The sequence below is a fragment of the Candidatus Paralachnospira sp. LCP21S3_A2 genome (assembly GCF_052118925.1).
Taxonomy (GTDB): Bacteria; Bacillota; Clostridia; order Lachnospirales; family Lachnospiraceae; genus Lientehia.
The window spans coordinates 1-57,466 of record NZ_JBQKGG010000001.1 but is presented as its reverse complement, the minus strand read 5'-3'; the positions used below and the strand labels follow the sequence as shown (position 1 = coordinate 57,466).

56 protein-coding genes and 1 pseudogene (1 of these 57 cut by a window edge) are annotated in these 57,466 nt (G+C 51.5%); 3 read left to right on the top strand and 54 right to left on the bottom strand.

What is annotated here, in order from left to right; all coding sequences use genetic code 11:
- The 17 genes from ACTQ3K_RS00285 to ACTQ3K_RS00205 form a co-directional block, all read right to left on the bottom strand.
- Window positions 1-416 carry the beginning of a hypothetical protein gene (locus ACTQ3K_RS00285; protein WP_441564586.1) on the bottom strand. 1,837 nt of this gene lie to the left of the window's left edge, so the window shows 416 of its 2,253 coding nt (coding positions 1-416); its start codon is at window positions 414-416; its stop codon lies off the left edge, out of view.
- Window positions 417-578: 162 nt separating this feature from the next.
- Entirely contained in the window at window positions 579-5,591 is a 5,013-nt protein-coding gene (locus ACTQ3K_RS00280; protein ID WP_441564584.1) for a cadherin-like beta sandwich domain-containing protein, read from the bottom strand.
- 460 nt (window positions 5,592-6,051) lie between these two features.
- Window positions 6,052-7,134, bottom strand: a complete 1,083-nt coding sequence (locus ACTQ3K_RS00275) for an NAD(P)H-dependent flavin oxidoreductase (RefSeq protein WP_441564582.1) — start codon at window positions 7,132-7,134, stop codon at window positions 6,052-6,054.
- Window positions 7,135-7,147: 13 nt separating this feature from the next.
- The gene (locus ACTQ3K_RS00270) at window positions 7,148-8,911 is read right to left on the bottom strand and encodes an acetyl-CoA carboxylase carboxyltransferase subunit alpha (protein WP_441564580.1); all 1,764 of its coding nucleotides are present in this window, start codon (window positions 8,909-8,911) and stop codon (window positions 7,148-7,150) included.
- A gap of 3 nt (window positions 8,912-8,914) precedes the next feature.
- Window positions 8,915-10,243 (bottom strand): acetyl-CoA carboxylase biotin carboxylase subunit, encoded by a 1,329-nt coding sequence (accC, locus tag ACTQ3K_RS00265; RefSeq protein WP_441564578.1) that lies wholly within the window; start codon window positions 10,241-10,243, stop codon window positions 8,915-8,917.
- A 9-nt stretch (window positions 10,244-10,252) separates the two neighbouring features.
- A complete protein-coding gene (fabZ, locus tag ACTQ3K_RS00260) occupies window positions 10,253-10,675 on the bottom strand; it encodes a 3-hydroxyacyl-ACP dehydratase FabZ (protein WP_441564576.1) in 423 nt (140 codons plus the stop codon).
- A gap of 66 nt (window positions 10,676-10,741) precedes the next feature.
- Window positions 10,742-11,290: an acetyl-CoA carboxylase biotin carboxyl carrier protein gene (locus tag ACTQ3K_RS00255; protein ID WP_441564575.1), complete on the bottom strand. Its 549-nt coding sequence runs from the start codon at window positions 11,288-11,290 to the stop codon at window positions 10,742-10,744.
- A 4-nt stretch (window positions 11,291-11,294) separates the two neighbouring features.
- Window positions 11,295-12,533, bottom strand: a complete 1,239-nt coding sequence (fabF, locus tag ACTQ3K_RS00250; protein WP_441564573.1) for a beta-ketoacyl-ACP synthase II — start codon at window positions 12,531-12,533, stop codon at window positions 11,295-11,297.
- Between the two features lie 13 nt (window positions 12,534-12,546).
- Window positions 12,547-13,311 (bottom strand): 3-oxoacyl-[acyl-carrier-protein] reductase, encoded by a 765-nt coding sequence (gene fabG, locus ACTQ3K_RS00245; RefSeq protein ID WP_441564571.1) that lies wholly within the window; start codon window positions 13,309-13,311, stop codon window positions 12,547-12,549.
- Window positions 13,302-14,213, bottom strand: a complete 912-nt coding sequence (gene fabD, locus ACTQ3K_RS00240; RefSeq protein ID WP_441564569.1) for an ACP S-malonyltransferase — start codon at window positions 14,211-14,213, stop codon at window positions 13,302-13,304. Before fabD ends, fabG begins: the two co-directional genes overlap by 10 nt.
- The gene (fabK, locus tag ACTQ3K_RS00235; RefSeq protein WP_441564567.1) at window positions 14,206-15,138 is read right to left on the bottom strand and encodes an enoyl-[acyl-carrier-protein] reductase FabK; all 933 of its coding nucleotides are present in this window, start codon (window positions 15,136-15,138) and stop codon (window positions 14,206-14,208) included. Before fabK ends, fabD begins: the two co-directional genes overlap by 8 nt.
- Window positions 15,139-15,230: 92 nt before the next feature.
- A complete protein-coding gene (acpP, locus tag ACTQ3K_RS00230; protein WP_441564565.1) occupies window positions 15,231-15,464 on the bottom strand; it encodes an acyl carrier protein in 234 nt (77 codons plus the stop codon).
- Between the two features lie 77 nt (window positions 15,465-15,541).
- Entirely contained in the window at window positions 15,542-16,546 is a 1,005-nt protein-coding gene (locus ACTQ3K_RS00225) for a beta-ketoacyl-ACP synthase III (protein WP_441564563.1), read from the bottom strand.
- A gap of 214 nt (window positions 16,547-16,760) precedes the next feature.
- Complete coding sequence (locus tag ACTQ3K_RS00220) at window positions 16,761-17,201, bottom strand: HD domain-containing protein (protein ID WP_441565194.1); 441 nt, start codon at window positions 17,199-17,201, stop codon at window positions 16,761-16,763.
- Window positions 17,202-17,316: 115 nt separating this feature from the next.
- Window positions 17,317-18,753 (bottom strand): glycogen synthase GlgA, encoded by a 1,437-nt coding sequence (gene glgA / locus ACTQ3K_RS00215; RefSeq protein WP_441564561.1) that lies wholly within the window; start codon window positions 18,751-18,753, stop codon window positions 17,317-17,319.
- Window positions 18,754-18,884: 131 nt separating this feature from the next.
- Entirely contained in the window at window positions 18,885-19,679 is a 795-nt protein-coding gene (spo0A, locus tag ACTQ3K_RS00210; RefSeq protein WP_441564559.1) for a sporulation transcription factor Spo0A, read from the bottom strand.
- A gap of 306 nt (window positions 19,680-19,985) precedes the next feature.
- Window positions 19,986-22,505: a heavy metal translocating P-type ATPase gene (locus ACTQ3K_RS00205; RefSeq protein ID WP_441564557.1), complete on the bottom strand. Its 2,520-nt coding sequence runs from the start codon at window positions 22,503-22,505 to the stop codon at window positions 19,986-19,988.
- Window positions 22,506-22,750: 245 nt separating this feature from the next.
- Between ACTQ3K_RS00205 and ACTQ3K_RS00200 the strand changes: the two are divergent.
- Window positions 22,751-23,127: pseudogene (locus ACTQ3K_RS00200) on the top strand (TnpV protein).
- A gap of 200 nt (window positions 23,128-23,327) precedes the next feature.
- Here ACTQ3K_RS00200 and ACTQ3K_RS00195 read toward each other — a convergent pair.
- From ACTQ3K_RS00195 to deoD, 34 genes are all read right to left on the bottom strand, one after another.
- On the bottom strand, window positions 23,328-23,618 hold the full coding sequence (locus tag ACTQ3K_RS00195; RefSeq protein ID WP_441564555.1) for a zinc-ribbon domain-containing protein: 291 nt from the start codon (window positions 23,616-23,618) through the stop codon (window positions 23,328-23,330).
- 22 nt (window positions 23,619-23,640) lie between these two features.
- Window positions 23,641-24,300 carry a hypothetical protein gene (locus tag ACTQ3K_RS00190; RefSeq protein WP_441564553.1) on the bottom strand — a complete coding sequence of 220 codons (660 nt, stop codon included), beginning with the start codon at window positions 24,298-24,300 and terminating at the stop codon, window positions 23,641-23,643.
- 558 nt (window positions 24,301-24,858) lie between these two features.
- On the bottom strand, window positions 24,859-25,887 hold the full coding sequence (locus ACTQ3K_RS00185; protein WP_441564551.1) for an alpha-hydroxy-acid oxidizing protein: 1,029 nt from the start codon (window positions 25,885-25,887) through the stop codon (window positions 24,859-24,861).
- Window positions 25,888-26,068: 181 nt separating this feature from the next.
- Complete coding sequence (gene spoIVB / locus ACTQ3K_RS00180) at window positions 26,069-27,361, bottom strand: SpoIVB peptidase (RefSeq protein ID WP_441564549.1); 1,293 nt, start codon at window positions 27,359-27,361, stop codon at window positions 26,069-26,071.
- Window positions 27,362-27,507: 146 nt separating this feature from the next.
- A complete protein-coding gene (gene recN / locus ACTQ3K_RS00175) occupies window positions 27,508-29,178 on the bottom strand; it encodes a DNA repair protein RecN (protein ID WP_441564547.1) in 1,671 nt (556 codons plus the stop codon).
- A 23-nt stretch (window positions 29,179-29,201) separates the two neighbouring features.
- On the bottom strand, window positions 29,202-29,651 hold the full coding sequence (gene argR, locus ACTQ3K_RS00170) for an arginine repressor (protein WP_441564546.1): 450 nt from the start codon (window positions 29,649-29,651) through the stop codon (window positions 29,202-29,204).
- A gap of 17 nt (window positions 29,652-29,668) precedes the next feature.
- The gene (locus ACTQ3K_RS00165; protein WP_441564544.1) at window positions 29,669-30,493 is read right to left on the bottom strand and encodes an NAD(+)/NADH kinase; all 825 of its coding nucleotides are present in this window, start codon (window positions 30,491-30,493) and stop codon (window positions 29,669-29,671) included.
- Complete coding sequence (locus ACTQ3K_RS00160) at window positions 30,490-31,284, bottom strand: TlyA family RNA methyltransferase (protein WP_441564542.1); 795 nt, start codon at window positions 31,282-31,284, stop codon at window positions 30,490-30,492. Before ACTQ3K_RS00160 ends, ACTQ3K_RS00165 begins: the two co-directional genes overlap by 4 nt.
- Entirely contained in the window at window positions 31,281-33,149 is a 1,869-nt protein-coding gene (gene dxs / locus ACTQ3K_RS00155; protein ID WP_441564540.1) for a 1-deoxy-D-xylulose-5-phosphate synthase, read from the bottom strand. The genes ACTQ3K_RS00160 and dxs overlap by 4 nt, the downstream gene beginning before the upstream one ends.
- 16 nt (window positions 33,150-33,165) lie before the next feature.
- Window positions 33,166-34,053 (bottom strand): polyprenyl synthetase family protein, encoded by an 888-nt coding sequence (locus ACTQ3K_RS00150; RefSeq protein WP_441564538.1) that lies wholly within the window; start codon window positions 34,051-34,053, stop codon window positions 33,166-33,168.
- Window positions 34,043-34,249, bottom strand: coding sequence for an exodeoxyribonuclease VII small subunit (gene xseB, locus ACTQ3K_RS00145; RefSeq protein WP_441564537.1), 207 nt, complete (start codon window positions 34,247-34,249; stop codon window positions 34,043-34,045). Before xseB ends, ACTQ3K_RS00150 begins: the two co-directional genes overlap by 11 nt.
- A complete protein-coding gene (gene xseA / locus ACTQ3K_RS00140) occupies window positions 34,242-35,456 on the bottom strand; it encodes an exodeoxyribonuclease VII large subunit (protein WP_441564535.1) in 1,215 nt (404 codons plus the stop codon). Before xseA ends, xseB begins: the two co-directional genes overlap by 8 nt.
- Before the next feature lie 73 nt (window positions 35,457-35,529).
- On the bottom strand, window positions 35,530-35,940 hold the full coding sequence (gene nusB / locus ACTQ3K_RS00135) for a transcription antitermination factor NusB (RefSeq protein ID WP_441564533.1): 411 nt from the start codon (window positions 35,938-35,940) through the stop codon (window positions 35,530-35,532).
- A gap of 80 nt (window positions 35,941-36,020) precedes the next feature.
- Complete coding sequence (locus ACTQ3K_RS00130) at window positions 36,021-36,407, bottom strand: Asp23/Gls24 family envelope stress response protein (RefSeq protein WP_441564531.1); 387 nt, start codon at window positions 36,405-36,407, stop codon at window positions 36,021-36,023.
- 166 nt (window positions 36,408-36,573) lie between these two features.
- Window positions 36,574-37,275 carry a SpoIIIAH-like family protein gene (locus ACTQ3K_RS00125; protein ID WP_441564529.1) on the bottom strand — a complete coding sequence of 234 codons (702 nt, stop codon included), beginning with the start codon at window positions 37,273-37,275 and terminating at the stop codon, window positions 36,574-36,576.
- A 19-nt stretch (window positions 37,276-37,294) separates the two neighbouring features.
- Window positions 37,295-37,873, bottom strand: coding sequence for a stage III sporulation protein AG (locus ACTQ3K_RS00120; protein ID WP_441564527.1), 579 nt, complete (start codon window positions 37,871-37,873; stop codon window positions 37,295-37,297).
- Window positions 37,874-37,893: 20 nt separating this feature from the next.
- A complete protein-coding gene (locus ACTQ3K_RS00115) occupies window positions 37,894-38,469 on the bottom strand; it encodes a stage III sporulation protein AF (protein WP_441564525.1) in 576 nt (191 codons plus the stop codon).
- A gap of 17 nt (window positions 38,470-38,486) precedes the next feature.
- Window positions 38,487-39,608, bottom strand: a complete 1,122-nt coding sequence (locus tag ACTQ3K_RS00110; RefSeq protein ID WP_441564524.1) for a stage III sporulation protein AE — start codon at window positions 39,606-39,608, stop codon at window positions 38,487-38,489.
- Window positions 39,605-39,985, bottom strand: a complete 381-nt coding sequence (locus ACTQ3K_RS00105; RefSeq protein WP_441564522.1) for a SpoIIIAC/SpoIIIAD family protein — start codon at window positions 39,983-39,985, stop codon at window positions 39,605-39,607. Before ACTQ3K_RS00105 ends, ACTQ3K_RS00110 begins: the two co-directional genes overlap by 4 nt.
- A gap of 25 nt (window positions 39,986-40,010) precedes the next feature.
- Window positions 40,011-40,205, bottom strand: a complete 195-nt coding sequence (gene spoIIIAC, locus ACTQ3K_RS00100) for a stage III sporulation protein AC (RefSeq protein WP_441564520.1) — start codon at window positions 40,203-40,205, stop codon at window positions 40,011-40,013.
- A 16-nt stretch (window positions 40,206-40,221) separates the two neighbouring features.
- The gene (locus ACTQ3K_RS00095) at window positions 40,222-40,740 is read right to left on the bottom strand and encodes a stage III sporulation protein AB (protein WP_441564518.1); all 519 of its coding nucleotides are present in this window, start codon (window positions 40,738-40,740) and stop codon (window positions 40,222-40,224) included.
- A 17-nt stretch (window positions 40,741-40,757) separates the two neighbouring features.
- A complete protein-coding gene (spoIIIAA, locus tag ACTQ3K_RS00090; protein WP_441564516.1) occupies window positions 40,758-41,675 on the bottom strand; it encodes a stage III sporulation protein AA in 918 nt (305 codons plus the stop codon).
- Between the two features lie 184 nt (window positions 41,676-41,859).
- A complete protein-coding gene (locus tag ACTQ3K_RS00085) occupies window positions 41,860-42,378 on the bottom strand; it encodes a DUF4854 domain-containing protein (RefSeq protein ID WP_441564514.1) in 519 nt (172 codons plus the stop codon).
- Between the two features lie 78 nt (window positions 42,379-42,456).
- Window positions 42,457-42,687, bottom strand: coding sequence for a hypothetical protein (locus ACTQ3K_RS00080; RefSeq protein ID WP_441564512.1), 231 nt, complete (start codon window positions 42,685-42,687; stop codon window positions 42,457-42,459).
- Between the two features lie 24 nt (window positions 42,688-42,711).
- The gene (rlmH, locus tag ACTQ3K_RS00075; protein WP_441564510.1) at window positions 42,712-43,191 is read right to left on the bottom strand and encodes a 23S rRNA (pseudouridine(1915)-N(3))-methyltransferase RlmH; all 480 of its coding nucleotides are present in this window, start codon (window positions 43,189-43,191) and stop codon (window positions 42,712-42,714) included.
- 192 nt (window positions 43,192-43,383) lie between these two features.
- Complete coding sequence (locus ACTQ3K_RS00070) at window positions 43,384-44,004, bottom strand: ECF transporter S component (RefSeq protein WP_441564508.1); 621 nt, start codon at window positions 44,002-44,004, stop codon at window positions 43,384-43,386.
- A 157-nt stretch (window positions 44,005-44,161) separates the two neighbouring features.
- Window positions 44,162-44,866, bottom strand: a complete 705-nt coding sequence (locus ACTQ3K_RS00065; protein WP_441564507.1) for a peptidoglycan recognition protein family protein — start codon at window positions 44,864-44,866, stop codon at window positions 44,162-44,164.
- A 14-nt stretch (window positions 44,867-44,880) separates the two neighbouring features.
- Entirely contained in the window at window positions 44,881-45,729 is an 849-nt protein-coding gene (locus ACTQ3K_RS00060) for a putative manganese transporter (RefSeq protein WP_441564505.1), read from the bottom strand.
- The gene (locus ACTQ3K_RS00055; protein ID WP_441564503.1) at window positions 45,730-47,646 is read right to left on the bottom strand and encodes an ATP-dependent helicase; all 1,917 of its coding nucleotides are present in this window, start codon (window positions 47,644-47,646) and stop codon (window positions 45,730-45,732) included.
- Between the two features lie 54 nt (window positions 47,647-47,700).
- Window positions 47,701-49,152, bottom strand: coding sequence for a glutamate--tRNA ligase (gltX, locus tag ACTQ3K_RS00050; protein ID WP_441564502.1), 1,452 nt, complete (start codon window positions 49,150-49,152; stop codon window positions 47,701-47,703).
- A gap of 57 nt (window positions 49,153-49,209) precedes the next feature.
- On the bottom strand, window positions 49,210-50,016 hold the full coding sequence (locus ACTQ3K_RS00045) for an SIR2 family NAD-dependent protein deacylase (protein ID WP_441564500.1): 807 nt from the start codon (window positions 50,014-50,016) through the stop codon (window positions 49,210-49,212).
- 182 nt (window positions 50,017-50,198) lie between these two features.
- A complete protein-coding gene (locus ACTQ3K_RS00040; protein WP_441564498.1) occupies window positions 50,199-50,708 on the bottom strand; it encodes a CarD family transcriptional regulator in 510 nt (169 codons plus the stop codon).
- A 151-nt stretch (window positions 50,709-50,859) separates the two neighbouring features.
- Window positions 50,860-52,389, bottom strand: a complete 1,530-nt coding sequence (cls, locus tag ACTQ3K_RS00035; protein WP_441564496.1) for a cardiolipin synthase — start codon at window positions 52,387-52,389, stop codon at window positions 50,860-50,862.
- Window positions 52,390-52,405: 16 nt separating this feature from the next.
- The gene (gene deoD, locus ACTQ3K_RS00030; RefSeq protein ID WP_441564495.1) at window positions 52,406-53,119 is read right to left on the bottom strand and encodes a purine-nucleoside phosphorylase; all 714 of its coding nucleotides are present in this window, start codon (window positions 53,117-53,119) and stop codon (window positions 52,406-52,408) included.
- Between the two features lie 189 nt (window positions 53,120-53,308).
- Here deoD and ACTQ3K_RS00025 point away from each other — a divergent pair, with 189 nt between their 5' ends.
- Together ACTQ3K_RS00025 and ACTQ3K_RS00020 are read left to right on the top strand one after the other, a co-directional pair.
- Window positions 53,309-54,211, top strand: coding sequence for a DMT family transporter (locus ACTQ3K_RS00025; protein WP_441564493.1), 903 nt, complete (start codon window positions 53,309-53,311; stop codon window positions 54,209-54,211).
- A 30-nt stretch (window positions 54,212-54,241) separates the two neighbouring features.
- On the top strand, window positions 54,242-55,600 hold the full coding sequence (locus ACTQ3K_RS00020) for an ATP-binding protein (RefSeq protein WP_441564491.1): 1,359 nt from the start codon (window positions 54,242-54,244) through the stop codon (window positions 55,598-55,600).
- Between the two features lie 91 nt (window positions 55,601-55,691).
- On the opposite strand, the gene ACTQ3K_RS00015 is transcribed toward ACTQ3K_RS00020, so the two are convergent.
- From ACTQ3K_RS00015 to ACTQ3K_RS00005, 3 genes are all read right to left on the bottom strand, one after another.
- The gene (locus tag ACTQ3K_RS00015) at window positions 55,692-56,573 is read right to left on the bottom strand and encodes a bifunctional 5,10-methylenetetrahydrofolate dehydrogenase/5,10-methenyltetrahydrofolate cyclohydrolase (RefSeq protein WP_441564489.1); all 882 of its coding nucleotides are present in this window, start codon (window positions 56,571-56,573) and stop codon (window positions 55,692-55,694) included.
- A gap of 66 nt (window positions 56,574-56,639) precedes the next feature.
- Entirely contained in the window at window positions 56,640-57,269 is a 630-nt protein-coding gene (locus tag ACTQ3K_RS00010; RefSeq protein WP_441564487.1) for a cyclodeaminase/cyclohydrolase family protein, read from the bottom strand.
- A gap of 60 nt (window positions 57,270-57,329) precedes the next feature.
- Window positions 57,330-57,466, bottom strand: a 137-nt coding sequence (locus ACTQ3K_RS00005) for a formate--tetrahydrofolate ligase (protein WP_441565192.1), incomplete at its 5' end; no start/stop codon positions are given.

Sequence of the window (57,466 nt, the reverse complement as noted above, 5' to 3'; positions counted from 1 at the left end):
GCTCCGTCTTCTCCTGCCTGTCCGTTCTCCTGCGGCGTGGAATCCTGACGGCTGTCAGTCGGTTCCCCGCTTTCGCTGTCCCGGTTTTCCGGATCACCAGAATCGTTCCGATCCTGAGGCTGATCCTGGTTTTCCTGTACTTCCTCCGGCTTGTTCTGCTGTCCCTGTCCGTCTGTCTGGTTCTCACTGTCCCCCGCATGGATATTGGCATTCTCCACACCCTCCAGGAGCGATCGGTCCATGGCAAGTCTGGAGGAGGTCAGATACATCTGGGACGCCTGTTTGTTTTTCCCATCCATGGGATTCTCCGGCTCTGCCTTCGTTTGTCCGAACAGCAAAACAACCGCCAGTACAAGCAGTACGGACGAAAGAACCGCCATGATTGGTTTTTTACTCTTTTTCCAGATTTTTTTCATTTCTGTTTCCTCTGTGATTTTTGTTTTTCTTTTATCAGATTCCAGCTCCGATAAAAGAAACAGAACAGGAAGACTCCGGGGCATACTCCTGCCCCGGAATCGGCTCCTGTCTTCCGGATCTTCTCCGGATTTTTAATTTTCTGTCTGTGCGCAGCCAGCTTTCTATACGTCTGCCGTCACCTGATCCAACAATGCAATGGCATCGGAAAGATTTACAATTCCATCGCCGTTGATATCGCCAAGGAACAGCTCTACATCTTCTCCCGCTGTTACCTTGTCCAACAGTGCAATGGCATCGGAAAGATTTACCAATCCGTCTCCATTGATGTCACCGGCAAGCATCGGATCCAGACTCAGCTCACAGGCGATCCGGTCTCCGTTATACTGATTGATTCCTTCCAGCATAAAGTAGATCGTTCCCTTAAAATCAGAAGGAATATTCGAAAGTGTTACCGTATTGTCACCGATTTCCGATACCTCGCCGTAACGAACCCCCTTCTTCTTCATGGTTGCCACATTGGGAGCCGAACTGTAGGTACCATCGGTATCAACCAGGTAGTAGAGACGGCCTCGCATGGTAGAACTGAACGCAAACCTCACCGTGTCTGTCGTTCTTGCAGAGAACGGTGTTTCCGCTGCCGTGATCACCGGCTTCGTCTTATCGGCATCATGCTCGCCGGTCACCTGATACTCCTTCACCGTGGTGCCGTCCTCCGCCGTCACCGTCACCTTTAATACCATCGGATCCGTATCGCTTGCAAAGGACGCATTGTATCCCATGAGCTTCTTATCACTCCATTCACTGGAGCTGAGCCTTCCGTTCAGGACATCGCCTTCCTTTTTCGAGCGGACACCGGACACTACGGTAACCTTTACAGAAGCATTGGGATCAGCAGCCTCCACATACACATACATGGTATTGTACATGGTGTTATAATGGGTTACTTTGTATTCCGTTACCTCGGGATCAAAGTTCGGAGTCGGATCCATTTCCGCTTTGTTTCCGGAATAATCATACATGATCCGCAGATCGGAAAGCTTCGCATCGGAACTCTTTTCCCGTACATTCAGAACATAGCCTCTTGTCTCACCGTCTCTGGACAGCTCCACCCGGATCGTTGTGATCTCACCGGCCTTCAGAGTGATTTCCTGGGAAGCGCCCTCCGTTCCGTTCATGGAAACGGTCGTTCCGGCGTTTGCCTCTGCCGTTACCTTTAAGGTTTTTGTTCCGGCATCAACCAGTACGCGGTGCTCCTTTTCCTGTGCGTCAAAGACTGCCCCATCATCCATCACTGCATTTCCGTTTTCCACAGTTACGTTGTTTAAATACATACTGCTGCGCTTAATGGACAGCATATGGCCGTTCTGGTAGCGTACATACAGCGTTCCGTCCGCATCCACCAGAACCTGGCCTTCGCTGATATAGGTACTGTCCCCGGCAGGCTTCTCATAAATCAGCTCGTAGTCTGCCTCTGTCTGTCCGGCCTGATCCCGCATCAGATAAAGATTTCCTCTGTCGGTCACAAAGTACACCCGGAGGCTTCCATCCTCTGCCTTTACAAGGGTCGGCTCACTGCATGGCTTTCCATCCGTTTCAAAGTTATACACACACCGCAGAGCTCCGTTCTCCCGGTTCTCCTCCACAACAGTCATTGCCGGAGCGTATTTTCTTATATCCTCAGGCGTATAGTATCCGCGGCTTCCCACATAGATCCGTCCGTTGTATACAAGAGGAGTTGCAAGCGCACAATTATAGGTGCTTATCGTACTCTGTGTGTAAATTCTTACTGCCTGCTTGCTGGACTTGTCGATCAGTCCGTCCGGCGTGAGCTTAAAGGAGTTGAGGTAACCGCTGGCACTGACAAAATAGATTCGTCCGTTTGCGTAAGAAATACCGGTATAAACACCGCCGTTTCCGGTAACTCCGATATCCACGGTCTGCGCCACGGTTCCGTTTTTCTTATTCAGACAGTACAGGTTCCGTCCGTTTCCCGCGGTTATTACATACTCTCCCGAGAGATAGCATACCGTATTCTCTGTCACACAGCCCTCGGACATATAGTGGCTCCAAAGCTCAACCTTTGTTTCATCCGTCTTTTCCGGATCTTCATCGGTAGTACTGATACAGATCAGCTTGCCTCCGGACTTATTACTCTCCTCACTGATATATAAAAGTCCGTTTTCATACTGCATGGCAGCTGCCGGCATCACAAACGTCCTGGCCTGATAGATCCAGAGAGATTCCAGTGTCTTTGCCTGAAATGCCTGAACGTTTCCGGTCCGCAGTGCCACAAAGATCATGCCGTCTGCATAGAGCGGCTTGATTCTGGTGCTGTTTGCGCTGTCGGACATGGTCACTTCTTTTTCGACCTCTCCGGTTTCTTTATTTACCAGCTGGAGCTTGTTGCCATGGAACAGGCAGAGCTGATTGCCCAGCAGGATCGCATCACTTCGGGTATCCAGGCTTTGTGCATTCGTTCCGCTGACCACATCCCACTTGATCTCCGCTGCGTTTTTGGACTCCGGTGCCTTTGCATCCACAACATTTAAATTATCGCTTCCGGCGTAATATCCTCCCCAGGAGGAATCCACCGGCTCGAAGGTTGTTTCTTCTGCCTTTTCCAGACTGACGGTCTCCGCCTTATCCTGGCTGAGAACGATGGTTCCGGACTTGGAAACATAGCCGGGTTTTCCAACGGTATACGTATACGTTGTTTTTCCGACCAGCGTATAAACACCGTTCTCCGGAAGAACACGATTCCAGTTGGAATCGTAGATTACAGTGACTGCATCCTCCGGATCCGTCTTGAGTGTCAGTTCATAAACCGGAAGGATCTTAATGTTCAGCGTATATTCCACCGGAACGGCACCGCTTTCATTTCCGGCACAGAATGTCACCGTTTTATCGGTTCCGTCCAGAGGCAGGGTATACGTACCCTTGCTTGTTGTACTTGTTCCGGTAAACTCTGCCGCATTTCCATCAACGGTATACACCTTATTCTTAGAATAATTTGCTGTCATGGTAAACGTAAGACTCTTCTTATTTGCAGGTACCGAGACATTATAGGTCTTTGTATCCTTTGCAAACGCCGGCGTATAGGAAACAGCAGCTCCCTGATCATCCGCCAATGCCAGAGCTTTCAGCTTGGAAAGCCGCTTTACATGAACCTTGTAGGTTTCTGTCCGTTCTCCCACCGTGACCTTGATGGTTAGTGTCCGCTCTTCATAATTATTGGATTTCATAAACTGTGACAATGACGATGCGCTGTTGTTCGTCAGCGTTACGCTTCTTGCCACATTGTTGGTATTCTGATAGTTTGCCGTGATTGTTGTCTTTCCGACTGTTCCTGCCGCCAGAACCGGCTTTACATAAAACATGTTGGTCTCTTCCGGTGCATAAACGGTACATTCCAGCGTATCCGCATCGATCTCACTTGCTTCATAAAAGCTGGAAGAGGCTGACATGCTGCAGATAATCTTTTCCAGAAGGAGCGGCTGTCTCATGGCCTCCACCTCACAGATTACGCTCTTTCCGCCTTTTTCCGCCTTAACATTTGCCGTACCGGCGCCGACAGCTTCCACCTCTGCCGTCTTTCCGTTTCCGGTCACCTTTACAACGCTCTCATCATCCGCTGACCAGACTGCGGCATCTTTTTCGATCACGGTTCCGTCCTTCTGATCGTTTTCCCACGTTACCTGGAGCGTCAAGGTTTCCTTATCCCCAGTCATCATCTCGTTCAGAGAATCCGGCGTTACATTTAGGCTCTTTACCCTGGTAACGGTTACGTTACAGGACGCACTCTGGTCCCCGCAGGCCACGGTAATCACTGCTGTTTCCCCGGACTTTCCGGCGGCTGTAATCACTGCGTTTTTTCCGTTTCCGGTCACGACTGCCACTCCGGGCTTATCAGAAGTCCAGGTGATCTCTTTTCCCTCTTCCGCTCCCTCTGGAAGAATCGCTGCAGTCAGGTTTGTTTCCGCTCCCTCTTCCATGACAAGAGCTGTCTGATCCAGGGTGATACCGGCAATTACCTCTCCCTCCGGAATCTCGGCCTTCGCCAGACTGCTCCAATAACCATTGGAATCTTTTAAGGCCAGATATACCCCGGACTTTGCTGTACCAAGCTCCGACAACTTCAACGTATTGACTCCGGCTGTCACTGCCATCTGATTTGCGGAGCCCTTTACCTCCTCGAGTGTAGCTTCCTGCTCTGAAACAATCCAGTAGAGGGTTCCCTCTTTATTTGCCGTCACATTCACCTGTGCCGTTTTACCGTCTCTCGAAACCTCTCCGGGGATCAGTTCCGGCATGGTATAATCACTGGTTATGGTAATATCACAGCTTGCTTTGATCCGATCTCCCAGAGTATTCGTCATCTGTGCCGTAACCCGTACACTGCCCTCCTTCATCGCTGTGATCTTTGCACCGTTCTCTGTTTCCTCGAGCTTTGCACTTCCACTAACATTGTCCAGACTCCAGTCCAGTTTGCGGCTGACAGATGAGGTCGGCGGAACATGGAAGTTTGTCCGAAGCTCTACCGAATCTCCTCCGGCCATGGTAAGCTTATCAACCGGAAGGTCCTCACTGTCTTCGGTATAGAACGTCAGGCCTGTCACTGCATCGGTATCATAATTCAAATGCGTCTGATAATTATCATCTGTACTCAGACGGCAGTCTGAAGAATTATCATGGCTCCAGTAATAGATCAGGCGGCAGCCAGGCTTTAATTTTGCCGCACCGCTGTAATTGCCCCAGCCATCAGAGCTGAATGTACCGTCTGCATAGGCCACAATCACACTCCAGCCAAACCCCAGTGTTACTCCGTCATACGCTGCCTCAGACATATAGCATGTGGAATTGTCATTATCTGCCTCGATTCCGTAATCCTCAAACAGACTCAGGATCTGATCCTTACAATTCTCCGCAACATAACCGCTGTTTTGTGCTTCTTCCGAAAGCTCTAACGGTTCATCCTTCATCCAGTACACATAACCGGTATGATTGCTTTCGCTGTGATCACTGGTATCTCCGATCACGGTCAGTGTAATTTCTCCGGCCTTTTCCTCCGCCGCTTCAGCTACAGACGGTGTCCAGTGTCCCAGGCCGGTCATAACCATCATGACGACTGCCAGCAGAAGAGCCAAAAAGCGGTTCGTTGTTTGTAGTTCTTTCATGCTCATTTCCTCTCTTTTTTTATTTCCCGTTTTATTCTGAGGCCGGGATCACCCTTCCTTTTCCGCGAAACACCGAAAAGCCCACATCTGCCAGAGAAGGGCGATCCTGTAACATATTTTTTATTCCATAGAACGCACTTTCCTGTGAAATAAAAAAAGCCTTCCCATTTCCAGGGGAGACTCTTTTATTTTAATTATAAATAAACTATGCCTGCTGTCTCCCATCCATATACAAAGAGAAAACAGCAGGCTCGTGGGCTTTCCACTCTCGCGGCGATTTCCGCTTCTGCTCCGGGAATAAACCGGATTTCCTATTATTACTTGACATGTAAACTGTATTCCATAATTATAACAAAGCAAGATTCTGGCTTCGTTTTTCGCTCTTTTTATTCTACTGAAAATATCCGACTTTGTCAATGCAGATTCCGACAGCCACTCTTTTGCCGGTATCCCATATTTTTCACATAAATTCCGGAAACAGCTCCCGAACCACTTCCGGAACGGTTTCGATCTGCTCTGCCCGGTAAGCCTTTGCACCGCAGAACAGAAGAGCCTCTTCGATTTCGCCTCTGGCGGCATGGACCAGTGCTTCGGTGATACAGTAGGGAACCCGGGCCGGATCACAGCCCTCCAAACACCGGAAACAGTTTTTTACCGGTTTTCGTCCCTGCTGCCGCTTTCTCAAAAAGTCATTTTGGATCGCGCGTCCCGGCATTCCAACCGGACTGTCGGTGATGACAAGATCCTTTTCTCCGGCTCTCAGATACGCCTGCTTATACGCCGTCGGTGCATCGCATTCCTCCGTCGTCACAAACCTGGTCGCAATCTGGACTCCATCGGCCCCCAGCGCTTCCAGATGGTAACGGACATCGCTGTGATCATAGATCCCGCCGGCTGTTACCACCGGAATCTTTTTTCCATAACGTCTGCCATAATCCTCCGCCAGCTCTTTGATCCTGCCAATTCCATGCTCAAACTGCCGGATGCTTTTCTGTTCTTCCTCCTCCGGTTCCAGCTGTTCCCGCTTAAAGCCCAGATGACCGCCGGCCAGTGGACCTTCCGCTATCAGAAGATCCGGAGCTGTGTGATAATGACGGTCCCAGAGCTTACAGATCACCGCGGCCGCTTTTTCCGAGGATACGATGGGAGCAATCTTTGTGCGGGAACCGGCGGTCAGCTCCGGCAGCTTCACAGGAAGTCCGGCGCCCGAAACAATCAGATCGGCCCCGGCCTTCACAGCCGCCCGCACATACGCCTCATACTGTCTGGTGGCTGTCATAATATTGAAGCCGAGGATTCCGTCCGGTGCGATCCGTCTCGCCCTTTCCAGCTCCTCCGGAATCGTCCGGAGATTGGTTTCAATGGGATTCTTCGAAAACTCCGGCTTTTGAAATCCGATCTGCGCTGTGGAGATCAGACCGATCCCTCCGGCCTTTGCCACAGCGCCGGAAAGGCCGGAAAGACTGATCCCGACACCCATGCCGCCCTGGATCAGAGGGATTTGGGGCCGGAGTTCTCCCATAATCAGTGTATGTTCCTTCATAATTTCGCCTTTCCTAAAATCCACGGAAGCGCCGGTACCGCTGTTCGCAGAGCTCTTCCGGTGTGAGGTCACCGAACCGGTCCAGAAACTGTCCGATCTCCTCTTCCATTGTCCGGTACAGCTCCTGACAGTCCGCCCGGTCCGCCGGTGCGTTTTCCGGGATCACCCGGTCAACGATTCCCTGTTCATAAAGCTCTCCGGCAGTCAGCTTCATCAGTCCGGCTGCCTCCGCCGCACGTCCACTGTCCTTCCAGACAATGGATGCAAAACCCTCCGGTGAAAGAATGGAATATACCGCATTTTCCAGGATCCAGACCTCATTGGCCTGTGCCAGAGCCAGAGCTCCGCCGCTTCCGCCTTCCCCGATCACAATCGAAAGAACCGGGACCTTTAATCCGGCAAGCGTTTTCAGGTTTTCGGCAATGGCCGCTCCCTGTCCCCGCTCCTCGGCTCCGATTCCGCAGAAGGCTCCCGGTGTATCCACAAAACAGATCACCGGTCTTCCGAACTTTTCTGCCTGCTCCATCAGCCGCTTCGTTTTCCGATAGCCTTCCGGAGACGGCATTCCGAAGTTTCTCTTTACATTTTCTTTTGTGCTGCGTCCCTTCTGCTGCCCGATCACCGTCACCGGGATTCCCCGGAACCAGGCGAGTCCTCCGACCACCGCCGGGTCCTCTCCGAACAGCCGATCCCCGTGAAGCTCTGTAAACGACTCAAACATCCCTTCAATATAATCCAGTGCCGTCGGCCTTTTCCGGTCTCTGGAACGGCAGACACGCGCCCAGGCTTCCACATCGGCTGCTGCGAACGGATGGCCTTTTTCTTTCCCCGCAGCCGCTCTGTCCGAGCCTTTTATCCGTTTCTTCTGCCGGTCTTCCGACAGCTCCTCCGAATGCTCTGCGGATTTTGGAAGCCTCCTGTTATCTGCATGAACCCGCAGGATCTCTTCCAGCACCTGCTTTGCCTCCTCCCGGTAAAGGATCCGGTCAATAAATCCATGCTCCAGAAGAAACTCCGCACGCTGAAACCCGGCCGGAAGCGTTTCCCCGATGGTCTGTTCGATCACACGGGGACCGGCAAACCCGATCCGCGCACCGGGCTCAGCCAGAACAAGATCTCCCAGCATCGCAAAGCTGGCCGTGACTCCTCCCATAGTCGGCTCCGTCAGAACCGGCACATACAGAAGCCCGGCATCGCTGTGACGCCGGAGAGCCGCAGCTGTTTTGGCCATCTGCATCAGAGACAAGATCCCTTCCTGCATTCTTGCACCGCCGGAACAACAAAACAGGATCACTGGAAGACGAAGCTTCGTTGCCCGTTCCACTGCCCTTGTAATTTTTTCACCGACAGCTTCTCCCATGCTTCCCATGATAAACCGTCCGTCCATCACTCCGAGAACCGTTTCCTGCTCCCCGATCCGTGCCTTTCCGGTCACAACTGCCTCATCAAGACCTGTTTTCTCCCGTACCGCCTCCAGCTTTTTCGCATATCCGGAAAGGCCCAGGGGATTCTTATCCGGAATTTCCTGATCCCACTCCTCAAACTGATCTGTCAGGATATGGATTCTTGCCCAGGCATTCATCCGAAAATAGCCGCCGCAATGGGGGCAGATATAAGCCGCCGCTTTTACATCCTCCGTAAAAACCGGTTTTCCGCACTGATTGCATTTTTTCCATATTCCCTGTGGAACCTCTGCTCTGCCGTCTGCTTTTTCGCTGCCGGCCGGAATCCTGATATAGGAATTGGACGGCGTCCTCTTAAATAAACGCTTCCGCATGATTTACCGCTCCCGTTCTCCAAACTGTGTTTCCATAAATCCGGTATCGGCCTCTCCTGCCTGATACACCGGGTTTTCCAGAATTTCATACTGGGATTCCAGATTGGTTTCAATTCCGTCGATCACTACCTCGTCCAGAGCTCCCTTCAGCTTCTCAATAGCCTGCCTGCGGTCAGCACCATGGGCAATGAGCTTGACCAGCATGGCATCATAATACGGCGGAACACTGCAGCCGTTATAGACTGCCGTATCGACACGGATCCCGCAGCCGCCCGGTAACAGAAGCTTCTTTATAATACCCGGAGTTTTTGCATTGATCCGGCATTCGACAGCATGACCGGACAGATCAATGTCCTCCTGCTTCCGGCCAAGCACCTCTCCCGCCGCGATCCGGAGCTGTTCCCGGATCAGATCCAGTCCGGTTACCATTTCCGTCACCGGGTGTTCCACCTGGATCCTGGTATTCATCTCAATAAAATAAAACTGCTGCTCCTGATCCAGAAGAAATTCCACGGTCCCTGCGTTCGTATAGCCTGCTGCCCTTGCCGCCCTTACCGCCGTTTCTCCCATGCGGCTGCGAAGCTCCTCCGACAGTGCCGGAGACGGAGACTCCTCCAGAAGCTTCTGGTGATTTTTCTGCACAGAGCAGTCCCGCTCCCCCAGATGGATCACATTGCCGTGCTCATCTGCCAGGACCTGAAATTCGATATGTCTGGGATGCTCCAGATAACGTTCAATATACATGGAATCATCCGAAAATGCCTTTTCTGCCTCCATTCTGGCACTGAGAAAGTTTCCGGTGAATTCCTCCTTTGTTCTGGCGATCCGCATGCCCTTTCCGCCGCCACCGAGAGCCGCCTTGATCATCACCGGATACCCCGTCTGCTCTGCCTGCAAAAGTCCTTCCTCCGGAGTTCTTACCGGCTCGCAGCCTCCCGGTACCACCGGAATTCCGGCTGCTGTCATAGTCTTTCTCGCTTCCGCCTTGTTTCCCATTTTGGCAATCACCCCGGCAGAAGGACCGATAAAGGTCAGATGACAGCGGCTGCAAAGCTCCGCAAACCTGGCATTTTCCGACAGAAAGCCGAAGCCCGGATGAATCGCATCAGCCCCCATGACCACCGCCGCCGACAGGATCCGTTCCATATTCAGATAGCTGTCCTGAGACTTTGCCGGTCCGATACAGACCGCCTCATCGGCCAGATGCGTATGAAGTGCTTCGCTGTCTGCCTCCGAATAGACGGCCACCGTAGCAATCCCCATTTCCCGGCAGGCACGAATGATCCGCACCGCGATCTCCCCGCGGTTGGCAATCAGAACTTTTTTAAACATAACTGCTCCTTATCCGATCATAAAGGTCAATTCTGCTGTGACAGCCGTCTCACCGTCCACCGATGCCTCCGCCCGTCCGACTCCGACCGGTCCCTTCCGGCGGATCAGCTCACACTCCAGACGAAGCCTGTCACCCGGAATCACCTTTCTCCGGAAACGGACATGATCGATGGCGCCGAAATACGCCGTTTTTCCTTTATTTTCCTCCAGGCTGAGTACGGCGGCTGCGCCCACCTGAGCCAGTGCTTCCACGATCAGCACTCCCGGCATTACCGGCTCCCCCGGAAAATGTCCCTTAAAAAAATCCTCCCGGAACGTCACACATTTATAACCGACGGCACGCACACCGGGCTCCAGCTCCTCAATGCAGTCCACCAGAAGAAACGGGTGGCGGTGCGGGATCAGTTCCTCAATTTCCTTTATTCCAAGCATAATTTCCTCTTTCTGATTTGTTTCACACAAACGGGTGGCCTGTGAAACAAAAACGCTCTGCGCAGATCATGAATCGGCTTTCACCGAAAACAGAGGCTGTCCATATTCCACCACCTGTTCGTTGTTTACCAGGACAGCCTCCACGATCCCGTCATACTCCGATTCGATCTCATTCATCAGCTTCATGGCCTCAATGATTCCCAGTATCTGTCCCTTCGTCACCCGGTCTCCCGGTTTTACAAAGGCTTTCTCTCCCTCAGCGGGTGCCGAATAAAAGGTTCCGACTAACGGGGCACGGACCGTCTCGCCGGAAAGAGCGGTGTGATCCTCCGTTTTCCCTGCGCTCTGAGTTTCCTTCCCTGATCCGGTTATGTCGCCGTCTGCTTTCGCCGCTGTTGTGTTTTCTCCTTCTGTAACGGAGGACTCCTTCACCTGCACGGCATTTCCACGGACTGTTCCGTTTCTTTCTCCGTACGGCTCTCCGCCTTTACAGGTTTTCTCCGAAGTCGCCATATTCTCCAGATGCAGCCGGCTTCCGTTCTCTTCCAGTTCAAACCCGGACAGGCCGGACTCTGCCACCGCATCGATCAGCTTTAAGATTTTCTCAAATTCCATGACCCTACTCCCTGTATTTTTTCACCAGAATGGATGCATTATGACCACCGAAGCCCAGAGAATTGCTGAGTGCATATTCCACCTCCATGGAAATGCCCCCTCTGGTCACATAATCCAGATCGCATTCCTCATCAGGCACCTGATAACCGACAGTCGGATGAATATATCCCTCTTCGATGGATTTCACGCAGGTGATCAGCTCCACACCTCCGGCAGCTCCCAGAAGATGACCGATCATGGATTTGGTGGAATTGATTTTCACTGCTTCCGCCGCCTTTCCCATGGCAAGGTGAATGGCTCTCGTCTCAAACAGGTCGTTATGATGGGTGCCGGTTCCGTGGGCATTGATATAAGTCACCTGTTCCGGCGTGATCCCGCCGTCCTTCATGGCCTCCGTCATGGCTCTCGCCGCACCGCTTCCATCCTCTGCCGGAGAAGTGATATGGTAGGCATCACAGGTCGCTCCGTATCCGGCAATCTCCGCGTAGATATGAGCACCTCTCCGCCTTGCATGCTCCAGCTCCTCCAGAACCAGAATACCGGCGCCTTCTCCCATGACAAAGCCGCTTCTCTCTTTATCAAAGGGAATTGAGGCGCGAAGTGGATCCTCCGAAGTGGAAAGTGCCGTCAGTGCCGTAAATCCGGCGACTCCGATGGGACAGATGCTTCCCTCCGTTCCGCCTGCCACCATCACGTCAGCCTCTCCGTACTGGATCGAGCGGTATGCTTCCCCGATGGAATGGGTTCCCGTGGCACAGGCAGTCACCACATTGATGTTTTTTCCCTTTAATCCATACTGGATTCCTACATTTCCTGCCGCCATATTGGAGATCATCAGAGGAACCAGAAGCGGTCCGACCCGCCCCGGTCCCTTTGTTAAAAGCCGTTCATGCTCACGCTCCATAGCCTGAAGGCTTCCGATCCCGGAACCGATGCTCACGCCGATCCGAAACGGATCCTCCTGTTTTACAGAAAGGCCGGAATCCTCCAGTGCCTCTCCCGCCGCGGCCACCGCATACTGGCTGAACAGCTCCATCCGCTTTGCCGCCCGGAATTCCATCCGTTCCCTCGGATCAAAATTTTTCACTTCTGCCGCCAGCTTTACCTTATAATCTGACGGATCAAACCTGGTAATGGGACCGATTCCGACTTTGCCGGACCGGATTCCCTCCCAGAATTCTTTCACATGATTTCCGATGGGCGTCACAGCGCCCAATCCGGTTACTGCCACTCGTCTGCTCATGCTTTCTCCTGTTCTACATCGCCATTCCGCCGTCCACACAGAGTACTTGACCGGTAATATAACCGGCCTGTTCCGATGCCAGGAAGGAGACAGCCTCCGCAATCTCCTCCGGCCTGCCGAACCGCCCCATGGGAATCGCACCAACTGCCCGTTCCCGCACGGAATCAGACAGCACTCTGGTCATTTCCGTATCCACAAAGCCGGGGGCCACGGCATTCACCGTAATTCCTCTGGAGGCCAGCTCCCTTGCCGCCGACTTGGTCAGGCCGATGATCCCGGCCTTTGATGCCGCATAATTGGCCTGTCCGGCATTTCCGAGGACTCCCGACACCGAGGAAATACTGATGATCCGGCCGCTCCGCTGCTTTACCATCTGTCTGGACACTTGACGGAGCCCGTTGAATGCTCCCTTTAAATTCACCTCTAATACCCGGTCAAAATCCTCCTCGCTCATCTTCATGAGCAGGCCGTCCCTGGTAATCCCGGCATTATTCACAAGGATATCGATCCGTCCCTTTAATGCCAGAACCTCTTTGAAAAATTTCTCTGCTTCCGAAAACCGGGAAACATCGCACTGCATGGCACAGGCTTCTCCACCGGCGCTTTGGATTTCCTTCACTACCGCTTCCGCCCGTTCTCCGGAACCACAGTAGTTTACTACTACGAAACAGCCGTCCCCGGCCAGCTTCCGGGCAATGGCACGTCCGATGCCGCCGGACGCTCCCGTTACGACCGCAACCCGCCGGTTTTCCTGGTTTTTTGTCTGCATCATGTCCATTGCAACAGATCCTCCCATGTTTCAAGGTTCCGCACCACGGCTTCTCTTGAAATTTTTCTCACAAAGGCACTCAGGGTTTTTCCCGGACCGATCTCTACAAACGTATCCACGCCATCCTCCAGCATCATAAGAATGCTCTGTCTCCATCTTACCTGCCCCGATACCTGTCTGATCAGCAGTTCCTTGACCGGCTCCTTTTCCCGGACATAGACACCTGTCACATTGGCCACATACGGGATCTCCGGCCTGGCGGCCGGAATCGGTTCCAGAACGGTTCCCAGCGCTTCTCCTGCTTTTTTCAGAAGAGGAGAATGAAAGGGGCCGCTTACCTTCAGCCGGATCACCCGTTTCGCTCCGGCCCTCCGAAGGGCTTCTTCGGCCCGTTCCACAGCCTCTGTCCTTCCGGAGATCACCAGCTGGCCCGGACAGTTATCGTTGGCGATCCAGACTTCTCCCAGATCTCCAAGAATTTCTTCCACCGTCTCCGGTTTCATGGCAAGCACCGCCGACATCGCTCCTTCGCCTGCAGGAACAGCCTCTTCCATGAGCCTTCCGCGGCTTTTTACTGCACGGACTGCATCCATGGGTGCTAAAACTCCGGCCGCCGCCAGTGCGCTGTACTCTCCGAGGCTTAATCCCGCTGCCGCATCCGGGCAGAAAATCCCGGCTTCCTTCATCGCTTCCACAATGGCAAGCTCTGCCGTCACCATGGCCGGCTGCGTATATGCGGTCCGATTCAGGTTTTCGTTATCCGTAAAGCATAAGGTCTTCAGATCCATCTGAAGCTGTTCCGAAGCTTCTTCAAAAAATGTCCGCGCCGCCGCGCTGTGTTCATAAAAATCCTTTCCCATACCGGCTTTCTGAGCGCCCTGTCCGGGAAACAAATATGCAGTTTTACCCATGTGCTCTCTCCAATACGGCTTCTGTCTGTGCCATCAGCTCTTCGATGATCTCCCGGCAGCTTTTTGTTTCTTTAATAAGACCGGCGATCTGTCCTGCCATGACATTTCCGTTTTTAATATCGCCCTCCTGTACCGCCTTTCTCAGGCCTCCGAGGGTCAGCATTTCCAGCTCTTCAAAGGAAGCGCCCTGTTTTTCCAGCTCCAGATATTCCCTGGTCATCTGATTACGCAGGAGGCGGACCGGATGACCGGTGCTTCGTCCTGTCACAACGCTGTCAATATCCTTGGCCGCCAGAATCCTGTTTTTATAATTGTCATGGACCTGGGCCTCGGTCGATGCCACAAACCTGGTTCCCATCTGGACTGCCTCGGCTCCCAGCATGATCATTGCCGCGATTCCTCTTCCGTCTGCCGCACCTCCGGCTCCGATCACCGGAATATCCACCGCATCGGCCACCTGGGGCAGCAGTGTCATGGTGGTTGACTCCCCGATGTGACCGCCGGATTCACAGCCTTCTGCAATCACCGCATCAGCACCGCACCGTTCCATGCGCTTGGCCAGTGCCACAGAAGCCACCACCGGGATCACCCTGGCCCCGGCATTCTTCCAGAGCTCCATGTATTTTTCCGGATTTCCCGCACCGGTGGTGATCACCTTGACCCCCTCCTCGGCCGCTGCCTGCGCCACCTCTGCCGCATAAGGGCTTAACAGCATAATGTTGACTCCAAAGGGCTTGTCAGTCCGTTCTCTTGTTTTCCGGATTTCGTTTCTTACCCAGTCTGCCGGTGCATTGGCTGCTCCGATGATCCCAAGGCCACCTGCTTCTGAAACAGCTGCAGCAAGATGATGCTCAGCCACCCAGGCCATTCCTCCCTGGATGATCGGATATTCTATATTTAAAAGTTTTGTGATCCTTGTCTCCATGAATGGTTTCCTACCTCCGCTTGGCTCGTTCTGTCTTCAGGACTTTTCCGCGTTTTTACGCTTCCTTTTCCCCTTCTTATATTTTACCGCTCTTATACTTCTGCTCCGTGCTCCTTCAGATAATTCATAACCGCACCGACAGTGGTCAGCGTTTCCAGCTCCTCCGAAGGAATCTCTACTCCGAATTCCTCCTCCATCGCCATAACAAGCTCAAACAAATCCAGAGAATCCGCTCCCAGATCATCTTTAAACGATGTTGCCTCCGTCACCTGCTCCACATCCACATTCAGCTGATCTCCGATCATTTCTTTCATTTTCTCTAACATCCTGTTCTCCTTTCGGCGATTCCCGCCATTCCTTTTTTATTTTTTTCTGTTTTCCTTTTCTGCTTCTTTTCTTTGTTTTACCGGATTTCTGATAGTTCTCTGCGTTCCTTGCTCCAGCGAAGGACAGCCGCTCCCCAGGTAAGCCCTGCTCCGAAGCCGGCCAGAACCAGGAGATCTCCGCATTTCAGTGTGCCGCTCCGGGCCAGCTCGTCCAGAAGGACCGGGATACTGGCGGCCGATGTGTTTCCGTAATGCTCCAGATTCATCGGAAACCTGGACAGGGGCTGCTTCATGCGCTTCGCTGCGGCTTCAATGATCCGCCGGTTTGCCTGGTGCAGAAGAAAATATCGGATTTCCGCCGCAGAAAGCGAGGCCTTTTCCAGTACCTGTCCGATGACCTCCGGAATTACCCGGACCGCAAACCGGAACACCTCCTGTCCATTCATCGTCAGTCCAGCGGATGCATCTTTGTCGGACGGACAGCGAAGTACACTGCCGCGGCTTCCGTCCGCACCCAGAACAAAGGGGCCCAGACCGCTTCCGGATTTCCCTGCACCTTCTGCCGGATTCTCTGTCTTCATTCCGGCCTCCAGTACCACTGCCCCAGCGCCGTCTCCGAACAGAATACAGGTACTCCGGTCAGTCCAGTCCACGGCTTTCGACATGGCATCCGCACCAATGACAAGAACATTCCGAAACTGCCCGGTCTCCAGATACACCGCCGCAGTGTTTAAGGCGTATAAAAACCCGGAGCAGGCAGCACTCACATCAAAGCATGCGGCCCCGGAAGCACCCAGCCATTCCTGAACCTGGCAGGCGGTACTGGGAAACAGACAATCCCCAGTGGAAGTTCCTACAAGGATCAGCTCGATCTGTCCTGCCTCCAGTCCGGCATCGGCAAGTGCACGCTCTGCTGCACGCGCCGCCATATCGGCCGTTCCGGAACTGCTGATCCTTCTCGAACCGATCCCTGTCCGCTCCCGGATCCAGGAATCGCTGGTATCCACCATCCGTTCCAACTCCTCGTTGGTCAGAAGCTTTTCCGGTACATAGCTCCCGGTTCCTGCAATTTTGACTTCCATCTCGCTTTTCGCTTTCTTTTAGTTTGACTTTCAAATTATTTTACTTTAAAAGTATACGAAGAGGAACCGGTTTTGTCAAGTGCTTTTTTACAAAAACCAAACGAGTGCCGTCCGATCCATTTCCGGATCAGATGACACTCGTTTGGTTTTCTGGAACTTCTAATACCTTACAGGTTATGCCAAAACACGCACGGTTTCTGTTCTTAACCGTTTTCTATGCCTGGGCGGTCCGACGGAAGGCACTGCGGATCCGTCCATACACTTCATGGATCCCGCAGAATTTATCTGCATATACGATGACCATACCTTCCCGGCTTTTGGGCGGGATCGGCGTCAACGGCCACATATGGCGCAGGATAATATTCAATTCCTGGTCCGTCAGATCAAAATGTTTTTTCGCGTTGTTCATGGCAACCCGCGGGTGGGTAAACCCGTGGATATGATTCTTTGCCGTATGCCAGTCATAAAGAAAAAGATCGTGGAGCAGACCGGCTCTCGCCGCCGCTTCATAATTCCACCCATACTTCCGGCAGATACAGTAGCTCATATAGGAAACCTGGATGCAGTGTGCCTTTGTGGTGGTATTTCCATGCTGGATAAACTGATCCATGGACTGGAACACCGGATTCTCCATGATATCCTTCACGCACATCATATATGTCTCATCGTCCTGGTAGGCTTCTCTGACAACCCAGGTTTCATTCTTCACCCATTCCTCTGCCTGCCGTTTTTCTTCTCCGTGAAGATGAAAATCCACAGGCTTTTTCTTTCTACAGAACACTGTAAAGCTCCTCGTACTTCCTGGCCGAGCTGGTCCAGGAGAAATCCTTCGCCATGCCCCGGTCAATGATTTTATTCCATTCCCGTTTCCGGTCATAATATACATGCTCTGCATAGAGAATGCTTCCCAGCATCTCATGCGCATTGTAGTTTGCAAAGGAGAAACCGGTTCCGGTATTTTCGTATTCGTTATACGGCTCCACGGTATCCCTCAGGCCGCCGGTCTCCCGGACAATCGGCACCGTCCCGTAGCGCAGGCTGATGATCTGGCTCAAACCGCAGGGCTCGAAGAGACTGGGCATCAGGTATGCATCACAGGCCGCATAAACCTTATGGGACATGGCTTCCGAATAATAAATATTGGCGGAAACGCTGTCACCGTACTTCCAGTCATAGTGGCGGAACATATTTTCATACTTCTCATCACCGGTGCCCAGGATCACGAACTGAAGATCCTCGGAACAGATCTGATCCATGACGCACTGTACAAGATCCAGTCCCTTCTGACTGGTCAGACGGGATACGATTCCGATCATAAACTTTTTCGGATTCACTTCCAGTCCCAGCTCCTGCTGGAGCGCCGTCTTGTTCTTCGCCTTCTCCTTCCGGAAGGTTCTGGCATCATAATTCTGAGGGATCAGCGGATCTGCTTCCGGATCATACTCTTTGTAATCGATTCCGTTTAAAATTCCCCAGAGATCACTGCTTCTTGCCCGCATTAAGCCATCGAGTCCTTCCCCGTAAAACGGCATCTTGATCTCCTGGGCATACGTATTGCTTACCGTCGTCACCTTATCGGCATAAACAATTCCGCCCTTTAACATATTTCCGTTATTATAGGATTCCAGCTTATCCGGTGTAAAATAATAATCTGAAAGCTCGGAAATCCGCTGGATCACATCCACGCTCCATACGCCCTGGAATTTCAGGTTATGGATGGTCATGATGGACTTGATCCCCCGATAAAACGGGTTTGCCTGGAATTTGTCCTTCAAATGCACCGGAATCAGGCCGGTCTGCCAGTCGTGGCAGTGGATAATATCCGGCCGGAAATCCAGCACCGGAAGTGCAGAAAGAACTGCCTTCGAGAAAAACGCAAACTTCTCCAGGTCAAAATACATATCCGTATAAGGCCGGTCTCCGCTGAAATACCATTCATTGTCGATAAAATAAAAGAGAACGCCCTCATATTCTATTTCAAACAATCCTACATAGCGATCCTCCCACATATAGTTCATATAAAAGTTGGTCAGGTACTTCGCCTGTTCCTTAAACTTCGCGGGAATGCACTGATAATACGGCAGGATCACCCGTACATCATACTGTTCTTTATCAAAGTTTTTCGGCAGAGATCCAACAACATCTGCCAGACCGCCTGTTTTTATAAACGGCACACATTCTGATGCTGCAAATAATATCTTCTTCACGCTTCTACCTCCAGATCCAGATTTTCCTTCTCAAAAACCCTCTGAATTCTATTATACTCGATTTGTCTGAAAATGGGAAGCAGTTTTCCTTTCGTCTGCCGTCTGATTTCCCTTTCTTTTGCAATTTCCTGTTACTTATTCTTGTACTCCAGCCGAATCTTATCGGCAATCAGCGCCACAAACTCCGAGTTGGTGGGCTTTCCTTTTCCAGTGTTGATCGTATAGCCGAACAGGGCATCGATCGTATCCATCTTTCCGCGGTTCCATGCAACCTCAATGGCATGACGGATCGCACGTTCTACGCGGCTCGGTGTTGTCTGGTGCATCTTCGCGATGGTCGGATACAGAAGCTTCGTGATGGAATTTAACATCTCCATGTCGGATACCGACAGGATAATGGCATCCCGCAGATACGTGTAGCCTTTGATATGAGCCGGTACACCGATCTCATGGATCAGGTTTGTCACATCACTTTCCAGGTTTCGTTCGATGTACTGTTCTTTCTTTTCATAAGGAGCGATCCGTCTGCTCTCCGCTCCGTAGGTCTTGCTTCTCCCGATATGCTTCATCCGGTTCAGCACCATATCGGAATCAAAGGGCTTCATGATATAATAGGATGCACCAAGCTGAAACGCATCCTCGGTGATCCGCTCCTGCCCGATGGCCGTGATCACAATAAACTCCGGCTTTTTCTTCAGCTTTTCGTCTTTCCCGACCTTTTCCATCACCGATAATCCATCCAGTTTCGGCATAATGATATCAAGAAGCATAATATCCGGCTGTTTTTCCCGGATCAGGCTGTAGGCGTCTTCTCCGTTATTCGCCTTTCCAATTACCTCAAATTCCTGATCATGGCTGATGATGTTGTCAAGAAGCTGGACGATTCTTTCGTTATCATCGGCAATTGCCACCTGTAATTTTGCCATTTTTACTCCTCCTATTCCCGGAACCGCCGGCAAATTGCGGTTTTCCGTATAAACGAATGCAGCTCTGCACATTCCTGCCTTTTACGCGCAGGGAATTGCCTGGAATCTCCTGCGGCAAAAAAATACCTCTTTATTATACTTGGAAGGAACCGTATGCGGCAACGGAAAAGAGACGCGGGTCTCGACAAAAACGTGTCTATTTTTGTCGAAAGCATGCGTCTCTTCGGAATACTGTTTCAGTAATTCTGAAAAACGGTCAGATTCTTCCGGAGTGCTCCGGGGTTCATCGACTTCTCCCGTTCGGTCTTATTCGATTCCCGTTACGGTATAATCCTTATCCTCGACCGCTTTTTTCAATACCGCATTGTCAACCTCTTCCTTTAACGTTACGACTGCGGTTCCCGCCTCATGGCTTACCTCTGCGCTTTCCACACCGGGAACTGCCTCCAGTGCTTTCTTTACAGCTGCCTCACAGTGTCCGCACATCATACCGTTGATTTTCATTGTCCTTACCATCGCATTGTTCTCCTTTTTCTCTTTTTGTTTTTGCTTTCTTTTTTTATCTTTTTTTGTACTGCGGATATTGAAGAAATTAAGCCGCAGTGCATTCGATACCACACAGAAGCTGGATAAGCTCATGGCCGCCGCCCCGAACATGGGGTTCAATTTCCAGCCGAAGCGCGGGATCCAGACACCGGCTGCCAGCGGGATTCCGATGACATTATAGAAGAATGCCCAGAACAGGTTTTCATGGATATTTCTCAGGGTTGCACGACTCAGCCTGACTGCTGCAGGAACATCGAGAAGCCGGCTCTTCATCAGTACCACATCTGCCGCATCAATGGCAATGTCGGTTCCTGCTCCGATAGCGATTCCGATATCCGCTCTGGTAAGCGCCGGCGCATCATTGATCCCGTCACCGACCATGATGACACTGCCCTTTTTCTTTAATTCCCGGATCACGCTTTCCTTTCCGTCAGGAAGAACACCCGCAATTACCCGGTCTGCACCGGCCTGGGCTCCGATGGCTCTGGCTGTACGCTCATTGTCCCCGGTCAGCATTACCACCTCGATCCCCATGTTCTGAAGCTCCCTCACGGCCTGAGGGCTGTCCTCCTTGATGACATCCGCTACGGCGATGACACCGAGGAACCGTTCTCCGAAGCTGAACAGCAGCGGCGTCTTTCCTTCCTCCGAAAGGGCATGGATCCGCGCCTCCAGCGTTTCCGGAACTGCCGTCTGTTCCTTCATATAGGTCATGCTTCCGCCAAAAAGCGTTTTTCCGTTCAATTTTGCTGACAGTCCGTTTCCGGGGAGTGCTCTAAACTCTGTGACCTCTGCCGCCGAAAGCCCCAGCTCTCCGGCCTTTTCCGTGACAGCCCCTGCCAGCGGATGCTCACTCTTTTTCTCCAGCGCATAAGCGTACTGTAAAAGCTCCTGCTCCTTTACGCCCTCTGCGGGGATCACATCGGTAACCTTTGGTTCACCGTTTGTAATAGTTCCAGTCTTATCCAATGCAATGATCCGTGCTTTTCCGGTTTCCTCCAGGGAGGCAGCTGTCTTAAACAGGATTCCGTTCCTGGCCCCCATGCCGTTTCCGACCATGATGGCCACCGGTGTTGCAAGCCCCAGTGCACAGGGACAGCTGATGACCAGAACAGAAATCCCTCTTGCCAGCGCATAGGCAACGCTCTGCCCGGCAATGAGCCATACGACCATCGTCACAACGGAAATGGAGATCACGGTAGGCACAAACACGCCGGAAACCTTATCGGCCACCTTGGCGATGGGCGCTTTTGTCGCAGCCGCATCACTTACCATTTTGATGATCTGGGACAGGGTCGTATCCTCGCCCACCCGGGACGCCTCACAGCGGATAAAGCCAGACTGGTTCACGGTTGCCGCCGAAACCGGATCTCCGGGGACCTTGTCCACCGGAATACTCTCTCCCGTCAGTGCCGATTCGTTGACCGCGCTGGTTCCTTCCAGTACCACACCGTCCACGGGGATATTTTCTCCAGGCCGCACTACAAAAATATCGCCCTGCTTTACCTGTTCGATGGGAACGGCTTCTTCCTTTCCGTTCCGTACAAGCGTTGCCGTCCTGGGAGCCAGCTTCATCAGGCTCTTTAACGCATCCGTGGTCTTTCCCTTGGATCTTGCCTCCAGCATTTTTCCAACGGTGATCAGCGCCAGGATCATGGCTGCCGATTCAAAATAAAACTCATCCATATAAGTCATGACACCGGCCATGTCGCCGTGCACCTGCGCATCTGTCATGGCAAACAGGGCGTAGACGCTCCATATAAATGATGCGCCGGAGCCGAGGGCTACCAGCGTGTCCATATTGGGCGAACGGTGGATCAGCCCCTTAAAGCCGTTTATAAAAAACTTCTGATTGATGACCATGACGATCCCTGCCAGCAGCAGCTGGACCAGTCCCATGGCCACATGATTTCCTTCAAAAAACTTCGGCAGCGGCCAGCCCCACATCATATGACCCATGGAAAAGTACATAAGCACCAGCAAAAATCCCACTGATGCGATCAGCCGCCGTCTGAGAATCGGTGTCTCTCGGTCCTTCAGCGCGTCTTCCGAGGCTTCTGCTCCTCTCGCAGCCTGTTCCTCCCCTTTTTTCGAAGCGCCGTAGCCTGCTTCCTCCACCGCCCGAATGATCTCACTGGGAGACGCCGTTCCCTCGATGCCCATGGAATTTGTCAAAAGGCTTACTGAGCAGGACGTAACACCCGGCACCTTTCCAACTGCCTTTTCCACCCGGGTCACACAGGCCGCACAGCTCATTCCTGTCACGGTATATTGTTCCATCTTCGTTTCCTCCGGTTTCTGTTGGTCCGTTTTCTTTAACTGTCGTTATTATATACCCCTACAGGGTATATGTCAAGCCCTTCATTCACCAGATTTTCCAAAAACGCAAAGAATACACGCTGAAAAAAACAGGAAACAGCCGAATGATGAGGTGCTGTAACGAAGGTTTTGAAAACAAGTGGTAAAGACAATCGGTACGGTATATTGCAAAAATAATCTTAAATTTATATTTGGAGGAAACTGCAATGAAATCATTATTTGAACAAATGGGTGGCACTTATCGTGAGGAAAACGGTTATCTCATTCCCACTCTAACCTTACCCAATGAAGAACAAGTTGAGATTGGTGTATGGGGACAAAGACATTTGAGATATATTAAGAATCATCATCACAAGGTGCGATATGTCAATCTGCTTACAAGCGGCAAGTTAAATGTCTATCTCGCTGACATTGACAAGCAGGCTGAGGAGTTGTTTTTTTTCGGCTCGTAAAACAGATGGCAGAGCGTGAGGGCGTGACGGAAAAACTCAAAGCAGACAATCAAATGGAGTGGGTAGCTCGGATGAATAGCATCCGCAGCAGAGCCACAGAAATCGTATACCACGATATAATTTATACCTAAACAACAACGGCGGCAGTGAGATTAGTATCTCACTGCCGTCGTTATTTTAATCATCATCTTCATCGTTAGACCAACCGGATATAATATGTAATTCTCCAAAAGAACCGTCAACATATTTTTCTAAAATTTTATCTGTCGTTTCTTCTCTAAACACATCACCAATTGCAGGTATATTAGATTCAATATCATTTGATATATTATTAAAAAAACGAAACAGCAAGAATTACAAAAATGATTTTTAAAACAATTTTAGTAATAAAGCCAATCAAGGCACCTTTGCCTGCATACTTAGCTCGTTTGGGTTTCTTTTCTTCGTATATGAGAAAGAGGATGAAACCTACAATCGGAATAAAAAATCCCAAGATAGCGAATCCCAAACTTGAACTATCTTCAGAAACATCGGCATTTGGCTTATTATCAATCCGTGCTCCGCAGTTATTACAATATGATGAAGTATCATCTACAGTTCTACCACAATTTTTACAATACATAATAACTTATCCTCCGCTTTTGTTATCGATAATATCCATTTTGCTGACAGACTTGATGAATTGTTTCAGCAAAAATTGATCTAGACTTTTTATTATCATCAGTGTTTGTATTCTTCTTATCTATGTAATTATCTCTGACTTGTTGCCACAGTTTATGTTTTTTAACCCACTCAATTTTGTTCGGTAGAGCATAATACCCTTTGGGCTGATATTCCCACGAATAACTGTGTTGTTCTTTGTTATAGCGAATATATTGTTGCCGTCCATCGCTACACTCATATATAATACAAAAGTCACAACTATACAAGATACAAGAGTTGGCTCCATCTTTTACTTTGATGGTGAGAACACGGGTGGAATCTTCGGTGTAATCATATCCGAAAATCGAATATCCATAGGGATTAATGATTTTATCGAGACCTTTACGAAGAATGTTTCGGATTTCTTCGGCAGAATAATCTTCGTCCGGATCATTCACTTCAATATTTACATCAAAGTCAAAACCCTCGTTAGATTTTCGGTCACGAGTTATCATATTTCGTTTGCTACTGCCCACAAAATGATATTGAAAAGTAAAATCATCTCTTACTTCGTTTTGTAATCTGTGGATAATTTCAAAAAGTTCATCTCTAATCGGTTTCCATTCTTCTTTTGGAACATACTCGAAATCGTGCATAATCATAATATCTCCTTTTATCCCAAGCCGCCCAAATAGATTTTACTGAATCTAAATTATATTATTATATACTCATTATACGTAAATGTCAACATTTTTTCAATAAATTCAGTATTTTTTCAAAAAAGCATTGACTAATATACATTCTGTACAGTAAAATAAAATCCCTCTTATGAGGAACTACAACTGAATAGATGTAAGATTGAGATGTGGCAACACCACCTAAAGCCTGCGGTATGCTAAGAGAAAATACCGTCACCCACCACTCTATGTGTTTTGGTGCTGTTAGCGAGTGATTGGGTGAGAAAAATTTTTGAGGAATTTTTGTAAAAGCACTCATCGACAACGGCGAACAGAACGAGGTTTACTACAAGGCTGTTGGAATCATCAATATTTCTGATGAGGATTGCGTTGCCCTCGATGGCAGACTCGGTATGCAAAACCGAAAGAAGAAAACAGCCTGATAACGCAAAGCGGCGGCACAGCTTTCGCTGTACCGCCACCTTACATAAATACTTCGTTATCGCACCTCGGCTAAACCGCTTCCTGCTTTATTCTTCCTTCCTACTCTCTGGGATACCGGATCATTCTCGGTGAAATATCCGAGATCTTTCTGGCTCCGCACATATACATGGTATCGCTCAGCTCCTGCCTGATCTTGTCCAGGTAACACTCGATCCCCTCCTGGCCTCCGCCATAATAGGAAATCAGAACCGGACGGCAGATCAGGCACATGTCCGCACCCATGGCCAGCGCTTTGAAAAGATCCAGGCCGGAACGGATCCCGCCATCCACCAGGATTTTTGTTTTTCCTTTTACAGCTTCCACGATCTCCGGCAGAACCTCCGCCGTTCCTGGTGTATCAGAAAGCACCCGGCCTCCGTGGTTTGACACGATGATCGCGTCCGCACCTGCTTTTACGGCTTTCTCTGCTGCGTCCGCTGTCATGATTCCTTTGATGATCATCGGTGTTTTTGCATACGCTTTTAATTCCTGTAATTCTTCAACGGTCTTTGTTCCGCCTTTCCCGCGCAGCTTTCGCAGATGGGGAAGACCCGCGCTATCCACAACGACACACATGGCTTCCGGCAGGATCCCGCCCTGATACAGATCCATCAGAGCTTCGATCTTCTCGACAGTATCGGGGTTATATACCGGAATTCCGTTGTTTCCGTGGCTGCGTCCTGAGGCAATGGCCTGATCACAGATCCGTTTTTCCGGACCATTTCCAAACGCGTGCATGATCCCTCTGGATTCACATGCTGCCATACATTTTTCATTAAAATCACTTACATCATCCGTTGGATTGAACTGTAACTTAATTGATCCGATGGGTGCCGTGATCAGCGGAAACGCAAAAGCTCTGCCAAACAGCTCTGTGGAAGTGTCCACCGGACTGTTTTCCACAAAGGTATCCATGTTCAGCTTAATACGGCGCCATGCCTTATAATTGTCATTGGCTCCGTTCCCCGGTGCTTTTGACCCCGGACCCGGCATCAGATTTCCGCATCCAAGTCCGTTGCATACCGGACAGACCTTGCAATTCGGTCCGATGGTTTTTCTTGCTTGTTCCAAAACTTCTGAATACTCCATTCCCCATTCTCCTTTATCCGTTTTGTTTTCACTCCCGTGTCCGCCCGTTTCCGTCTGTACGGCGGTTAATTTCCTCCCGGCGTCTACCTTTCCATTCTAACCAATCACTCTCTTTCCGTCAACCGGCTGCTTTATTTCTTTTACAGGCTGTTTTTCTGTCTGATCACACGTTCCTAACTGATCACTCCGCTGCCTCCAGCATATCTTCCAGAAAGATCCCGTACCCTTTGGTGGAATCGCTGATAAAGACATGGGTGACGGCGCCGACAAGCCTTCCGTTCTGAATGATCGGGCTGCCACTCATGCCCTGGACGATCCCGCCGGTCAGTTGAAGCAGGCGTTCATCTGTGACCTGGACCACCATACCCTTGTTTCCGGAGGCTGCCGGATCTGCTTTTAAGATCTCGATCTCATATTCCTGCACGGTTCCGTCCGCGGGGCAGCGGATCACTGCCGGACCCGGCACCACATCCTGCTTGAAGCCGACAGGAAGCGGTTCATCATCCGGGATCTGATCCGCTTCCAGGCTTCCGAATACACCTGCTTCTGTATTCTTTTTCACAGTCCCGAGGATTCCGTTTCCATATACGATAGTGCCGAGAAGCGAACCCGGCGTTCCGGACCGGCCGCGGATCACATCCTGAATATTTGCCTTCTCCAGGGTTCCGCCGGAGACCTCAAACCTCTTTCCTGTATCACTGTCGCTCATGGCATGGCCTAAAACACCATATCTTCCGTTTTGGTCAGCGTATGTCAGCGTTCCGATCCCCTGGGCATCATCCCGTACCCAGATTCCGGCTTTTATGCTACCATCCTCGGTTTTGACTGTTTTCACTCTCGTTTCCAGGATTTCCTCCTCCCGGCGGATTTTAAACGTACATGCCCGGCCTTCTGTCCCGGAGATGGCCTCGATTAACGTCTCCTTATCCGGCGTTTCCTTCCCGTCTGCTTCCAGAATATAATCACCGGACTGCAAAGCGCCGTAGGCCGGCTCCGTCACCACACCTTGTTCATCTGTCAGCTCACTGGTTCCCACCACCATGACTCCCTCTGTTTCCAGATAGATTCCAACTGCCTCGCCGCCTGGGATCAGTTCTTTCTGTTCCACTGCTTCTACCTGAATCTCTTTTAACGGCAGCCAGCCGAACAGCTTCACGGTCATGCGGTAGCTTCCTGTTTCCGAACAGGACAACGTAAACGCTTCACGTCCGCCTACCGCCACCGGCTTTCCGGTGATCCGCGCCGCACCCTCCGGGATATTGGAGGGTGTTCCAAGCGCCACCTCTTCATCATCGGATTCCAGTGTTCCGCCCAGGGGAATGGAAAAGCGGAACTGATCCTCCTCTCCGGTGATTACATGAAGTTTCCCCGGAATCCTCCCGCGAAGATACCAATATGAAAACAGACAAGTAAAAAGGATCATGAACCAGATAAACCGGATCAGGATCCTTCTGTAAGTTTCTTTTCGCGTCATGGCCTGCCCTCCTGTACTCTGGACTTGCGCTCCGAAAACCGGATCACTCGTTCTTAGTATGGACAGAACCAGAAATCAAATACGGGATATTTTTTCCGTACAATCTAAAATGATATCCTTCAAAAAAAACTATATCCAAATTGCTTTTACCGATAGCTCTTCGCCAGCGTTTTCATCTCTCTGGCATTCTCCTCCACGGCATCGGTAATGGTCACGCCGCCCAAAAGCCGGCAGAGCTCGGCGATCTCCTGATCCTCATCAAGCTGCTCCACTCCCGTGATGGTCCGTCCGTTTTCTACCTTCTTTTCGATCTTATAATGGCAGTCTGCCATGGCTGCGATCTGAGGCAGGTGGGTAATGCAGATGACCTGATGGCTCCGGCCGATGTCATGGAGCTTCTCCGCCACTTTCTGAGCCGTCCGGCCGCTGATTCCCGCATCGATCTCATCGAAGATCAACGTTCCGATCTCGTCCGTATCGGCAAGAACCGCCTTGATGGCAAGCATGATCCTGGAAAGCTCACCGCCGGAGGCCACCTGGCCAAGCGGCTTCAGGCTCTCACCGGGATTGGTGGAGATCAGAAATTCCATTTCATCAAAGCCATTCTCCGTCACGTGATCCTTTTTCGTAAATTCCATAGAAAACTGAACATCCAGAAAATTTAAATCTACCAGCGCCGAACGAATGGATTCGGTCAGATGGAGCGCTTCCACCTTTCGGATTTCCGATAAGGAAGCGGCATAGGTCATAACCTCCTCCTCTGCCTCCAGAAAGGCTTCCTCTGCCTGCTGCTTGCGTGTATCAAAATCCAGAAGCTGATCCCGGCGTCCCTGTCGTTTTTCAAGCGCCTGCATCATCTCTTCATAGCTGTCGCCGTATTTGACCTGGAGATTATGGAGCGCATCCAGCCGCTTTTCCATCTCCTCCAGTTCCCCGTCCTCAAACTCCAGCTCCTGCACATATTCATAAAGCGCCCGGTTCAGATCCCCCAGAAGACTCTCCACTTCCTCCGCCTGGGAAAGAAGCGGCGCCACGCTCTCATCATATCCGGCCGCTTCAAAAAGCTCCCGCACGGCACGTCCCAAAAGCTCCTGCGCACCGCTCTCATTTCCCGCATAGCCACAGGCACGCCCCACACTCTCGGCAATCCGGCGGCTGTTGGCAAGAAGACGGAACCGGCTCTCCAGTTCCTCAAGCTCCCCCGGCTTTAACCCGGCGCCCTCCAGCTCGCCAATCTCATAATTCAAAAAATCCAGCTCCCGGATCCGCTCTTCACTGCCGATCTCGTAGCTGTCCCGTTCTGCTTTTGCTTCCTCATAAACCCGGTAAGCATCTGAAAGCTTTCTCCGGACAGGTGCCTCCTGGTTTTTTGCATAAGCATCCAGAATCTCCAGATGCTTCGCCTTATGGATCAAAGACTGGTGCTCATGCTGTCCGTGAATATCAATCAGCAGGCCTGTCACGGCCCGCAGCCTGGCAGCGGTCACCGTCTCATCGTTGATCCGGCAGATACTGCGTCCCTGAGAAAGCCGTCTGGCAATGAGCACAGATCCGTCCTCGTCCGGTGTAACACCAAGTGCCTCTAACGCTTCCCGCTTTTCCTCTTCCACACTGAATAACAGCTCCACACCGGCCGCCTCGCCGTCATCCCGCAGGAGACTTCTGGATACCTTGGCCCCCAGCGCCATATTGACTGAATCGATCAAAATGGATTTTCCGGCCCCGGTCTCACCGGTTAAAATATTTAATCCGTCGCCCAGGCTCACATCGGCCTCGTCGATCAGCGCCACGTTCTTTACATGCAGGTTCAGTAACATGTACTCCTCCTTTCAGGACACTTTCAGGACATGATCCGCCGGAGCTTCTCCATGACGATGATCGTATCATCCATGCTGCGGTTGGCACACATGATCACATCATCCCCGGCAATGCAGCCGACGATCTCATGAAAATGAAGGGCATCCAGCGCTGCCGCCACCGCCATGGCCATACCGGAGACCGTTTTGATCACCAGGATATTCTGTGCCATATCCATCGAAACAAACCCGTCCCGCAGGATCCGGATATATTTGTCATTCAGGCCGCTGTCTGCTTTATGGAGAACCACATATTTCTGATGGCCGCCATCTACCGCCACCTTTGTCAGCTTCAGCTCCCGGATATCTCTGGAAACCGTTGCCTGAGTTACCTTGAACCCGGCTTCGTTCAGCTTTTCCGCCAGCTCCTCCTGGGTTTCAATATCATATTTTCCGATCAGTTCCACAATTTTGCTGTGGCGCTCTATCTTCATGGCTTCCGCCTCCTTTTTTACTCTGCCGACATTTTATGACGGAGCGTCTCCAGAAATCCGATCCGGCTGAGCTTTAAGATCTTTGTGGTCTGCTCCGCTTTCCGGATCTCAATATAATCGCCCTTCCGGAGCGGGAACTGGCTGTCACTGTCAAAGCCTGCCAGTACCTCGGTATCGGGCCGTCCTGCCGGAGATGCCGGTTCCAGCTTGATGGTACTCTGATCTGAGAACACAATGCTCCGATTCAGCATTCCGTGAGGTGCCACCGGAGTCATAACCAGAAGCGATGCCGTCGGCTCCACAATGGGACCTCCCGCCGACAGACTGTATGCGGTCGAGCCGGTAGGAGTGGCTACAATGATCCCGTCTGCCGCATAGGCACTTAAAAACTCCCCGTCCACATAAACATTAAACCGGATGATCTTAAAGCCGGATCTTCTTCCGATGACAATATCGTTGAGTGCCATGTCCTCATACACCGGTTTCCCGTTCTGGCAGACCGTTCCCTTTAACATCATGCGCTCCTCGATTTCCGCCGGACCACGCTCCAGAAGCTCGTTCAGTCCCTCCTCGGCCTGATGGATATCCAGCTCTGCCAGATACCCCAGGGTCCCTAAATTGACACCGAGAAGCGGCACCTCGCTGAACCGCAGTTCTCTGGCCGCCTGAAGAAGCGTTCCGTCTCCGCCTAAAACCAGGGCACAGTCTGTATGGGCTTCCATCGGCGCTTCCGATGCCAGGGTACAGGAAACACCCTTTCCCTCCAGCATGGCGCGGATCTTATTCGTCACCGCAAGCTCCGGGTCCTTCTGTCTGTTTGTGATGATGTAAAAACGTTTCATTTCAGTTCCTCATGGGCACGGCGGACAATCTCATTGGGATCGATTCCGGCCTCGTCCGTTCCGTTTTTCTCCAGATGGAGCAGATATTCAATATTTCCCTCCGGTCCCTTGATAGGAGAAAATTCCAGATGCTTCCGGCCAAAGCCCAGCTCCTTTGCATAATCCATGACCTTCTCGATCACTTCCAGATGAGTTTCCGGCTCCCGAACAACCCCTTTCTTTCCGACCTTTTCCCGTCCTGCTTCAAACTGAGGCTTGATCAGGCAGACGATCTCGCCATGGTCTGTTAAAATCTCCCGGACCGGAAGAAGGACCTTGGTAAGGGAAATAAAGGACACATCAATGGACGAAAACTCCACCGGAACACCGATGTCCTCCGGTGTCACATAGCGGATATTGGTCTTTTCCATGCAGACCACCCGTTCATCGTTCCGAAGCTTCCAGGCAAGCTGGCCCCGTCCCACATCCACGGAAAACACCTTCACGGCGCCGTTCTGGAGCATACAGTCGGTAAATCCGCCGGTGGAGGCGCCCACATCCATGCAGACCTTTCCAGCCAGTGTGACACCGAAATGGGTCATGGCCTTCTCTAACTTTAAGCCTCCGCGGCTTACATAGCGCAGAGTCTGCCCCCGCACCTCAATGGGTGCATCGGCTGCAAAGGAAGCTCCCGCTTTATCCTCCCGCTGCCCGTTCACAAAGACAATGCCCTCCATGATCATGGTCTTTGCCTTCTCTCTGGATTCCGCCAGTCCTCTGGAAACCAGCAGCACATCTAATCGTTCTTTCATTGTTTCATGCTCCTCCACGCCGTTTCTGTCTGTTCTGCCAGGCTGTCTGCCGAAAGCCCCAGAGTATCCCGCAGCGTTCCCACCGGACCCTGCTCCACAAACCGGTCCTTAATGGCTCCGCTTAACACTCTCGCCGCGAGCGCCTCTTCATTGAAAAACGCCGACACCGCTTCGCCATAACCGCCGGCCTCCTCATTGTCCTCCAGCACCAGAAACAGCCGGTGCGTTTCAGCCAGAGTACGCAAAAGCTCCCGGTCCATGGGCTTCACAAACCGGACATTGACAAGGCTGGGCGTATAGCCGTCCGCCGAAAGCCGCTCATATACCGCCTGCGCCGTCTCCATCATGGCGCCTACCGAAAGAATGGCGATCCCGCATCCGTTATAGATCCGCTCGCTTTTCCCAAGCTCGATGGGCGCCCGGTATTCCCGCAGCCCGCTGTAAGCCGTACCTCTCGGATAACGGATCGCAAAGGGAGTTCCAAGCTGTAAGCCAAAGGTCAGACCGTCCCGCAGCTCATATTTGTTTTTCGGTGCAAACACTGTCATATTGGGCATGCCGCTCATATATGACAGATCAAAGGTTCCATGATGGGTCTCTCCGTCACTGCCAACCAGTCCTGCCCGGTCAATGGCAAAAACCACCGGCAGGTTCTGGAGACAGACATCATGAAGAATCTGATCATAGGCACGCTGCAGGAAGGACGAATAAACCGCTACCACAGGCTTTAAGCCGCCTGCCGCCATACCGGCTGCAAAGGTGACCGCATGCTCCTCGGCAATTCCCACATCATAAAGCCGGTCCGGAAAGCTCTGTCCGAACTTCTTTAATCCGGTTCCCTCCGGCATGGCTGCCGTTACTGCCACAATGGACGGATCCTTTTTTGCCTCCCGGCACAAGGTATGGGAAAATGCCTCCGTCCAGCTGATCCCGTTCTTCGGTGCTTTCGCCTTTCCTGTTGCAATGTCAAAAGGCGAAACGCCGTGAAAATGAGACGGATATTTTTCTGCCGGAGCATAGCCCTTTCCCTTTTTCGTCTTTACATGGATCAGGACCGGACGGTCGATCTTCTTTGCTTCCTCAAAGATCCGCACCATCTGGTGAATATCGTGCCCGTCCAACGGTCCCACATAGGTGATGTCCATATCCTCGAAAAACATGCCCGGCACCATCATCTGCTTCAGTGCCATCTTGGCCTGGCTGATATTGGCCGCCAGGGATTCGCCCACACCCGGGACCTTGGAAAGGCTCTTTCTCACATCCCGTTTTAAATGATTATAGCCGCTTCCCAGCCGGATCTTGGACAGATAACTGGAAAAGCCCCCTGTGCTCTCTGAAATGGACATCTGATTATCATTGAGAATGATCAGAAAATTACTCTTTAGCTTAGAAGCATTATTAAGTGCCTCATAGGCCATTCCGCCGGAAAGCGCCCCGTCACCGATGACCGACACCACCGTATAGTGCTCTCCCAGCTGATCTCTGGCCGTTGCCAGCCCTAATCCCGCCGAGATCGACGTGGAGCTGTGCCCCGTATCAAAGCTGTCGTATTCCGATTCCCGCCGCTTCGGAAAGCCGCTCATGCCGCCGAACTCCCGCAGGGTCTCAAAGCCCTCCCGTCTGCCGGACAGCAGCTTATGGGTATAGGACTGATGTCCCACATCCCAGACGATCTTGTCCTCCGGCAGATCCAGCGCCAGATGCAGTGCGATGGTAAGCTCCACCACACCTAAGTTAGATGCCAGGTGACCGCCGTGCTCGCTTACCTTCTCGATCAGAAACTGGCGGATTTCTTTTGCCAGTTCCGGATAGCGGGCCGGATCCAGAGCCTTTAAATCCTCCGGATTATGAATTTCCTCTAACATGGTAATTGTTTTCCCTCTATTTTTCTCTGTGGATCAGGGTAAGCAGAAGCTCCTCCAGGAACGGATTGCTCACCGGCAGGCTTTTTAAGTTTTCCACTGCGCGGTTGGAATAACGATCCACCTCGTTTTCTGCCTGTTCCAGACCCTCCAGCGTCACATACGTGGTTTTCTCGTTCTTTTCATCGCTTCCGACCGGCTTTCCGAGCACCTCCGATGTACTGGTCACATCCAGGATATCGTCCCGGATCTGGAAAGCCAGTCCCACATCCGAAGCTACCTGCTCCATGATCCGCACCTGTGCATCATCGGCACCGCCGAGAATTGCTCCGATCATTAAAGCGCATTCCAGTAATGCTCCGGTTTTTAACCGATAGATAAAATCCAGCTTTTCCGCCGGAATCGGCTTTCCGGTCAGCTCCACATCGACGGTCTGGCCGCCGATCATGCCGTAAATCCCGGTCTTTTCCGCCAGAACTCCGATGCACCGTCCCACCAGGTCGGGGCGGTCCGTATCACGAAAGGCCTTCGCTGCCGTCTCAAAGGCATAGATCATCAGCGCATCTCCTGCAAGGATCGCCATGTCCTCCCCGTAGACCGTCCAGGTGGTCTTTTTGCCCCTCCGGTATTCATCGGCATCCATAGCCGGCAGATCATCATGGACTAGAGACGACGTATGGATCATCTCGATGGCTGCCAGAAACGGCGAAAGCTCCTTTGCCGTCCGCCCGAACAGCCGGCAGCTCTCCGACATAAGAAGCGGGCGGAGCCGTTTGCCTCCTGCCAGAATACTGTAATTCATGGCTTCCATGACCGTTTTCTGAAATCCGGTCTCCTCCGGAAGAAACGCCTGGATCGTTTTTTCAATATCCCCCACTCTTCGATTCATTTCTTCTTTAAAGCTCATGTAAATCCCCACTTTCGTCCAATACAAGCACGTTCTTCTCCACTTTATCGATACTCTCCCGGCATTCCTTTAATAATGCAAGCCCCCTTGCGTATGCCTCAAAGGATTCCTCCATGGAAAGCTCGTCCCGCTCCAGCTTCTGAATGAGCCCGTCAAGGGTCTCGAAGGTCTCCTCAATGGATCGTGTCTCACTCATGCTCTTCCTCCTTATATACCGCTGTCACCGCTGCATGTACCGTTCCGTCCGCCAGACGGAGCACCAGCTTTTCCCCGTTCTGAACCTCCGACACCGACTGTAACCTTGTCCCGTTCTCCTTTGTCACAAAGGCATAGCCCTTTGTGATCCGTTCCAGCGGAGAACAGCCCTTCAACCGCTGGGCATACAGTGCCAGCCGGTTCTCCTGTCTGGATAACATTCCCTTCATGGCTGCACGGAGCCGGTCCTCCAGATGATCCAGAGTCTGCCGGCCCGCAGCGATCTGATGCTCCGGACGGAATTTCTCAAGCCGCAGCTTCCGCTGATCCAGCTGAAGCCTTGCCATGGTAAGCTTCCGCCCCATTGCACCTGAAAGCCGCCGTTCACAGTCCTTTAATGTCTCGGAGAACGCCCGGTATTCATAAACCGCCAGCTCTGCTGCCGCCGAAGGCGTCGGTGCACGCAGATCCGCCGCAAAATCTGCGATCGTAAAGTCCGTTTCATGGCCCACTGCCGAGATCACCGGTACGGAACAGTCAAAAATCGCCTGTGCCACGGTTTCTTCGTTAAAAGCCCAGAGATCCTCGATGGAGCCGCCGCCGCGGCCGACAATGATACAGTCCGCGCCGTAAGCCTCCAAAGCTCCGATCCCGCGGACGATGGTTCTCGCTGCCCCCTCACCCTGGACCTTCGCCGGATAGAGAATAATCTGGACATAGGGATTTCTCCGTCTGGTGATATTGATGATATCACGGACTGCAGCCCCGGTCTGCGCCGTTACAACCCCCAGCGTCCGGATCATCTTCGGAATCGGCTGCTTGTACTCCTCCGCAAACAGGCCGCGCTCTGAAAGCTCCCGCTTCAGTGCTTCAAACCGCTCATAGAGGTCTCCGGTGCCCTCCTTTTCGATGGCTCTGGCATATAACTGGTATTTGCCATCCCGCTCGTAAATATTCACATAACCGGTCACCACCACCTGCTGCCCGTCCGCCAGCAAAAAAGGCAGACCGCCCCGGTTTCCGGCAAACATGACGGCCGCCAGCGCCGCGGCACCATCCTTCAGGGTGAAATAAATATGACCGGAGGTATGATACTTGCAGTTGGAAACCTCGCCGCGGACCTGGATCCGGCAAAGCAGAAAATCCTGGTCAAACATATTTTTCACATAGGCATTGACCTGCTTTACCGAATAAATATTCTGTTTCATGGTCCCTCCGTTTAAACGCTCCGATCCGTTCGGATCCTTCCGCTTCGTTACTGTTTTCCGTTACCGGCTCCTGTTACTGTTTTTCCGTTACCAGCTTGGCCAGCACACCGTTTACAAAGGACGGAGACTCGTTTCCACCGTACTTTCTGGCGATCTCAACAGCCTCGTTGATGGCCACCCGCTCCGGGATTCCTTCTTCATAAGCCATTTCATAAAGCGCCAGCCGAAGCACGGTCAGATCGACCTTTCCCATACGGCCGGTCTTCCAGCCCTTTGCCACCTCATTGAGCTTTTCGTCCAGCTCCGGCACCTTCGCATAGATATCGGCTACCTTGGTCTGCATGTACCGACGGTCCTTCTCCTCCAACGGCTCCAGCTCCTCCATATACAGCGCCGTCTGTGCCTCAAACTCTTCCTCCGATGCAAAAAATTCCTTTCGGAACAACATCCGGAAAATATGCTCCCGCAATTCTCTTCTGCTCATGTTCTCTTCCTCTCACTCTCCGAAAAAGAAAAGGGTGCCTTTCGCCAGCACCCTTTTTCAGTTCGTTTTGATCTCCATTCCTATCTGGTCTTGTCAATATTCACACCGGCGATCTTTACATTCACATCGATCACCGAAAGCCCGGTCATGTTTTCGATCGCGGATTTTACACGATCCTGAACCTGTGCACAAACCTCCGGAATACTGTACCCGTATTCCATGGTCAGCGTCAGATCCACCGAAACGGAGGTGTCAAGTACATCGACTTTCACTCCCTTTGACAGATTCTTCATACCGAGTCTGCCCACCAGCTCGTTGGTGATGTTTCCGGCCATGGAAGCGACACCCTCAACCTCTGTCGCCGCCAGTCCGGCGATGATTGCCACGACCTCATCTGCGATCTGGACTTCTCCGATCGTTTCCTTATCATGATGCAGGGTATGCGTATTTCTCTTATCCTGTTCCACTGCCGATACCTCCCGTACCTTAAGATTTCAAACGGAGGCAGACGGACGCCTGCCTCGACATTTGTTTCTTATTATAGCAAAAAAACAGGTATTTATCAACCGGATCATGGATTTTATTGCACTTTGCCATTTTTTATACGGAATCATTTCACGCCGGCCCGGCATGTTACTGATCCGGATCCATCAAGGTGATCACCACATCAGCCGCATCGGCTTCGGTCTTTCGCTTCACAATATCCTCGATCTGTGCCCGCTGGGCATCGGTGAGCTCCGTCTTTCCCACCACCACATCAACGGTAGAGCCGTTGATACAGACTACCGAACCGGTAAATCCCTTAGCCCCCAGAAGTGTCTCCGCCGCATTCTCCTTCTCTGCTGTCTCGGTCAGAGCGATCATCTGACTCACAGCCTCGTTTTTCTGATCCTCGGAAAGAGCCGTGTTGTTAATGACCTCCAGAAGCGTTTCCTTGTTTTTGCTCCGCACCTGCTCCCGGCTTAACTGTGCCTGGGATACATAGTTGGTGACTGCGCTTCCTCCGGTTAAGACAGCCTCTCCGGGCGTATCGGCTCCTGCCGTATCAGCGCCTGACTCATCCGCTGTACCAGTCTCCTGTGCCAGCGCCTCCTCCTGTCCTTCCTCGGCCACGGAAATATCCTTCCCTGCCTGATTTTCCGCCAGAAGCTCCTCATCGGAGATTTCCAGAAGCCCGGCCGCCAGTGTACCCTCCCCGGTCTCTGCTGCCGTCGCTGCTGCCTGTTTCTTTCCGGACATCTGAAATTTCCCGGCATAGCTTAAGTACCCCGCTATGGCAATCATCACTGCCAGAAGCGTTAAGATGAACTGGTTCTTCTTCACAATTCGTTTCACAGTACCGCTCCTTTTCAAACTATTCATGAACTCCCTCTAATACTTTAATCTTATGTGCGGGAACCCCGAATAATGCTTCCATAGCAGCCGTGATTTCCGATGCTTTCTGCGGACTTTCACCGCCCTGTGCCATGATAACGATCCCGGATACCTTCGGTGTCAGCTCCTTGACCACATAGGGGAGGTCGCCGCTTCCCGTGAGCACCGTCTGGACCGACTGGTTTTTCTCCTTTGTAAGGCCTGTTCCTCCGCTGCTGTCCGTCTCCTGTACCTGCCGTTCCTCCACAGACGAATCCGTCTGGAGGACCGACTCGCTGCCCGCCTCCAGCGTCACCATGACCTTAACCCTTCCGATTCCTTCCATGGAACCGAGGAGCTGCTCCACCCGCCGCTCCAGTCGTCGTTCATAGACCTCGTAGTCCGTTTCGGTTTCCGAGATGATTCCTCCGCTTTCGTCCGCTGTTTTCTGCTTAGTCGGAAAAGAGATCACCAGAAGCAGAATCCCCACCAGAAGAAGTAAGAGCCACTTCTCCTGCTTTTTGTTTTTGATAAATCCAAAAAAGGCTTTTCGTCCGCCGTCCTTCTGCTGTCCTGTCATAACCGCTCCTCCTTTCCGGCTCACTGTACGGTCACGATCTCCGCATCTACGTCTAGTGCCTGCGCTGCCGCTTCCCGGATCGTTTCCCGTTCGGCATTGGTATAAAAATTCTCCTCTTCATTAAGGATCTGCACCTGCTTTTTCGAGATCACAATGTCCCCCTCGTTGCTTCCATCAAGAAGCGAGACTGTTACACTGCTCACCGAAGCCTGATCCTTTCCCCGCCCGTCGGTTCCCGTCTCGATGCTTACAGACACCTTGGCCTCATAGCCCGCCTTCCGGACAGCCTCCTCCGCCGTCCCAGCCAGTGCCTCCTCATACTGCGCTGTTACCTGCGCCTCATAATCTGCTCCCATGAGCTCCAGCTCCTCCAGAAATTCCTTCTGCTCTTCCTCTTCCTGAAACTTCTTCTCCAGACCCTTCCTGCTTTTCTCCAGTCCGAGAACCGTTCCAAGCGGTGCAAACACCAAAAGGATCAGAAGCATGCCGAGAAAGGATCTCACATACTTTAACTGTTTTCCGTCCGGGAACAGCTTTTCTGTCAGGGAGAGCACAATCAGACAAAACGCGATCCGCCGGATCCATTCCATTACCATCCCTTGCTCCTCCCCCATTAAAGCCCTGCCGAAGGAAATCCGCACACAAGCGCCACCGACAGAAAAAAGAGACAGACTGTGCCTCCGGTCAGCTTAAATAACAGAAGCATCCCTCTGGCCATGGAGGATAAGCACTCGGTTACCCGCTCATCCGCCGCCGGCTGAACCAGTGCTGCCGCTCCCTGATAAAGCAGTGCCAGTACCAGAAGCTTCAACAACGGAATAACCGCCAGAAACAGAAGTGCCGCCAGCGCTGCCGCTCCCATACTGTTTTTGATCAGGTTCGCCATTCCGGCCACCAGTCCGGCTGCCGCACCGGCACTGTTTCCGATTCCCGGAATCGCACTTAAAATCCGCGTTACCGCACCGGTTTTCAGGGAATCCGCTAACGGAAGGACCAGACTCTGGATTGCACCGTATCCCAGTATCACCCCCATAAGCGCCTTCATTCCCCATCCAAGAACCAGCTCCAGAAGCTCCTGCAGTTTTCCCAGCATTTCCTCCCTGGAAATCTGTCCCACCAGACTCACCACCGCAAAAATCTGGATCCCAGGAAGAAAGATCATCCGGAAGCACCACTGGGCCGCATTGACACAGATTAAAATAAACTCATAGGAAAATACGGCTGTCAAAGGTTTTCCCGATGCCGCCACCGACAGGGTGAAGGCCGGAACCAGTGCCCCCATGAAGGCCGTGACCTGGTTCATGACCGTTTCTGCCGACGACACTGCCTCCTGAAATCCGGCAAACAACAGCGACAGCAAAAGAAGATAGGTCACATAAAATCCTGTTTCCCCCGCCTGTTTGTCCCGGAATGCATCAGACAATCCCGAAAACACGGCACCGAACGCTGCCAGAAAAAGCACCTGGCCGAGCAGACGTCGGCCGCCCTTCAGTTCTGAAAAAAAACGATTTTCCAGCCAGGACGGAATCTGAGAAAGCGCCTCCTTTCCCTGCCCTGAAAAAAACTGCTTTGCCAGCTCCGAAAACGAAGGCGGATCCTCTGATGCCTCGTCCAAAACCTCCTGCATGCCGGAATAATCATAGGAATCCAGATCCGTGGCTTCCGATGCTGAAACAGAAACTCCCATAAATATCCATACGATCAGCAGAAGGACGCATAGGTTCCTTCCATTCATGAAAGCAGTCCCCCCATGGTCTCCAGAAGCGCCCGCACCACCGGCATGCTCACCACCAGGATCGACAGCTTTCCGAACAGCTCGATCTGTCCAGCCGCTGAACCGTATCCTCCATCCCGGCATAACGACGCGGCAAACTCCGACAGATAGCTGATCCCCAGCATTTTCAGCAGGATTTCCAGATACTGAGGATCAATGGACGCTGCCGTCCGCAGCTCTTCCAGCGTCTCTGCCAGAAACGACAGCTTTTTTGCGGCATAAAAAAAGATCAGCAATCCCGTTCCGAAGATCAGATACATTCCGTACTCCGGCTTCATCTCCCGAAGCTGCATGGCCATGAGCACCGCAGCCACTCCCACGGCCGCAATTTTGATCATCGTACTCCCTCCTTTCCATCTCTTTTCAGAGAGAAAACAGTTCTTTGATAGACTCGAACAAGTCATAAATATAGGGCACCAGCCAGTACAGCACCAGGATCAGACCCGCCAGGCTGGTCAAAAACGCATGCTCCTCCCTTCCACTGTGCTTCAGCACCTGGCAGATGACCGAAACAAGCACCCCCACTGCGGCAATCTTAAAGATCAGGCTTACTGTCATCTGCCCCTCCTTTCCCTCATATCAGCAATATCGTCAGAAACAGCCCGGACAGCACGCCGAGACAGCCGTACAGCCGCCGCTTCACCGGAAGCTCCCGAAGAAGCTCCTGCCTGCGCTCCTCCAGCTGCTGCTTCGCAAAGGCCAGCGTCTGCAGCTGGGCCACCTTATCCAATTCCCCCAGATCCCGGCCCAGCCCGTCTAAAAAGGCCAGATCATCCGAAGAGAGCCATGCATCGGATAACTCTGCCTTTAACGCACTGCTCCAGTGCTCCGACAAGCGAATGCCTGTACCCTGTTCCATGGCTGCTGCCGTATGGGCAAAAAAACGGTCATACGGTGCTCCCTCCTTCTCTGCCAGCTCGGTGAAGATTTCCCGGAGCGTTCCTCCGCCGAACCGGATTCTCCCTTCTATGAGGCCAAGAATCCGCTTCCATTCCACCAGCTCCCGGTACCGGCCGGAAATCCGCCGGCTCATGGAAAGCCCCATGGCCGAACAGGCTGTGATCACCAGAACTGCCCCGATGATTCTTCCCATATCTGTCCCCCCTGCACTCACCGGTTTTCCTGCCTCCAAAGACTGCGGCCGGTTCCGTCATAAATGACTTTTCCCACTCCAGGCATTCCGTTTTCCGCCCGCCCCAGCACCAGGATCCGCCCGAACATCTGCTCCCCGAGAAGCTCCCCAAGCCCCGGTTTTTTCCGGATCTCGTCCAGACTGCTTCCATGGGCCGTTGCCAGAACAGCGCAGCCGCAGCGGCCTGCCTCCCGCACTGCCTCCACATCCCGTCCTCCTCCCAGCTCATCGACAGCAGCCGCCTCCGGCGCCATGGTACGGATCACCTGGAAAAGCCCCTCCGCCTTCGGTGCTCCGTCCAGTACATCCGTCCGCAGTCCCACCCGGTTCTGCGGTACTCCCTGAAAGCAGGCGGCGATCTCCGACCGCTCATCCACCACACTTACCGTAACACCCCGTTCATCCGAAAGGATCCGCACAAGATCCCGAAGAAGCGTGGTCTTCCCGCAGCCCGGCGGTGACAGGATCAGCAACGACTTTAGTCTCCCCCCTTCCCAGAGATACGGCTCTGCCCAAACACCGCAGCCGATCTGCTCATGGGCCAGACGGATATTTAAACAGGAAACCGGCCGGATCGAGGCGATCCTTCCATTTTCCAGATTTGCCCGCCCGGAAAGACCGATCCGGTGTCCTCCGCGGATTGTAAAAAAACCCTGACGGAATTCCTCCTCATAGGCATACAGAGAATAATTTCCCGCATAGGAAAGGGTCTCCTGAATGTCCCGCTGTCCGGCCAGACAGTCCAGGGAATATTCCTTTCCCCATACCCGGAGAAGCACCGGCCTTCCCACCCGGATCCGTACCTCCTGAAGTCCCGCAAAGGAGATTTCTGTCTTCTCCAGCTGCTTTCGTACCGGCTCTGAAAGGATCTGCAAAAACTCTCTGCCTCCGTTCATCTGCTCACCTGCCTCCTATCCCTACTCTATGAGCCTGTCCCCGGTGACAGAACCGGAAATTGCAAAAAGCCTGAGATTTCCTATGAAAGCGTTTTTTATTTCATAGGACAAACTTTCCTATGAAAAAAACAGGCCCTGTCCGACATGCTTTCTGTCTGAACAGGACCCGTTTCCTTTAGATTTTTTATTCTGCCGCAAACTCTTCCGAATAGATCTCGCTTCCGTCTGCATTCAGATAGCGGACAACCACAACCGGATTCTCCACTTCAACAGCAGCCTTGATGCTGGAAGCCACATTCTTGAAGGTATCAGCCTGGGAAGCCATGGCGTTTTTTAAGGTGTCCGCCATCTGGCTGGTATCCACATTCTGAGAATATGTATAAGTATAAATTAACTTATTGTCCTCTCCGCTGATGCTGATGTCCATTCCGCTGGCGGAAAGGGATTCCTTCAGAGAAGATAACTGGCTCTGGACTGCATCAGACGCTGCAAACTCGGCAACCGAAGCAAACTTTCCTTCTACGATGGTCGGGCTTGTGTCCCCCGTCTCGGTTGTTTCTGCAAGAGTTTCTTCCGTTGTTTCTGCCTCCGCGGTGGTCTCTGCCGCCTTTGTTGTCTCTGTCTTTGATCCACCGCAGGCTGCCAGGCTCATCATCAGAACCGCCGCAGTCGTGCAGATCATGGTTTTCATGGTTTTTCTCATTGCTATTCTCCTCTTTTCTTTAAATCTGCGTTCCCATTATAACGCAGAGAAAGAGTGGTGACAACTGAATTTTTTCTTTTATTTTCCCATATTTTTCAGATCCTGGATCATCTCCAGATCGGAAGGCTGAACCTTCATATTGGCCGTTACCGGCTCTTTTCCGGGTCTGGTCACGGTAATCTCAAGAATCGTTCCTGCCTCCACGCCGCCTGCCAGCATATCATTCCAGAACGCCGCAAACTTCGGATGCGTATCGGAAAATTTCTTTTTCATTCCCATCAGCTTCATCAGCTGTGCCGGATTTACCATAGTTGTGTCCTCTTTTCTCTTTTTCTATTTGTGATACGGCTCTCCCTTTAAGATCCGGAAGCTCCGGTAAATCTGTTCTAACAGGATCACCCGCATGAGCTGGTGGGGAAAGGTCATTCTGGAAAAGCTCAGCGCTTCATCTGCCCGTGCCATGACCTCCTCCGAAAGGCCCAGTGAACCGCCGATGACAAATGCCAGATGGCTTTCGCCGCGTACCGTAAGGAAATCCAGCCTGGCCGCCAGCTCCTCAGAGGTCCGTTCTTTCCCCTCGATGGCAAGGGCCGTCACATACATGCCGTCCCGAATATGGGCAAGAAGCCGTTCTCCCTCTTTTTCCCTGATCTTCCGGCAGACAGCTTCTCCGGCACCATCCGGGGTTTTCTCATCCGCCACCTCAATGATCTCCAGCTTACAGTACCGGCCAAGACGCTTTGCATACTCGGCGATGGCCTGCACATAAAATTTTTCCTTTACCTTTCCCACGGCAAGAACCGTTATCTTCAAAGAACTTCCTCCTCCTTCACTGCTCACTCCTCGTAGTATACCGGAAAATCCTTCGTTTGTCATTCCATTTTAAAAATCCCTTCACAGCTCCGGACCGCCTCTCATCCAAGCGATTCCGGAAGCTGCAAGGGATTTTCCGTTCCGTTTCCGAATTTCTGTATGCGTTTTCTAAAAACAGATGTCCTGCTGCCGTTACTGATGATTGAAGTGCAGAAGCACCTTTCCAAGCGCCAGGGTCAGCACCGCGCCCACAATGGCTTCGGGAACACCGTTTGCAAAAATAATACCGATGATCACATCATAAACCGCACTCAGAGCAATGTTCTTCACCGCCGCAAACTGACCTGCAAAGCAGAAATAGATCAGATTCATGACCAGCAGGGTGTTTACCACCGCACCAATGGCTCCGGCCACGGGAAGGGCCACATATTCCATGGGTTTTTTATTATTTCCAAGCTTCATCAGTCCCTTAAATACAAAATAAGGAACGACGCCCACCAGGATCCGGGGTATGAAGCAGATCACAAGGCTCCAGAAGTTTCCTCCGGAATAAAAGGGGGAAAATGCAAAGGATAGTAAACTGGGATTAAAGGTGTTGTTGATCAGGCTGGTCAGCCCAAAGATGAATCCAAGGAACGCGCCCTTTTTCGGTCCGAGGATCACGGATCCGATAATGACGGGTACATGGATCAGAGTGGCTTTGATCACCACAAGATTGATATAGCCAACGTAAGGAACGAAGGCCATCAGGATGATAATGGCTGCAATGACCGCAGTCAGTACCATGTTTCGGGTTTTTGCCGAAGTATTCATTTTTTCTCCTCCTGCTACTGTTCCCTGTCCGCCTTTGCGGAATCGGGATACAATGCGTTTACAAGTGACGGTTGCAGTATAACCAGAACGAGAAAAAAAGTCAAGAACTGTACTCACATAAGTACAAGCTTCCCGACTTTTCAAACAATTCCCGTTGTTATCTGGCTTTTTCAATGTCTTTTTTCAGTGTATCCCACTTATCCTCATGCTCCACATAATATTTCGGGCAGAGCTTTCCGGTCACATCATAATGGCGGATCACCTGATCGGTTTCCAGTCCGTATGTATCGCAGAGCCATGCAGTAAGCTTTACCAGGGACTGATACGTTTCCTTCGTAAACTTCCCGCTTTCGTCCTCATGACAGCATTCAATGGATAAGGTATCGCGGTTCCGGTCATTGGACGCATAGGCAATCTCGCTCATGGGTACGCACTGAAGGATCGTCCCGTCTGTATCAATAATAAAATGGCTGGACGCCGATGTTCCGCTTCCATCTGCCAGTCCGGCAAAATAATTCCGGTTCTGCTTCGCCGTGGTTCCCGGATTGGCTGTGTAATGAACCACAATTCCATCAATGGAAGACAAAAGCTTCCCCGAGCGGGAATAGGGATTCACCGGGATCAGATCCCGTTCGATCCAGTCCGGCACCATAATGAAATCCCAGTTGATGGTCCTTGTTCCGTCTGCGTTTGTGGTATAAGTTTTCCCCTCTCCGGTGGTTCCTGCCCATTCGGCGGATACCGCCGGCTTCGCACGGTTCCGAAACCATATCACAAGACTCAGAACCGCTAAAACGGCAAGAATTACCGCTGCCGCCGGTTTCTTTGATTTTCTTCTGTAGCTTTGTCTGTTCTGCGCCATAGGCTTCCTCTTTGTTATAATCCGACAATCTGCAGCAGGATCCCCGGCAGGATCGCACATACCAGCAGGATCCCGACGATCTTCAGATTTTCTTTCTTATGCTTATTGACCTTAAATAATACCGCCAGCCCCACACCGGCACCGGAAAGAAGTCCGGCAATGACCGAACCGAAGCTCAACACGCCCTCCAGATATAATTCGGTCAACGCCACCGACGCCCCGCAGTTGGGGATCAGGCCGATGACTGATGCCAGGACCGGCTGGAGCAGGGAATCCTTTAACAGATACCGGGAAAGCTTCGCAATCCCGACAAATTCCAGAATCACATTCAGGACACAGTTCACCAGGAGCAGATACAGCGTGATCTCAATGGTATGATGCAGTGCCGCCTTTCCAATGCTGTGTTCCTTTTCGCAGCCGCAGTCCTCGCAGATCTCGCCCAGATGGCAGTGATCCATGGTACTATGCCGAAAGATCAGATCCACCGCATAGCCCAGGAGCACGCCGATCACCGCCTTGCAGAGGATCAGCTTTAAAACGGTCCCGCCCTGTCCGGGATTTCCCAGAAGCAGAAGCACCGCCTCATCCGAGGTTGCCAGAAACACAGCGATCATGGTCCCCAGCGTGATCACGCCGCCGGAATAAAGGTTTGCCGCTGCCACGGAAAACCCGCACTGCGGAAAGCAGCCAAGCAGTCCGCCAATGAATGGTCCTGCTCCGCCGATCTTTTTCATCAGTCCGTCCCGGTGCTTTTCCGAATAATGCTCCACCGCCTCCAGGATCAGAAAGGCAATGAATAAAAACGGAACCATTTTCGCCGTATCCAGTATTCCGTCTGCCAGTGCATCAAATAACAATTCCAATCACAACTCTCCTTTTTGTTCAGGTTTTCCGGTAACTGCCGGTCTTTTTGCTGTTTCGCTCCGGCTTTTGTTCCCGTTATTTCCGTTTGTTCCCTTCAGTTCCCGGACAAACCGGCTGGCCGCCGATGCCCGTCCGTACAGCTCCTTTACCGAATAAATATGAAGCTTTTCCGCAGCTCTCGTCATAGCCACATAAAACAGGCGCCGCTCCTCCTCCAGGTCGGCCGCGCCCTCTGCCTTCTCATAGGGGATCACGCCCTCATTGGCGTCCGGCAGAAACACGATCCGGTATTCCAGCCCCTTCGCCCGGTGCATGGTGGAAAGAACCACTCCCGTTCCCTCCCGGCCCTGCTTCTCCTGCTGCCGCTTCATCTCCTGCTTATACCGCTCCATATGGGAAAACCAGGAAAGAGCCGTCTGATGCTCCCCGGCATCCGCATGAAGCTCCTCCAGCACCGTGGAAAGCTCCGTCTCCGTAAGGTTCCGCTCCTTCGCATATTCCCGGAGATAGTCGTCATACCCGATCTGCTTCCGGATATAAGTGACCGCCTCATAGGGGGAACGTCTGGACAGAATCTTTAAATCCTCCGAAAGCTGAGCCACTCTTCTGGCAATCCATGGCTTTTCCTCATACATGGCCTCCAGCTGATCCAGTGTCGTCTCTCCGCCGAGGAACGCGCTTCTGGCAATATAACGGCAGGGCTTGTTAATGATCCGAAGAAGCTGATCCCTGGTCTGCTCTCCCATGGCCGCCCGCAGATAGGCTGTCAGATCTCCGCAGATCCAGTGCGTATAGAGGCTGGGAACCATGTCCCTTGTCTGGAACGGAATATTGTATTCCATCAGCTTTCCGGCCAGCGAACGGGCTCCCGTATTGATGCGGACCAGCACGGCCATCTCCTCATAGGGAATCCCCGCATCATGATATGCCCGGATATGGTCGATGATCCGTTTATTTTCCTCTGCCTGCGCCGGAAAGGTTCCCAGAATCACCGGTCCTCCGGACTTCTTCGTTCCGCTGATTTCCTTTTGAAACCGCATGTGATTACAGGCAATCAGATTTCCCGCTGCCTTAATGACCGGATCGGGGCAGCGGTAATTGATTCCCAGCAGATACTGCTTTGCTTCCCGAAACTCCCTGGGAAATCCCAGCATCAGCTCCGGTCTTGCTCCGCGGAACCGATAAATGGCCTGGTCATCATCGCCCACAATAAACAGGTTGTTTTCCGGAAGGGCCAGCAGCTTTAAAATCTCATACTGGAGCCGGTTGATGTCCTGAAACTCATCGCAGAGAATGTATTTATATTTTCTCTGCCAGCCGCCCAGAATGTCAGGTCTGGCCTTGAACAGCTCATAGCAGAGCATGAGCATGTCATCGAAATCAATGACATTTTCCTTCCGAAGCCGTTTTTCATATGCCTGAAACAGTCTGGAAAACACCTCCGCCGAACAGCTTTTGGCATAGTAATGCTCCAGCGAAAGCATATCATTTTTGACAGAGCTGATCTCTCCCAGGATCTCCTGGAGGACATCAATGGACTCCTCCGCCATGGTCGGCTCCAGGTCGGAAAGCTCCTCTGACAGCAGCCTCAGCCGCGCCTCCTCACCGATGATCTGGGACGCATCATAATGATAGGCATATTTAAGAATACGGAAATACACGGAATGAAACGTACCGAAGGTCACCGGCAGTCTTCTGCCGCCCATCAGTGCGTCAAACCGTGTTTTCATCTCCGCCGCCGCGGCCCTGGTGAAGGTGATCACCAGGATCTCGCCGGGGGCGGCTCCGTATGTATCGATCAATTCCTTGATCCGGTGAGTGATCACCATGGTTTTTCCGGAACCGGGACCGGCAAGAACAAGCGCCGGCCCGTCTTTATGGCAGACTGCCATTTTCTGAGATTGATTCAGACTCATTCGCAGCTCATTTACTTTCTATCAGATCCACACATGCTTCTGTACATTCCGGATCTAATTGCTTAACAGCTCGATTCCCTTTCGGATCCGGTTCAGAGTCTCCTCTTTCCCGAGGATCTCCATGATCTCCGTTGCTCCGGCAGGCGTCATCTGCTTTCCGGAAACAGCCGTCCGTACCGGCCACAGCACATAGCCGTTCTTATAGCCATTCTCTTTGGCATAGCCCTGAAGCAGTCCGTAAAGAGCATCATTGGTGTAATCCTCCTGTGCTTCCAGGATCGGAAGGAGCTCCTTTAACACTGCCAGAGAGGTCTCGCTGTTGGTCTTCATTTTCTTATGGGTATACATCGCCGGATCATACTCGGGAAGTTCCTCGAAAAAGTCCACAAGCTCCTCGATATCGGGGAAAATCTCGATTCTGGTCTTTACCATGGCTGCGATCTTCTTCAGATCCAGATCCTTTGTGATAACCTTCTTCAAATACGGCTCAGCCAGCTCATAGAACTTCTCAAAGTCCATGGCCTTTACGTATTCTCCGTTCATCCACTTTAACTTCTGGATATCAAACACCGCCGGGGACTTGCTCATATGATGATAATCAAAGACCTTTACCAGCTCCTCCAGAGAGAAGATTTCCCGGTTATCCTCCGGACACCAGCCAAGAAGTGCCACATAATTGACCACGGCCTCCGTCACAAATCCCTGATCGATCAGGTCCTCGAAGGAGGAATGGCCGCTCCGCTTACTTAATTTCTTATGAGTCTCATCCGTGATCAGCGGGCAGTGTACATAAACCGGCTCTTCCCAGCCAAAGGCGTTATACAGTCTGGTATATTTCGGGGAGGAGGACAGATATTCGTTTCCTCTTACCACATGGGTGATTCCCATGAGATGATCATCCACCACGTTTGCGAAGTTATACGTCGGATAACCGTCAGACTTGATCAGGATCATGTCATCCAGCTCATCATTGTTGACGGTGATATCTCCGTAAATTTCATCGGAGAATGTAGTCGTGCCCTCAGTAGGGTTGTTCTGACGGATCACATAAGGCACGCCTGCTGCCAGCTTCTCCTCAATCTCCTCTTTGGACAGATGAAGACAATGCTTGTCGTATACCACGATTTCTTTTCCGGCTACCTCCTTCTTTAAGGACTCCAGACGCTCCTTATCGCAGAAGCAGTAATAAGCCTCTCCCTTTTCGATCAGCTCCTTGGCATACTTCAAGTATAAGCCCTGAGCCTGTCGCTCACTCTGCACATAGGGACCGCAGCCGCCATCCTTATCCGGTCCTTCGTCATGAATTAAACCGGTCTTTTCCAGCGTCCGGTAAATGATCTCCAGTGCACCGTCCACGAACCGCTCCTGGTCAGTGTCCTCGATCCGCAGCAGAAAATCGCCGCCCTCATGCTTGGCGATCAGATATGCATACAGCGCTGTTCTTAAATTTCCAACATGCATCCGGCCTGTGGGACTGGGTGCAAATCTTGTTCTTACTTTTCCCATGATAGATATCCTCTTTTCTTTGTTATCCTTTCCGCAAACTCACTATATGTATGATCCTTACCGGTCCGCACAGTGATCGTTCTTTTGCTTTTTATCCGTCTTGTTCTCCTGTCGGCTCACTTCCGGAATCACCTTCGGAAGCACATCGGACACCCGCTCATAGATCACCAGATTGGCCTCATAATCGGTGGGATGATGTTCATCCGTGATAAGCACCAGCCGATCTCCCGTATAATACTGACGAAACCGCTTTGTCATGTACGCATCCAGATGGGTACCGACTACCAGAAGCATATCTGCGGTCTCTGTCTCTTCCGCCACTCTGGTCACCAGGCCATTGTCCAGCATTTCTCCGGCAAGGAGAATTCCCGGACGGATTGCACTCTGACATTTATCACAGTGAGGAATTCCTTTAGACTGCATAATATATTCCGGCGGAAACTTTTTTCCGCACCGTGTACAGGTATTCCGGAACAGATTTCCGCACAGCTCGATCACGTTTTTGCATCCTGCTTTCTGATGAAGTCCGCTGATGCTTCGTGTCGCGATCGCCACCCTTCCGCCTTCCGCTTCTTTCTGTTGTTCCAGTCTTGCCAGTGCCTTATGCGCGACATTCGGCTTTGCATCATAACGAAGCTTCAGGACCTCTTCCTTGTAAAATTTATAAAACGATCCGGGACGGCTGGCATAAAACGCTGCACTTAAAAAATCCTCCGGCGAATATCCATATCTTGCCTCAATCTGGTACGCATACGGTTCATCCCGAAAATAAGAGATCCCTGATTCCCGGATCATCCCCATACCGCTTAATACCATGATCCTCCGGCTTTCCGCCAGCATCTGCCTTAAAATTTCATACGCCAAACCATATCACCTCTCTCATTCACTCCCGTAAGTTTACACCGTTCCTTATTATATCCGATTTTTTCAGAATAGGAAAGCCCTATTTTCGGAAACATGAGATCTCTCCCCGGAAAGTGCGTCCCGAAAAACCAAAAGGCAAAACACCGGATACTCCATCGTGTTCTGCCCTTCTTCTATTTTTTCTATTTTGTGATCTTCTGTTCCCGGATCTTCTCCAGAATAAAATCCTCTACCTGCTCTGCCGGCATGGAAAGAGATACTCCCAGCTCGCCGTAAAGATTTTCCTGAGCCATTTTCATATACTTCTCATCAATGTAAGTGATCTTCTTTCCCTCCTGCCGGCGGCTTTTCTTTCTCTGATACGTTGTCTTTATGATCTTGATCCACTCCCGGCAATCATACTTTTTTGCGGTCTCCCGATACTGCTCTTCCCGTTTCTTCTCATTGACAATCCATACCGTCTCGATCTGAGGAATCTCACGGATCAACTTCATGACCTCCTCCCGGCTGATCACCGGGCGCAGCACCAGCTTTTTGCTGTCCACCGGAACAAAGATCCGGCTTCCCGGTTTTCCCACCGGTTCCAGTTCATAGTAAAGTGTTCCCTTCTTTAACCCCGGCTGTTCCGCGATTGAAAGAATCCGGCACACACCGTTGTGATCACAGACGATCCGTTCTCCTGCCTGAAACATCTCATCGTTCCTCCTTTCGTGACATTCTTTTTATCATCTGACTTCAGTTTATCACGTTTTTGGAGGACAGGTAAGCAATTTTTCCGGACAGCACTGCTTTTTGTGAAAAAGTATGAATAAAAAGAGACCTGTCATTGTGCAGATTTTTGTCTCAGAACAGCGGTGCCAGAATACGAAGCACCGCATCAAGCAGACTTCCGAACAGTCCGCTCCGGCATTCCCGGATGGAAACCGGCCGGCTCTCCCGGATCGTTGCCATCGCGTCCCGCTTCAGATCCAGGACGGCATCATTCCGATATAAAAAGGTTCCACATTCAAAATGAAGATACAGACTCCGATAATCCATATTGATGGTTCCCACTACTGCATACTCGTCATCGCAGACATAGCTCTTTGCATGAATAAACCCGGGCGCATATTCATAGATCTTCACACCGGCCTTCAGCAGCGGAACATAGTTGGACCGGGTTAGACGGAATACCAGCGGCTTGTCCGGAATTCCAGGTGTGACAATCCGCACATCGACCCCCCGCTTTGCAGCAAGCGTAATTGCCAGCTTCATCTCATCATCCACGATCAGATAAGGCGTGAAAATATAACAGTAATGCTTTGCCTGGCTGAGAATTCCGATATAAACATTTTCTGCCACTGTCTCATTATCTAACGGTGAATCTCCAAACGGATGAACATATCCCGTCCCGGCAAAAGGCTCCGGATGATGGACATGTGGCATAAACTGCTCCAGACGGTGATCCTCCTTCCGATACGCATTCCACATTTCCAGAAACATCAGCGTAAAATTCCAGACGGCCTCACCCTTCAGACGTACGCCGGTATCCTTCCAGTGACCGAACCGCTTTTTCACATTGATATATTCATCTGCCAGATTGACCCCACCGGTAAACGCCGTATGTCCATCAATCACCAGGATTTTCCGGTGATCCCGGTGGTTCATTACCATGGAGCGGAACGGCCCGATCCGGTTAAACGCCATACACTTGATTCCCCGTCGTTCCAGCTCCCGGTCATATTCCCTGGGCAGCAGCGTGGCACAGCCCATATCATCATAGATCAGCCGCACATCAACGCCCTCGGAAACCTTTCGTTCCAGGATCTCCAGAATCCGGTTCCACATGACTCCCTCGCCGATGATGAAATATTCCAGAAAAATATAATACTCCGCCTGCTCCAGATCGCAGATCATGTCTTTGAACATCGCTTCCCCGGACGGATAATACTTCACCTCCGTGTCCTTATGAACCGCATAATCGCTGACATTTTTCAGATAGGAGCAGATTCCGGCCGCCCCGGCATCTGCTGCCCGCATTTCGTCCAGGGTTGTTCCGTCATCCTGAAACTCCCGCTCCATCTGAAGGTGTTCCGCATCCAGACGCCGTCTCATCTTTTTCGACGGATTTTTATCGCCGAAAAACAGATACAGGATCCCGCCAAACAGCGGGAGACTGACGATCAGAATGATCCAGGCAATCTTATATGCCGAGTTTTCATCCTTCCGGATAATATAAAGCACGATCAGAAGGCTTAATATTTTCAGTCCGCCATTGATCCAGCCAGAATATTCTCCCAGCTTCAGCATGGGAAAAATGATCCAGAACAGCTGAATCAGAAACCCGACTGCTGCAACGATCACCCGGTTTGTCAGATATTTCTTTCGTTTCATAAAACTTCCTCTTTTTTTATTCTTCCATCGCTGCTGCCGTGAGAAGCGCGGTCTCCATCATGTCTGTAAAGCCGGTCTCCCGCTCCTTTGCCGACAATGCCTCGCCATTTACAATCGAATCCGATACGGTAAAGATCCCCAGTGCGCGAACACCGGCCCGGCTGGCATTGCAGTACAGGGCATAGCTTTCCATTTCAATGGCCAGAAGCCCCATCTTCGCCCAGCGCTGCCACTCCGGTGTCTCCGTATAAAACAGATCGGAAGACAGGACATTCCCTACCCGGAACGAATGGTTCCGTTCTCTTGCGGCACGTACAGCCTGCTCCAGAAGCTCATAGGATCCAATGGCCGAGTACGTTCCCGGAAGATCATACTGATGACCGTAAGCGCCGTCGGTGCTGGCTCCCATCGCCATAACCAGCTCTCCTACCTTTAGATCCTTCTGGATTCCTCCGCAGGAGCCGACCCGGATCAGATTTTTTACTCCATATTCATGGATCAGCTCATAGGAATAGATCCCGATGGACGGACAGCCCATCCCCGTTCCCATAACTGAGATCCGCGTTCCGTGATACATTCCTGTATAGCCCAGCATATTTCTTACGGTATTAAAGCACTCCGCACCTTCTAAAAAATGCTCCGCAATAAACCTTGCCCGAAGTGGATCTCCGGGAAGCAGGATACTTTCCGCGATCTGTCCACGTTCCGCTTCGTTATGTGGTGTTGCCATCCTATCTCCTCCTTTTCTTTTTCCTTTTATTTTTACTCAGATTGTATTTAGTATACCATACGCGGTTTTGAATTACCAGAAATTCTATTGATTATTTCATTCTCAGATACTATAATGGATTCAGTTAAATACCATCGGTACCAGTCATATTCCGTATCAGTTGGAACAAACAAGAGGAGGAAACATTTCATGTTGTACGCATTTCTGGCGATCCTGTCCGGTATGCTGATTTCCGGCCAGAGCAGCTGCAACGGTCTTCTGTACCCATTCATTGGTGTTATTGCCGTCGGGTTCGTCTCCCAGCTTCTCAATGCAGTGACCAGCTTCTTTTTCAGCCTGATTTATTTTCACCGGCCGCCCCGATTAAAAGGGCTCCCCTTTTATGACTGTTTCGGCGGTGTCTGTGCCATGTTCGTGCTCGGCTTCTCCGGTTATCTGGTCGCACACCTGGGAACTGCCGTAACCGTCTGCCTCTCGGTTTCCGGTCAGCTTTTTATGTCGGCCATCGTGGATCATTTCGGCTGGTTCGGATCTGAAAAGGTTCCTTTTAAGGCCCGCCGGCTTCCCGGCTTTTTTTGTATTCTCGCCGGCGTTTTTGTGATCAATTTTGCCGGTGCCAATACCTTCCAGGGAATCTCCGGAAGAGGCTTTCTGTTCCTTCTTCTGATTTTCGCCATTCTTGTCGGCTGTGTGACCGTGTTTGCACGGATGTTCAACTTCGAAGCAAGCAAATATGTAGGCAAGCTGGACGGTAATTTCGCAAACGCCGGATTTGGTTCCATCGTCTCGTTTATAATCTATCTGATCTCCGTGAAGGGACAGCTCTCCTTCTCCGGCTTTGCATCAGCTCCCGCTCTTGGCTATCTGACCGGCCCCATCGGAGCGATTTCCTGCGTGTTAAACAGCTTAAGCTATGCAAAAATGAAGGTCTTTCACGCCACTATTTTTCTGCTGATCGGACAGATCTCCGCCGGGATCCTGGTGGATCTGATCATGTACAGAAGCTTCCCTCTTGGAAAGCTGATCGGCATTCTGATCATCTGCGTCGGGATCTTTTTTGATAAAAAATATACAGCCCCGAAAGCAGCGTAACCTGAATCATCAGACAAAGGGGGAATTTCAATGCCGTCTGCAGCCCGCATCTTTGAAGTTCTGATTTATTCACTCCTGAGCTTTGTTCCGTTTCTCCTCCTGGCTGTCTATCCGTTCCGCCATGATTTCCGGCTTACGCCGAAAATCACCGGAATTCTGATTCTCGGAATTACGATCATCCAGATGCTTCTGGGAATTCTGGCAGCCTTTTTTGTAAACGGAAACGCCGGAGTGCTCAGCGCTTTCAGTACGCTCCTCTATGTCTTATTTTATTTTTTCACGATAAAAAAGCGCCTGGGAAAGCTGCTGTTCATGCTGCTCATGGTTTCCAATCAGGCAAACTTCGTTGTTCTCTGTTCCAAATGTCTGGAAGGACAGTTTTTCCCGGAGCTTTCCCTCCAGTCCTACCGCTGGTCGTTCTCTCTGATGACGCTTCTGGTGGAGCTTTGCATTTCTGTACCACTGTTTTTCTATCTCCGCAAAATCTCTCCGGCACTGGAAAAGGAACCATCCAGCTTTGAATGGCGTTATCTCTGGCTGGTTCCGGGTACGTTTTATCTGATCTGGTATTACCAGATCTACGGAAGCACCGCAAAAACCAGCCTTCAGCTCGCTTTAACCCCCCGGAATTCTGTTTTTTCGTTCTTCATGAATATCGGTGCCGGTCTGATCTATTATGTGGTGGCTAAGCTGATCTCCGAACAGGATAAGAACCTGATGCTCCAGGAAAATAACCATCAGCTTTCCCTCCAGACCATTCAGTACCAGAAGCTCCAGGACAAGATTACCGATGCCAGACGGATCCGCCATGATGTACGCCACCATATTGCCATCCTGCAGGAATACATGAAACAGCAGGATTACGAAGCACTGAAGGATTATCTGGACCAGTATCAGCAAAGCATCCCCGATGATCCTCTGACCTCCTTCTGCTCCAATCCGGTCGTCAACACGGTACTCCTCTATTTTGCCCAGCTGGCCAAGCAGAAACAGATCTCCTATTCTGTTCATGTGGTCATTCCGGAGAACTGCGGAATCCAGAACAACGATCTGACCGTGCTCTTTGGAAATCTTCTGGAAAATGCTTATCATGCCTGCGTACATGCCGGTGGCAAAAATCAGAAAATCAATGTACTGGCTTCCATGGATAAGCACTCGCTCTGCATCTCCGTCGAAAACTCCTATTCCGGTCCGGTCATGCGCACCGATGGCGGCCTTTTTTTATCTACCCGTCACACCGGTGTCGGTCTCGGAACCCAGTCTATTCGCCATATTGCTGAAAAATATGGTGGTTTCTGCCGGTTTGATACCAGGGATTCCACCTTTTATGCTTCTGTCATGTGCTTTGTACCGGAAACTGAAACCAGGACGAACTTTCCTATGAAATAAAAAACAGGCAGTGTATACACTTCGCGGCTGTCCTCCAAAGGGAAGACGCCCGAATTGCTTACCTCTGCCTGTTTTTACTTTTATCTTCTTTTTATTTCACAGTTCTCATCGCTGCTTCTACTACATGTCCGACCAGTACGGATGTCGTAACTGCACCTACGCCGCCGGGAACGGGGGTAATCGCTCCGACAATGGGCTCTACCTCATCGTAAACTGCATCTCCTGCGATTGCACCCTTTCCGCCCTTGCTGTTGGGCTTGTCTGCATCCCAGTTGATGGAAACGTCGATCACGACCTGTCCGGGGCTTACAAAGTCCTTGGTCAGACTGTTCAGAACGCCGGCTGCGGAGATCAGAATATCTGCTTTCTTTGCGATCTCAGCCGTGTTGACTGTCTTGGTATGGCATACGGTAACCGTTGCATTCTTTGCCATCAGCATCATCGCTGCGGGCTTTCCGACTACCAGGCTTCTGCCGATAACAACGGCATTCTTGCCCTTGCAGTCGATTCCGTAGTAATCCAGGATCTCCATGCAGGCCTGAGGGGTGCAGGGAGGGAAGCCCAGGGGCTTTCCGGTAAATACGCCGGACATAGAGCCATCGGTCATGCAGTCCACATCCTTTGCAGGATCAAGCGCATTCTCGATCTCACTCTGATCTGCTTTCAGATGCTTGGGCAGAGGACGGAACATCAAAACGCCGTGAATGGAATCATCCTTGTTCACCTTGTCGATCACCTGTAACAGTTCTTCCTTGGATACATCCTCGGGAAGCAGGATCTTCTCAACTGCCACACCAAGAGTATCACAGCGCTTTGTTGCGCCTTTTTCGTAAGAAATATCGCTGGAATTTTCACCGACACGGATAATGCAGAGCTTCGGCTCAATTCCCTTTGCTTTCAGTTCAGCAACCTGCCCCATGATCTTCTCATTGAGGGCTGCGGTTACTTCTTTTCCAAGAAGCTGCTTTGCCATGGAAAAAACCTCCTAAGTTTTATACTATTTATAAACTGTCTCCGTACGTTCTCTCGAAGCCTGATACTATTTTAAACGTCCCAGTACGCTTTCGAATACTTCATCCGCCAGCTTCGTATACTTCTCCAGCATGGCATCTGCCTTGGTATTCAGTTCTTCCGCGTACTCTCTGTTCTTCATGGATTTTGTGTTGATGTAAACATTCAGGCTTGCACCCTGGAGCGCAGCCTTGCAGAATACGGCACCGACACCGGCATCACTGATGGCAAGGGCAGAACCCTTTGCCGCAAATTCCTTAATGAGATCCAGTGCCTCACAGCACTTTTCCATGATCTCCATGGGAACGGAGCAGGCATCCTTTAACACGATCTCCATAACACGTGCTTTCTCTGCCTTCTCTTCCTCAGTCTCACGGGGCATTCCGTAAGCCTTGGAAAGGGGCTCGAATACTTCTGCGTCACGCTCGATCAGAGCCAGAAGCTCCTTCTGAAGTGCGTCCGCCTTACCCTTTAACTCCCACATTTCCTCCTCGACATCCGCATATTTTTTCTTGCCGACTGTCAGGGAGCCAACCATATTTCCAAGTGCGGTGCCAACAGCACCAACCAGGGCACTTGCGCCGCCGCCGCCGGGAACGGGAGCCTTGGATGCCAGAACCTCTACAAACTCATTGCATGCAACTGTTGAAAAACCCATTGTCTCCTACCTCCATGATGATTAGGGATTCCGCTTTGCGGAATCCCTATGGTTCTTTCTTTAGAATAAGCCTGTGATCTTTCCGGTCTCATCTACATCGATCTTCTCAGCCGCGGGTACCTTGGGCAGTCCGGGCATGGTCATGATCTCACCGGTGAGCGCTACGATGAAGCCTGCGCCTGCGGAAATCTTCAGGT

What these genes read in the sequence shown, in the direction of transcription:
- ACTQ3K_RS00280 (WP_441564584.1), bottom strand. Translation starts at nt 5,591, where the DNA reads ATGAAAGAACTACAAACAACGAACCGCTTTTTGGCTCTTCTGCTGGCA.
- ACTQ3K_RS00275 (WP_441564582.1), bottom strand. Translation starts at nt 7,134, where the DNA reads ATGAAGGAACATACACTGATTATGGGAGAACTCCGGCCCCAAATCCCT.
- ACTQ3K_RS00270 (WP_441564580.1), bottom strand. Translation starts at nt 8,911, where the DNA reads ATGCGGAAGCGTTTATTTAAGAGGACGCCGTCCAATTCCTATATCAGG.
- accC (WP_441564578.1), bottom strand. Translation starts at nt 10,243, where the DNA reads ATGTTTAAAAAAGTTCTGATTGCCAACCGCGGGGAGATCGCGGTGCGG.
- fabZ (WP_441564576.1), bottom strand. Translation starts at nt 10,675, where the DNA reads ATGCTTGGAATAAAGGAAATTGAGGAACTGATCCCGCACCGCCACCCG.
- ACTQ3K_RS00255 (WP_441564575.1), bottom strand. Translation starts at nt 11,290, where the DNA reads ATGGAATTTGAGAAAATCTTAAAGCTGATCGATGCGGTGGCAGAGTCC.
- fabF (WP_441564573.1), bottom strand. Translation starts at nt 12,533, where the DNA reads ATGAGCAGACGAGTGGCAGTAACCGGATTGGGCGCTGTGACGCCCATC.
- fabG (WP_441564571.1), bottom strand. Translation starts at nt 13,311, where the DNA reads ATGGACATGATGCAGACAAAAAACCAGGAAAACCGGCGGGTTGCGGTC.
- fabD (WP_441564569.1), bottom strand. Translation starts at nt 14,213, where the DNA reads ATGGGTAAAACTGCATATTTGTTTCCCGGACAGGGCGCTCAGAAAGCC.
- fabK (WP_441564567.1), bottom strand. Translation starts at nt 15,138, where the DNA reads ATGGAGACAAGGATCACAAAACTTTTAAATATAGAATATCCGATCATC.
- acpP (WP_441564565.1), bottom strand. Translation starts at nt 15,464, where the DNA reads ATGTTAGAGAAAATGAAAGAAATGATCGGAGATCAGCTGAATGTGGAT.
- ACTQ3K_RS00225 (WP_441564563.1), bottom strand. Translation starts at nt 16,546, where the DNA reads ATGGAAGTCAAAATTGCAGGAACCGGGAGCTATGTACCGGAAAAGCTT.
- ACTQ3K_RS00220 (WP_441565194.1), bottom strand. Translation starts at nt 17,201, where the DNA reads ATGATGTGCGTGAAGGATATCATGGAGAATCCGGTGTTCCAGTCCATG.
- spo0A (WP_441564559.1), bottom strand. Translation starts at nt 19,679, where the DNA reads ATGGCAAAATTACAGGTGGCAATTGCCGATGATAACGAAAGAATCGTC.
- ACTQ3K_RS00205 (WP_441564557.1), bottom strand. Translation starts at nt 22,505, where the DNA reads ATGGAACAATATACCGTGACAGGAATGAGCTGTGCGGCCTGTGTGACC.
- ACTQ3K_RS00195 (WP_441564555.1), bottom strand. Translation starts at nt 23,618, where the DNA reads ATGTATTGTAAAAATTGTGGTAGAACTGTAGATGATACTTCATCATAT.
- ACTQ3K_RS00190 (WP_441564553.1), bottom strand. Translation starts at nt 24,300, where the DNA reads ATGATTATGCACGATTTCGAGTATGTTCCAAAAGAAGAATGGAAACCG.
- ACTQ3K_RS00185 (WP_441564551.1), bottom strand. Translation starts at nt 25,887, where the DNA reads ATGGAGTATTCAGAAGTTTTGGAACAAGCAAGAAAAACCATCGGACCG.
- spoIVB (WP_441564549.1), bottom strand. Translation starts at nt 27,361, where the DNA reads ATGACGCGAAAAGAAACTTACAGAAGGATCCTGATCCGGTTTATCTGG.
- recN (WP_441564547.1), bottom strand. Translation starts at nt 29,178, where the DNA reads ATGTTACTGAACCTGCATGTAAAGAACGTGGCGCTGATCGACGAGGCC.
- argR (WP_441564546.1), bottom strand. Translation starts at nt 29,651, where the DNA reads ATGAAGATAGAGCGCCACAGCAAAATTGTGGAACTGATCGGAAAATAT.
- ACTQ3K_RS00165 (WP_441564544.1), bottom strand. Translation starts at nt 30,493, where the DNA reads ATGAAACGTTTTTACATCATCACAAACAGACAGAAGGACCCGGAGCTT.
- ACTQ3K_RS00160 (WP_441564542.1), bottom strand. Translation starts at nt 31,284, where the DNA reads ATGAAAGAACGATTAGATGTGCTGCTGGTTTCCAGAGGACTGGCGGAA.
- dxs (WP_441564540.1), bottom strand. Translation starts at nt 33,149, where the DNA reads ATGTTAGAGGAAATTCATAATCCGGAGGATTTAAAGGCTCTGGATCCG.
- ACTQ3K_RS00150 (WP_441564538.1), bottom strand. Translation starts at nt 34,053, where the DNA reads ATGAGCTTTAAAGAAGAAATGAATCGAAGAGTGGGGGATATTGAAAAA.
- xseB (WP_441564537.1), bottom strand. Translation starts at nt 34,249, where the DNA reads ATGAGTGAGACACGATCCATTGAGGAGACCTTCGAGACCCTTGACGGG.
- xseA (WP_441564535.1), bottom strand. Translation starts at nt 35,456, where the DNA reads ATGAAACAGAATATTTATTCGGTAAAGCAGGTCAATGCCTATGTGAAA.
- nusB (WP_441564533.1), bottom strand. Translation starts at nt 35,940, where the DNA reads ATGAGCAGAAGAGAATTGCGGGAGCATATTTTCCGGATGTTGTTCCGA.
- ACTQ3K_RS00120 (WP_441564527.1), bottom strand. Translation starts at nt 37,873, where the DNA reads ATGACAGGACAGCAGAAGGACGGCGGACGAAAAGCCTTTTTTGGATTT.
- ACTQ3K_RS00115 (WP_441564525.1), bottom strand. Translation starts at nt 38,469, where the DNA reads ATGGTAATGGAATGGATCCGGCGGATCGCGTTTTGTCTGATTGTGCTC.
- ACTQ3K_RS00110 (WP_441564524.1), bottom strand. Translation starts at nt 39,608, where the DNA reads ATGAATGGAAGGAACCTATGCGTCCTTCTGCTGATCGTATGGATATTT.
- ACTQ3K_RS00105 (WP_441564522.1), bottom strand. Translation starts at nt 39,985, where the DNA reads ATGATCAAAATTGCGGCCGTGGGAGTGGCTGCGGTGCTCATGGCCATG.
- spoIIIAC (WP_441564520.1), bottom strand. Translation starts at nt 40,205, where the DNA reads ATGACAGTAAGCCTGATCTTTAAGATTGCCGCAGTGGGGGTGCTTGTT.
- ACTQ3K_RS00095 (WP_441564518.1), bottom strand. Translation starts at nt 40,740, where the DNA reads ATGGGAAGAATCATCGGGGCAGTTCTGGTGATCACAGCCTGTTCGGCC.
- spoIIIAA (WP_441564516.1), bottom strand. Translation starts at nt 41,675, where the DNA reads ATGAACGGAGGCAGAGAGTTTTTGCAGATCCTTTCAGAGCCGGTACGA.
- ACTQ3K_RS00085 (WP_441564514.1), bottom strand. Translation starts at nt 42,378, where the DNA reads ATGAGAAAAACCATGAAAACCATGATCTGCACGACTGCGGCGGTTCTG.
- ACTQ3K_RS00080 (WP_441564512.1), bottom strand. Translation starts at nt 42,687, where the DNA reads ATGGTAAATCCGGCACAGCTGATGAAGCTGATGGGAATGAAAAAGAAA.
- ACTQ3K_RS00070 (WP_441564508.1), bottom strand. Translation starts at nt 44,004, where the DNA reads ATGAATACTTCGGCAAAAACCCGAAACATGGTACTGACTGCGGTCATT.
- ACTQ3K_RS00065 (WP_441564507.1), bottom strand. Translation starts at nt 44,866, where the DNA reads ATGGCGCAGAACAGACAAAGCTACAGAAGAAAATCAAAGAAACCGGCG.
- ACTQ3K_RS00055 (WP_441564503.1), bottom strand. Translation starts at nt 47,646, where the DNA reads ATGAGTCTGAATCAATCTCAGAAAATGGCAGTCTGCCATAAAGACGGG.
- gltX (WP_441564502.1), bottom strand. Translation starts at nt 49,152, where the DNA reads ATGGGAAAAGTAAGAACAAGATTTGCACCCAGTCCCACAGGCCGGATG.
- ACTQ3K_RS00040 (WP_441564498.1), bottom strand. Translation starts at nt 50,708, where the DNA reads ATGTTTCAGGCAGGAGAACGGATCGTCTGTGATCACAACGGTGTGTGC.
- cls (WP_441564496.1), bottom strand. Translation starts at nt 52,389, where the DNA reads ATGAAACGAAAGAAATATCTGACAAACCGGGTGATCGTTGCAGCAGTC.
- deoD (WP_441564495.1), bottom strand. Translation starts at nt 53,119, where the DNA reads ATGGCAACACCACATAACGAAGCGGAACGTGGACAGATCGCGGAAAGT.
- ACTQ3K_RS00025 (WP_441564493.1), top strand. Translation starts at nt 53,309, where the DNA reads ATGTTGTACGCATTTCTGGCGATCCTGTCCGGTATGCTGATTTCCGGC.
- ACTQ3K_RS00020 (WP_441564491.1), top strand. Translation starts at nt 54,242, where the DNA reads ATGCCGTCTGCAGCCCGCATCTTTGAAGTTCTGATTTATTCACTCCTG.
- ACTQ3K_RS00015 (WP_441564489.1), bottom strand. Translation starts at nt 56,573, where the DNA reads ATGGCAAAGCAGCTTCTTGGAAAAGAAGTAACCGCAGCCCTCAATGAG.
- ACTQ3K_RS00010 (WP_441564487.1), bottom strand. Translation starts at nt 57,269, where the DNA reads ATGGGTTTTTCAACAGTTGCATGCAATGAGTTTGTAGAGGTTCTGGCA.